Origin of the sequence: Sphingomonas aurantiaca, assembly GCF_003050705.1 — a bacterium.
Classification (GTDB): domain Bacteria; phylum Pseudomonadota; class Alphaproteobacteria; order Sphingomonadales; family Sphingomonadaceae; genus Sphingomonas; species Sphingomonas aurantiaca.
On sequence record NZ_QAOG01000009.1, the window covers coordinates 1 to 57671 of the forward strand.

General features: G+C 64.2%; 49 protein-coding genes. 22 read left to right on the forward strand and 27 right to left on the reverse strand.

Annotated elements, in window-relative coordinates; all coding sequences use genetic code 11:
• Positions 1-657: FkbM family methyltransferase (locus C8J26_RS19085; RefSeq protein WP_167398914.1), on the reverse strand; the 657-nt coding region annotated here is incomplete at its 3' end.
• 365 nt (positions 658-1022) lie between these two features.
• Positions 1023-2024: a site-specific integrase gene (locus C8J26_RS19090; protein WP_107959905.1), complete on the reverse strand. Its 1002-nt coding sequence runs from the start codon at positions 2022-2024 to the stop codon at positions 1023-1025.
• A gap of 364 nt (positions 2025-2388) precedes the next feature.
• Here C8J26_RS19090 and C8J26_RS19095 point away from each other — a divergent pair, with 364 nt between their 5' ends.
• Complete coding sequence (locus C8J26_RS19095; RefSeq protein ID WP_107959907.1) at positions 2389-3675, forward strand: nucleotide sugar dehydrogenase; 1287 nt, start codon at positions 2389-2391, stop codon at positions 3673-3675.
• A 66-nt stretch (positions 3676-3741) separates the two neighbouring features.
• Entirely contained in the window at positions 3742-4527 is a 786-nt protein-coding gene (locus C8J26_RS19100) for a metallophosphoesterase family protein (RefSeq protein ID WP_107960057.1), read from the forward strand.
• Here C8J26_RS19100 and C8J26_RS19105 read toward each other — a convergent pair.
• The gene (locus C8J26_RS19105) at positions 4519-4926 is read right to left on the reverse strand and encodes a hypothetical protein (protein WP_208631472.1); all 408 of its coding nucleotides are present in this window, start codon (positions 4924-4926) and stop codon (positions 4519-4521) included. The genes C8J26_RS19100 and C8J26_RS19105 overlap by 9 nt on opposite strands.
• A 66-nt stretch (positions 4927-4992) precedes the next feature.
• Here C8J26_RS19105 and C8J26_RS19110 point away from each other — a divergent pair, with 66 nt between their 5' ends.
• The 4 genes from C8J26_RS19110 to C8J26_RS19125 are packed head-to-tail and all read left to right on the forward strand — an operon-like array spanning position 4993 to position 11032.
• Positions 4993-6141 (forward strand): polysaccharide biosynthesis/export family protein, encoded by a 1149-nt coding sequence (locus tag C8J26_RS19110; RefSeq protein WP_107959911.1) that lies wholly within the window; start codon positions 4993-4995, stop codon positions 6139-6141.
• A 25-nt stretch (positions 6142-6166) separates the two neighbouring features.
• The gene (locus tag C8J26_RS19115) at positions 6167-8410 is read left to right on the forward strand and encodes a GumC family protein (protein WP_107959913.1); all 2244 of its coding nucleotides are present in this window, start codon (positions 6167-6169) and stop codon (positions 8408-8410) included.
• Entirely contained in the window at positions 8397-9689 is a 1293-nt protein-coding gene (locus tag C8J26_RS19120; RefSeq protein WP_244185415.1) for a hypothetical protein, read from the forward strand. The genes C8J26_RS19115 and C8J26_RS19120 overlap by 14 nt, the downstream gene beginning before the upstream one ends.
• The gene (locus tag C8J26_RS19125; RefSeq protein WP_107959915.1) at positions 9686-11032 is read left to right on the forward strand and encodes an O-antigen ligase family protein; all 1347 of its coding nucleotides are present in this window, start codon (positions 9686-9688) and stop codon (positions 11030-11032) included. The genes C8J26_RS19120 and C8J26_RS19125 overlap by 4 nt, the downstream gene beginning before the upstream one ends.
• 9 nt (positions 11033-11041) lie before the next feature.
• Here C8J26_RS19125 and C8J26_RS19130 read toward each other — a convergent pair whose 3' ends face one another.
• The 8 genes from C8J26_RS19130 to C8J26_RS19165 all read right to left on the reverse strand — a co-directional run bounded on the left by C8J26_RS19130 (position 11042) and on the right by C8J26_RS19165 (position 21309).
• Positions 11042-12178: a glycosyltransferase family 4 protein gene (locus C8J26_RS19130; RefSeq protein WP_107960061.1), complete on the reverse strand. Its 1137-nt coding sequence runs from the start codon at positions 12176-12178 to the stop codon at positions 11042-11044.
• 20 nt (positions 12179-12198) lie between these two features.
• Positions 12199-14181: an asparagine synthase (glutamine-hydrolyzing) gene (gene asnB, locus C8J26_RS19135; RefSeq protein ID WP_107959917.1), complete on the reverse strand. Its 1983-nt coding sequence runs from the start codon at positions 14179-14181 to the stop codon at positions 12199-12201.
• A 113-nt stretch (positions 14182-14294) separates the two neighbouring features.
• Entirely contained in the window at positions 14295-15632 is a 1338-nt protein-coding gene (locus tag C8J26_RS19140) for a lipopolysaccharide biosynthesis protein (protein ID WP_107959919.1), read from the reverse strand.
• Positions 15629-16825, reverse strand: coding sequence for a glycosyltransferase (locus tag C8J26_RS19145; protein WP_107959921.1), 1197 nt, complete (start codon positions 16823-16825; stop codon positions 15629-15631). The genes C8J26_RS19140 and C8J26_RS19145 overlap by 4 nt, the downstream gene beginning before the upstream one ends.
• 116 nt (positions 16826-16941) lie before the next feature.
• Positions 16942-17850: an FkbM family methyltransferase gene (locus C8J26_RS19150; RefSeq protein ID WP_146168918.1), complete on the reverse strand. Its 909-nt coding sequence runs from the start codon at positions 17848-17850 to the stop codon at positions 16942-16944.
• An 83-nt stretch (positions 17851-17933) separates the two neighbouring features.
• Positions 17934-19043: a glycosyltransferase gene (locus C8J26_RS19155; RefSeq protein WP_107959925.1), complete on the reverse strand. Its 1110-nt coding sequence runs from the start codon at positions 19041-19043 to the stop codon at positions 17934-17936.
• 2 nt (positions 19044-19045) lie between these two features.
• A complete protein-coding gene (locus tag C8J26_RS19160; RefSeq protein ID WP_107959927.1) occupies positions 19046-20128 on the reverse strand; it encodes a glycosyltransferase family 4 protein in 1083 nt (360 codons plus the stop codon).
• Positions 20128-21309 carry a glycosyltransferase gene (locus C8J26_RS19165; RefSeq protein WP_208631473.1) on the reverse strand — a complete coding sequence of 394 codons (1182 nt, stop codon included), beginning with the start codon at positions 21307-21309 and terminating at the stop codon, positions 20128-20130. Before C8J26_RS19165 ends, C8J26_RS19160 begins: the two co-directional genes overlap by 1 nt.
• Before the next feature lie 387 nt (positions 21310-21696).
• On the opposite strand from C8J26_RS19165, the gene C8J26_RS19170 reads away from it, so the two are divergent.
• The 5 genes from C8J26_RS19170 (at position 21697) to C8J26_RS19190 (ending at position 25909) form a co-directional block, all read left to right on the forward strand.
• On the forward strand, positions 21697-22767 hold the full coding sequence (locus C8J26_RS19170) for an EpsG family protein (protein WP_208631474.1): 1071 nt from the start codon (positions 21697-21699) through the stop codon (positions 22765-22767).
• A gap of 129 nt (positions 22768-22896) precedes the next feature.
• Entirely contained in the window at positions 22897-23904 is a 1008-nt protein-coding gene (locus C8J26_RS19175; RefSeq protein WP_107959933.1) for an NAD-dependent epimerase/dehydratase family protein, read from the forward strand.
• Between the two features lie 246 nt (positions 23905-24150).
• Positions 24151-24384 carry a hypothetical protein gene (locus tag C8J26_RS19180; RefSeq protein WP_146168919.1) on the forward strand — a complete coding sequence of 78 codons (234 nt, stop codon included), beginning with the start codon at positions 24151-24153 and terminating at the stop codon, positions 24382-24384.
• Between the two features lie 350 nt (positions 24385-24734).
• Complete coding sequence (locus C8J26_RS19185) at positions 24735-25493, forward strand: M48 family metalloprotease (RefSeq protein ID WP_208631475.1); 759 nt, start codon at positions 24735-24737, stop codon at positions 25491-25493.
• On the forward strand, positions 25490-25909 hold the full coding sequence (locus C8J26_RS19190) for a DnaJ domain-containing protein (RefSeq protein ID WP_107959939.1): 420 nt from the start codon (positions 25490-25492) through the stop codon (positions 25907-25909). Before C8J26_RS19185 ends, C8J26_RS19190 begins: the two co-directional genes overlap by 4 nt.
• Here C8J26_RS19190 and C8J26_RS19195 read toward each other — a convergent pair whose 3' ends face one another.
• Positions 25910-27130, reverse strand: coding sequence for a sugar transferase (locus C8J26_RS19195; protein ID WP_244185416.1), 1221 nt, complete (start codon positions 27128-27130; stop codon positions 25910-25912). It abuts the gene before it with no gap.
• A 1091-nt stretch (positions 27131-28221) separates the two neighbouring features.
• Here C8J26_RS19195 and C8J26_RS19200 point away from each other — a divergent pair.
• The 6 genes from C8J26_RS19200 to C8J26_RS19225 all read left to right on the forward strand — a co-directional run bounded on the left by C8J26_RS19200 (position 28222) and on the right by C8J26_RS19225 (position 35995).
• Entirely contained in the window at positions 28222-29613 is a 1392-nt protein-coding gene (locus C8J26_RS19200; protein ID WP_107959943.1) for an O-antigen ligase family protein, read from the forward strand.
• A 73-nt stretch (positions 29614-29686) separates the two neighbouring features.
• Positions 29687-30394: a polysaccharide biosynthesis/export family protein gene (locus C8J26_RS19205; RefSeq protein ID WP_082445467.1), complete on the forward strand. Its 708-nt coding sequence runs from the start codon at positions 29687-29689 to the stop codon at positions 30392-30394.
• 26 nt (positions 30395-30420) lie between these two features.
• Positions 30421-32607: a GumC family protein gene (locus C8J26_RS19210; RefSeq protein WP_107959945.1), complete on the forward strand. Its 2187-nt coding sequence runs from the start codon at positions 30421-30423 to the stop codon at positions 32605-32607.
• Between the two features lie 75 nt (positions 32608-32682).
• Positions 32683-33915: a tetratricopeptide repeat protein gene (locus tag C8J26_RS19215; RefSeq protein ID WP_146168920.1), complete on the forward strand. Its 1233-nt coding sequence runs from the start codon at positions 32683-32685 to the stop codon at positions 33913-33915.
• Positions 33912-35189, forward strand: a complete 1278-nt coding sequence (locus C8J26_RS19220; protein ID WP_146168921.1) for a hypothetical protein — start codon at positions 33912-33914, stop codon at positions 35187-35189. Before C8J26_RS19215 ends, C8J26_RS19220 begins: the two co-directional genes overlap by 4 nt.
• Positions 35186-35995 (forward strand): glycosyltransferase family 2 protein, encoded by an 810-nt coding sequence (locus C8J26_RS19225; protein WP_056420702.1) that lies wholly within the window; start codon positions 35186-35188, stop codon positions 35993-35995. The genes C8J26_RS19220 and C8J26_RS19225 overlap by 4 nt, the downstream gene beginning before the upstream one ends.
• A gap of 7 nt (positions 35996-36002) precedes the next feature.
• Here C8J26_RS19225 and C8J26_RS19230 read toward each other — a convergent pair whose 3' ends face one another.
• Both C8J26_RS19230 and C8J26_RS20615 read right to left on the reverse strand, forming a co-directional pair.
• Positions 36003-37034, reverse strand: a complete 1032-nt coding sequence (locus C8J26_RS19230; RefSeq protein WP_167398919.1) for a rhamnan synthesis F family protein — start codon at positions 37032-37034, stop codon at positions 36003-36005.
• Positions 37031-38293, reverse strand: coding sequence for a rhamnosyltransferase WsaF family glycosyltransferase (locus tag C8J26_RS20615; RefSeq protein WP_167398920.1), 1263 nt, complete (start codon positions 38291-38293; stop codon positions 37031-37033). Before C8J26_RS20615 ends, C8J26_RS19230 begins: the two co-directional genes overlap by 4 nt.
• A 136-nt stretch (positions 38294-38429) precedes the next feature.
• On the opposite strand from C8J26_RS20615, the gene C8J26_RS19235 reads away from it, so the two are divergent.
• Together C8J26_RS19235 and C8J26_RS19240 are read left to right on the forward strand one after the other, a co-directional pair.
• Positions 38430-39353 (forward strand): hypothetical protein, encoded by a 924-nt coding sequence (locus C8J26_RS19235; protein WP_107959953.1) that lies wholly within the window; start codon positions 38430-38432, stop codon positions 39351-39353.
• A 7-nt stretch (positions 39354-39360) separates the two neighbouring features.
• Positions 39361-40302, forward strand: coding sequence for a glycosyltransferase family 2 protein (locus tag C8J26_RS19240; RefSeq protein ID WP_279628959.1), 942 nt, complete (start codon positions 39361-39363; stop codon positions 40300-40302).
• A 31-nt stretch (positions 40303-40333) separates the two neighbouring features.
• Here C8J26_RS19240 and C8J26_RS19245 read toward each other — a convergent pair whose 3' ends face one another.
• The 8 genes from C8J26_RS19245 to C8J26_RS19280 all read right to left on the reverse strand — a co-directional run bounded on the left by C8J26_RS19245 (position 40334) and on the right by C8J26_RS19280 (position 49197).
• The gene (locus C8J26_RS19245; protein WP_107959958.1) at positions 40334-42253 is read right to left on the reverse strand and encodes a hypothetical protein; all 1920 of its coding nucleotides are present in this window, start codon (positions 42251-42253) and stop codon (positions 40334-40336) included.
• Positions 42254-42310: 57 nt separating this feature from the next.
• Positions 42311-43327: a rhamnan synthesis F family protein gene (locus C8J26_RS19250; RefSeq protein ID WP_107959960.1), complete on the reverse strand. Its 1017-nt coding sequence runs from the start codon at positions 43325-43327 to the stop codon at positions 42311-42313.
• 62 nt (positions 43328-43389) lie between these two features.
• Positions 43390-44487, reverse strand: a complete 1098-nt coding sequence (locus tag C8J26_RS19255) for a glycosyltransferase family 4 protein (RefSeq protein WP_107959962.1) — start codon at positions 44485-44487, stop codon at positions 43390-43392.
• Between the two features lie 40 nt (positions 44488-44527).
• Positions 44528-45400 (reverse strand): glucose-1-phosphate thymidylyltransferase RfbA, encoded by an 873-nt coding sequence (gene rfbA / locus C8J26_RS19260; protein WP_107959964.1) that lies wholly within the window; start codon positions 45398-45400, stop codon positions 44528-44530.
• Complete coding sequence (rfbD, locus tag C8J26_RS19265; RefSeq protein ID WP_208631476.1) at positions 45397-46338, reverse strand: dTDP-4-dehydrorhamnose reductase; 942 nt, start codon at positions 46336-46338, stop codon at positions 45397-45399. Before rfbD ends, rfbA begins: the two co-directional genes overlap by 4 nt.
• Positions 46335-47390, reverse strand: a complete 1056-nt coding sequence (gene rfbB, locus C8J26_RS19270; RefSeq protein WP_107959968.1) for a dTDP-glucose 4,6-dehydratase — start codon at positions 47388-47390, stop codon at positions 46335-46337. Before rfbB ends, rfbD begins: the two co-directional genes overlap by 4 nt.
• Before the next feature lie 11 nt (positions 47391-47401).
• Positions 47402-47971, reverse strand: coding sequence for a dTDP-4-dehydrorhamnose 3,5-epimerase (rfbC, locus tag C8J26_RS19275; protein ID WP_056420738.1), 570 nt, complete (start codon positions 47969-47971; stop codon positions 47402-47404).
• Between the two features lie 137 nt (positions 47972-48108).
• The gene (locus tag C8J26_RS19280; protein ID WP_107959970.1) at positions 48109-49197 is read right to left on the reverse strand and encodes an acyltransferase family protein; all 1089 of its coding nucleotides are present in this window, start codon (positions 49195-49197) and stop codon (positions 48109-48111) included.
• A 155-nt stretch (positions 49198-49352) separates the two neighbouring features.
• On the opposite strand from C8J26_RS19280, the gene C8J26_RS19285 reads away from it, so the two are divergent.
• The gene (locus tag C8J26_RS19285) at positions 49353-50504 is read left to right on the forward strand and encodes a glycosyltransferase family 4 protein (RefSeq protein WP_107959972.1); all 1152 of its coding nucleotides are present in this window, start codon (positions 49353-49355) and stop codon (positions 50502-50504) included.
• Between the two features lie 11 nt (positions 50505-50515).
• Here the strand turns inward: C8J26_RS19285 and C8J26_RS19290 are convergent, their stop codons facing one another.
• Both C8J26_RS19290 and C8J26_RS19295 read right to left on the reverse strand, forming a co-directional pair.
• The gene (locus C8J26_RS19290) at positions 50516-51964 is read right to left on the reverse strand and encodes an oligosaccharide flippase family protein (RefSeq protein WP_107959975.1); all 1449 of its coding nucleotides are present in this window, start codon (positions 51962-51964) and stop codon (positions 50516-50518) included.
• A gap of 9 nt (positions 51965-51973) precedes the next feature.
• Positions 51974-53344 carry a glycosyltransferase gene (locus C8J26_RS19295; protein ID WP_107959977.1) on the reverse strand — a complete coding sequence of 457 codons (1371 nt, stop codon included), beginning with the start codon at positions 53342-53344 and terminating at the stop codon, positions 51974-51976.
• Positions 53345-53592: 248 nt separating this feature from the next.
• Here C8J26_RS19295 and gmd point away from each other — a divergent pair, with 248 nt between their 5' ends.
• Positions 53593-54630 (forward strand): GDP-mannose 4,6-dehydratase, encoded by a 1038-nt coding sequence (gene gmd, locus C8J26_RS19300; protein ID WP_107959979.1) that lies wholly within the window; start codon positions 53593-53595, stop codon positions 54628-54630.
• Positions 54630-55481 (forward strand): GDP-mannose 4,6-dehydratase, encoded by an 852-nt coding sequence (locus C8J26_RS19305; protein ID WP_107959981.1) that lies wholly within the window; start codon positions 54630-54632, stop codon positions 55479-55481. Before gmd ends, C8J26_RS19305 begins: the two co-directional genes overlap by 1 nt.
• A gap of 84 nt (positions 55482-55565) precedes the next feature.
• On the opposite strand, the gene C8J26_RS19310 is transcribed toward C8J26_RS19305, so the two are convergent.
• The 3 genes from C8J26_RS19310 to C8J26_RS19320 form a co-directional block, all read right to left on the reverse strand.
• The gene (locus C8J26_RS19310) at positions 55566-55832 is read right to left on the reverse strand and encodes a ribbon-helix-helix domain-containing protein (protein WP_056420759.1); all 267 of its coding nucleotides are present in this window, start codon (positions 55830-55832) and stop codon (positions 55566-55568) included.
• Positions 55829-56509, reverse strand: a complete 681-nt coding sequence (parA, locus tag C8J26_RS19315) for a ParA family partition ATPase (RefSeq protein WP_107959983.1) — start codon at positions 56507-56509, stop codon at positions 55829-55831. The genes C8J26_RS19310 and parA overlap by 4 nt, the downstream gene beginning before the upstream one ends.
• A 299-nt stretch (positions 56510-56808) precedes the next feature.
• The gene (locus C8J26_RS19320; protein WP_107959985.1) at positions 56809-57588 is read right to left on the reverse strand and encodes a helix-turn-helix domain-containing protein; all 780 of its coding nucleotides are present in this window, start codon (positions 57586-57588) and stop codon (positions 56809-56811) included.
• Positions 57589-57671: the final 83 nt, after the last annotated feature.

Genomic DNA, 57671 nt, shown 5'->3' on the forward strand with positions numbered 1-57671 from the left:
TCGCTTATACCCGTTTCTTGTCATCACCTCGAAGATCGCCCCACGCTTTGCATCGACGAAATTATGTTCGACGGTCACGATACTGGGCTTGTACGCCTGAAAATCGAACGCGCCGAGAATGCTGAGCTCGGACCCTTCGGTATCGATCGAGATATAGTCGATGCTGCCGGGTGCATCATGACGCTGCAGAAGATCGTTCAGCGACACGGTCTTGACGTCATACCGTACGCTATCCTGACGTGACTCGGCATGTCTGTCGTCGTCCGCGAAAGACGCCATCGTCGACAGGCCGAGACCGGGCGTCTCATCGAAGGACACAACGCTTCCCGATCGATCGCTGACGCAATCAAACTCGACCGAGCATTGACGATTGCGTCGCAGACTGGCGTGCCAGTCCTTGGCGGGTTCCGCGACTATGCCGTTCCAGCCGTATTTTGTTTCGAGAAGATAGCTGTTGCTGAGCTCGATACCGTCGGTCGCGCCAAAATCGACAAAATACCCGCCACGCTTCTCGCGCAACACCCAGAGAACAAACAGATCCTGCAGTATCTGCGAATTCGAGTTCTCGATGCGCGACGTGCAAAATGCCAGAAAGTCTCTCGTTCGCGGATCCAGGCCAAGAATGTGGCTGCTCAACGGCAATAGCTTGTGAAACAAATATGTGTCGTTTTGCGGGGTTGCCCGGATAGCGACAACCCCAAGTCCGTCTAGAGTTTTCTGAGCATATTTTCTCATCATACATCGTGCGCCGAACTGTTAATAAAACCTATCTTAATATAGGTTTATTGTTTGTCCATAGTCTGATTACCGGTCCTCAAACGCCTGACCTCCAAATGACACAGCCTGTCGTAATCGGTCGATTCTCGCCGAAGAATTCACATGTTATTTGAGGTGCTTAGATTTTTGGTTCGCCAGCGGTATCAGATCCTGCAAACCGTATTTTATTCAACCACTCATCGGGGCCGGTAGAGCTTCCCAATGCGCGCGGATCTGCGGCGCGGCGACCGGGATGCCTCCATCCACTACAGAAACCGTTCGCCGGCATGGTCGCGGAACAGTTCGTGGTTGCGGACATAATCGGACAGGATTTCGAGCGACTTGTGCCGGCTGACCTCCTTCATCTTGAACACGGTCGCGCCTTGCCGCGCCGCTTCGGTCAGGAAACCGGCGCGCAGCGAATGGCCTGCAACCTGCGCCGGGTCATAGCCCGCGGCCGCAGCGCGCGCCTTGACGACCAGTGCCACGCCCCGATCGCTCATCGGCTTGGTCGTGATCCGCCCCTGCGGGGTCAATTTGCGGAACACCGGGCCGGCGTCGAACCCCGCACAGGCGATCCACGCCAACAGCAGGGCCTTGGGCCGGATCCGGCGCCCCTCGGGTACCGCAATCGTCGCGCCCTTGCCCTCCTGATCGGTCTTCGACGTGCGGATCGTGATCAGCAACCCGTCGGGGGTGATGGCAACATCGTCGATATCCAGCGCGACCAGTTCGGAGCGGCGCAGCGCGGCAGCCATGCCGATCGCCAGCAACGCCCGGTCGCGCACCGCGCGCACGCTATCGCCCTCGCAAGCGCGCAGCATGTCGCGCAGCATATCGCCATCGGCCGCGCGTTTCTGGACCTTCTTGATGCCATGCGTCCGCCTGATCCCCGCCACGGCATTGCGGATCGCGACCGCGCCCTGTTGCTGCTGCGGCGGATCATAGCCGGCCTGCGCATGCATATAGCCGATCGCGGCCAGGCGTCGCCCGATCGTCGATGGGCGCGCACCGGCCTGCGCTTCGGCCGACAGGAAGATCGCCACCGCGCCGGGCGCGGCCGGCAGCGGATCGATGTTGCGCGCCGCACACCAAGCGAGAAAGATCCGCCAGTCCGATTCATACGCACGCCGCGTCGCCGGCGCGCGCGCCGCGGCGACATAGGCACGTGTCGCCTCGATCTCGTCGTCGAGCAGCAACGGGATCAACGGCGTCGACGCAGTCCGCGTCAGCGCGGTGTCGTCACGGTCGTTGGGGTCGTCAGTCATGCGGCGATGCTCCAGCGGTTCGGACGGCCCGAATTTCGATCATGACCCCAATCCGATCGGGCGATCCTGTGATCCACCAAGAATCGCATGGCAATTCCGTCGCGCCGAAGCGATGATTCTTTATTCCGAGAATGTCATTTATCGGAATAAAGATTCGATGTCGGGTCTTTAACCCGCGTGATCGCGTGACCAGACCTGCGCCGCTCCGCGACCGCCGCTCTCAGCGTTGGAAATCCGATCCGACCGTATCCGTTCGAAATTCTTTACTCGGTTCCGCGCGCCACGCTGTAAGCAACGCGACTTGTCGTGGCGCAGGGCGCCAGTAAGGAATTGATTTTTGACGGAACAGATAAGGGTGTCGGACATGCTCGGAGACAAGCGCGTAATAGTGATCGGGCTCGGCTATGTCGGTTTACCGCTCGCTGTCGCGCTGGCCAAGTCGTTCGAGACCTGGGGGCTCGATGTCGATACCGGGCGCATTGCCGAACTCGAGCGCCAGCATGATCGCACCGGCGAGATCAACGCCGAACGCCTTGCGGCATCAAGCCTGCGTCTGACGACCGATCCCGCGGCGTGCCCGGATGCCGATTTCTACATCGTCACCGTGCCGACTCCGGTCGATGCCAACAACCAGCCCGACCTCGGCATCGTGATGGCCGCGACGCGCACGGTGGGCGGCATGCTGAAAGCAGGTCGACGCTCGATCGTCATCTACGAAAGCACCGTCTATCCGGGCGTCACCGAAGACATGTGCGGCCCCGAGCTCGAGCGGATCAGCGGTCTTACCTGCGGCGAGGACTTTTTCCTCGGCTATTCGCCCGAACGGATCAATCCAGGCGACCGCGAACATACCGTCGACCGGATCACCAAGGTGATTTCGGGCCAGACGCCCGCAGTGCTCGAGGCTATCGCCGGCCTCTATAATAAGGTGACGAGCGGCGGCGTGTTCCGGGCCGCATCGATCAAGGCGGCCGAAGCGGCCAAAGTGATCGAGAATGCGCAGCGCGACATCAATATCGCGTTCGTCAACGAGATCACGCAGATCTTCGCCAAGATGGACCTGTCGGTGTGGGACGTGCTGGCGGCCGCGGGGACCAAGTGGAACTTCCTCAAGTTCGAGCCGGGCCTGGTCGGCGGGCACTGCATCGGCGTCGACCCCTATTATCTCGCGCACCGTGCGACTGAGCTCGGCTGCGATCCGCGCATCATCCTGGCCGGCCGCGACATGAACGATGGCATGGCCGCGTGGGTGGCAAAGGATGTGCACGACTGGCACATGCGTACCGGCGGGACAGGCGCCGGCAAGGTGCTGATGCTCGGTCTGGCGTTCAAGCAGGACGTGCCCGACCTGCGCAACTCGAAGGTCGCCGATCTGGTCGCCGCATTCCAGGGCCTCGGCCACCGGGTCGACGTCCATGATCCGCTGGTCTCCGCGCCCGAGGCACTCCACGAATATGGTCTCGAGATCGTTTCGGCGCCCGATACGGCCGACTATGATCTGATCGTCCTGGCTGTCCCGCACCGCGAACTGGTCGAGGATTTCGCGCGGTTCACCGGGCTGCTCGCACCGGGCGGCGGGATCGTCGACCTGAAGAACGCGCTGGCCGGGTCGGGACAGGCGCCCGTCGGAACGAAGCTATGGACGATGTAGCGATCGCGCCTACATGCAGGCAGGACGGCCATCATAGAGCCGCCCGTATCTGCGTTCGAGGTGTGCGTGTTTTCTAAGCTGTTCCGCCGCATGTCGGCCACTGTCTCCTCGTCGCGAAGTTTTGCCGGTCCGAAGGGCAAGCGCCTCTATGCGATCGGCGATGTCCATGGCCGGCTCGATCTCGTCGACGAGCTTCTCGGTCGCATCGAGGACGACATCACCGACCGCCCCGTCGAGACCGCGGCGGTCGTCTTCCTGGGCGATCTCATCGACCGCGGCCCCGATTCCGCAGGGGTCGTCGAGCGGTTGCAGAGCCTGCATTCCTTCCCTGCAAAGACCCTGTTCCTGCTCGGCAACCACGAGGAATTTCTGCTGCGTGCGCTCGCGGGAGAGCCGGGCGTCGCGCATGACTGGCTCGGGTTTGGCGGCGATGCCTGTGCGGAAAGCTACGGCATCGCACCGTCGACATTGCAGGCGATGGATGAACAGCGGATCGCGACGATCTTGCGCGCAGCGATCCCGGCTGCGCATGTCGCGTTCCTCAAGACCTTCGGCGATACCTTCGCCTTTGGCGACTATCTCCTCGTTCATGCCGGCATCCGGCCGGGCGTGCCGATCGAGCAGCAGCAGCCCAGCGACCTGCGCTGGATCCGCCAGCCGTTCCTGTCCGATGCGCATGATCATGGCTGCATGGTGATCCATGGCCACACGATCAGCGATGGCGTCGACCAGCGGCTCAACCGCATCGGCATCGACACCGGGGCGTATCGGACCGGAATCCTGACCGCGGCGGTGATCGAGGAAGACGATCTCCACTTCCTGGCCACGGGCGCGCGGCCGGCGCTAGCGTAGCGCAACCGCGATGGTGAGCCGGGGACGTCGTCTGAAACGGTAGAAGTAAAAGGAGTCCCACCGCGCGGCCAGCACGATCGCAAGCGGGGGCACCATCGTCAGCGCGATATCGACGAGCATGGGACCGGGCCCCCAGGGATAGCTGTCGACATAATAGCGAATGAAATCGAACGTCTCGTTGATCAGCTCGAGGACGAGGACGATCAGCAATGGCAGCCATGACCCGAGCGGGCGGCGCAGCACCCAGCCGAACCCCAAGGTCAGCAATACGCCGAGCAGAAGATGGAAATCATGATGCGTCAGGCCCGACGTCGCGCTCAGCCAGACCTTGAACATTTCCCAGTCGAGCACGAGCGCGAACATCGCGTTGCTATGCGGCGCAGCGCGACGTCCGTCCACCGCGATCGCCGCGCCCAATGATACTATAGTCGTGCGCCGCGCACTATTTGCGGGTCAAGGCCGTGGATGAGCAGGACTGGGCGCATCGACGAATTCGGCCCGTGTGACGCCGCGATCGTGCAGCTTGAACATGATCTTGGCGAGACACTGTGTCCGCGCGGCGTGCGGCACCACGATCCTGACGGGTCGACCGGCCGCCCATTCGGCAACATGCCGCTTGAAGTCCGCGTCGCGCATCGTCCGCCCACCGATCGCAAGATCGCATTTGCGCGACTTCGCCACCACGACGACCTCGCTGGCGACCGCATCATCCGGGCGGAGCAGCATAGATGCGATGAGCAAGACCATGCGGCAGCATCCGCGTCCGTAAAGACGCTGTCAACGGCGCCGCACGCGACAATCCGACACGGGATCGGCAAGGGATCACATCATGGCTCGACTTGCGGCAGACCGGTGTTAATTGTAGGTGTGCGTCAATGCATCGCGGGGATGCCTTTTCGGTTGCAAGGCAATGACATGACGAAAATCGGATCGACGAGTCGGATCATCGTCATCGGCCTGGCCTTGCTGCTGGCAGCCTGCGCGTCGACGCGCGGTGGAAAAATATCGTATGACTCCAGCAACTTCGGTGCGCCAGACGCACCGAAGGTCGTTGCCGTCGACGACACGTACAAGCTGGCGCCGCTCGATACGGTCAGCGTCACGGTGTTCCAGGTCGCCGATCTCAGCCGCGACTACGACATCGACCAGAGTGGACGCATCACCATGCCACTGGTCGGCCGCGTCGATGCTGTTGGGCTCAGCACCACCGAACTCGGGACTCTGATCGGGCGCCGGCTGAACGAGAAGTATCTGCAAAACCCGAGCGTGACTGTGTCGTTGAAGTCTTCGGCTAGTCGTGTCGTTACGATCGATGGTTCGGTACGCCAGCCCGGCATCTATCCCGCAACCGGATCATTGACGCTCGTCCAGGTCATTGCGCTGGCGCGCGGTACCGACGATCTGGCCAATCCCCGCCGCGTCGCGATCTTCCGGACGATTGGCGGCAAGCGCATGGCGGCGGCGTTCGATCTTACAAGCATCCGTCGCGGCGAGATGAAGGATCCGGAAGTCTATCCCGGCGATACGGTGGTCGTGGATGGGTCGGGCGTCAAGAAGACGCAGCGCGACCTGATGCAGAGCCTGCCGCTCGCCTCCATCTTCCTGGCGCTCTGACGCCACGCCTTTAGGACCTTTGTACATGGCAAGCCCCGGGGCCGTGGGTCCCACGAACCTGACCGTGCAGCAGCCGGATCAGCGCCGCGATCTCGCCCCCGTGCCGCAGGAAAGCGGATATGGCAGCTATGGAAGCACGGCGGCCGAAGGACGCGAACTGTCGCTGTCACTGCTTTGGCGCATTGCGGTCGAATGGCGGTGGCTGATCCTGGCCGCGATCGGCACCAGCATCGCCGCGGCGGTCCTCATCACGCTACTGACGCCGCTTAAATATCGCTCAACCGCCTCGCTCGAGCTCAATCCGCCCGAGGTGGAGATCATGACCGACGAAGGCAGCAAGGGCGGACGGCAGAGCAGCGCGCGGAACGATACCAATTTCGTTGGTACGCAGCTCGCGCTGCTGGGCAGCCGCGCGCTTGCCGAGCGGGTTGCCCAGAATCTGAACCTGGCGGCGGAGCCGGCGATCGTCGGCGAAAACACCGATCGAACGGCCAACACGGCGACCGCGGCAAGCTTCGTCCAGGGCGGAACGCAGGTCCGGCTGCAACCGCAGAGCATGATCGTCAGAGTCTCGTTCGTCGCGCGCGATCCGCAGATCGCAGCCAAGATCGTCAACGGCGTCACCGACGCCTATATCGCGACCAATCTCGAACGACGGTACCAGTCCTCGTCCTACGCGCGCGACTTTCTCCAGCGCCAGATCGCTACCACGCGGCGCGATCTGGAGCGGTCGGAGCGTCAGTTGACCACCTATGCGCAACAGCAGCGTCTCATCAGCACGGGCAGCAGCGAGGATGGTGGCGACACCAATTCGCTGACCGGCAGCTCTCTGGTTTCGCTCAACACCGCGCTCGCCGCCACGCAGGCGCGGCGCATCGCAGCCGAGCAGAAATACCGCGAAGCCGCACTGGGCGGCGCCACGACCGAGGGCAGCGCGAACGCAGCGCCGTTGCGCGCGCAGATCGCCGCGCTCGATGCGGAATATCAGCAGAAACGCCAGACCTTCCGTCCCGATTATCCCGAGATGGTTGCGCTAAAGGCGCGGATCGACGCACTGCGCGCGTCCGTCGTCACCGAGACACGGACTGCCAATTCGGACCGGATCGGCACGCTTCGCCAGGACTTCCAGGCGGCACGCGCCGAGGAGGACCGACTGCGCGCGCAGGTGTCCGGACTCAGCGGCACAGTGCTCGATCAACGTGGTCGCCTGATCCAGTATAATATTCTCAAGCGCGACGTCGACACCAACCGGACGCTCTACGATGCGCTCCTGCAGCGCTACAAGGAGATCGGCGTCGCCGGCGGGATCGGCACCGCAGTTGCTTCCGTGGTCGACCGCGGACTGGTGCCTGGGGGGGCATTCTCGCCCAACCTCTATCTCAACCTCATGATCGGCGCTGCGCTGGGGCTGGTGATCGGCATGCTTGCCGCGATCGCGCTCGAGTTCATCAACGACACGATCAAGTCACCCGACGATATCCGCGACAAGCTGCAACTGCCGTTCCTGGGCGGCATTCCCACCGCGAAATCCGCCAAGCCGATCGAGGAGTTGCGCGATACGCTCTCGCCTCTCGCCGAGGCGTACCTGTCGACCGCGTCGGCGATGCAGTTCGTCACCGAAGGTGGCGCGCCCAAGACGCTGCTCGTGACCAGCACGCGTCCCGCCGAGGGCAAGTCGACCTCGGCCTGGGCGTTGGCGTACAGCTTCACGCGGCTTGGCAAGTCGGTGCTGCTGATCGACGCCGACATGCGTCGTCCCGCCTTTGTGACCGGCCGCGAGAATGTCGGGCTGTCACACATCCTCACCAACACCGGATCGCTCAGCGAGCATGTGTTGCAGACCGATATCGACGCGCTGTGGGTCATGCCGTCGGGCATCATTCCGCCAAGCCCGCCTGAGCTGATCGCGTCGGCACGCTTCGCCGCGCTGCTCGCCGACGCGTCGGCGACGTTCGACGTGGTCGTCATCGACGGCCCGCCGATCCTCGGCCTCGCCGACTCCCCGTTGCTCTCGTCGATCGTGCAGGCGACGCTGATGGTAATCGAGTCAGGTCGCACCCGGACGCGCGCGGCGATCGAGGCCCAGAACCGCATGCGGACCGCCGGCGCGCACATGGTCGGCGCGATCCTGACGCGCTACCAGCCACAGGCCTCCTACGGCTATGGCTATGGCTATGGCTATGGGCAGAACAAGGACCAGTATCGCTATGTCGCGGACGGCAACGAGAAGAAGCGCCGGATCATGCTGACGATGCATGACGAGCCGTAAGCAACGCCCTTCCGGCGGCACTGCACGCAGCGGGGGCCTGCACAGCGTTCGCGGTTTTGCGTCGGCGGCGATCCTGGTGGTTGCCGGCGTGTCGGTCGGCTGGCTGTCCTTCCAGGCCGCGATGGTGCGGACGCTCCCGGCGACCGCACCGGCGATCCTGCGGTTCGCGCCCGGCTATCCCGATGCGGTGCTCGCCAGGACCGCGACGATGCTCGTCGCGCAGCGGGGCATCCTCGATGCACCCACGCTCGACGCCGTCCGGCGCGCGGCTGCGGCCGCGCCGCTCGATGCCCGCGCCTATCTGATCCTTGGCCACCAGCAACTGCTTGATCGCATGCCGGGTCGGGCCGTCGCGACGCTGGAGGCCGGGCAGCGGCTCGACCCGCGCCAGCGCCTGATCCACCTGTTGCTGCTCGATCGCTATCTGCGCACCGCGCATTATGCCGATGCCGCAGCACAATTCTCGGTTCTGGCGCGGATCCTCAGCGCGACGCAGCCGTCGATCGCGACCGCGATGGCGAAGATGACGATGGCGCCCGAGACGCGCGCTGCGGTCCGCCAAACGCTGAGCACCGATCCGGCACTCGAACGCGGCGTGCTGATCGCGCTCGCCAGGTCCGACACCGCGCCGGCGGCGATCTTCGCGCTCGCCAGCCCCGCTGCGCGCGCCGATGCACGCGCGCCGGAGAGCTGGGGCCCGATCCTGGTGAACCGTCTGGTCGACCGCGGCCGCTACCCGCTCGCGCGATCGGTATGGCAGCGCGTCTACGGCCTCTCGCCTGTGCAGGCCGCAGCGCTCATCACCAACGCGGGGTTCCGCAAGGCCAGCGCCGCGCCCCCGTTCGACTGGACGCTGACCGCTAACGGCCTGGGCGCGGCCGATCTCCGCAACGGCAGCCTCGTGGTGGACTATTACGGACGCGACAGCGGCGATCTCGCCCGCCAGTTGCTGGTGCTGCAACCCGGGCGCTACCGTTTCACGTTCACCGTCGATCCCGGCAAGACCGACGCGGCTACCAAGCTATACTGGTCGATCGCCTGCGGCACCGCGGCCCCGGGCGACCGAAACACGTTGATGACCGTTCCCGTGACGCCGACCGCCAAGCCGCACCGCGTCACGGCAGAACTCGTCGTTCCTGCCGGCTGCGCCGCGCAGACGCTGACGCTGCGCGGTGAGGCGGGGGACTTCCCGTCGCCGCTGGGCGTGACGTTGCGCGACCTAGACCTGCGTCCTTTGTCGGGACCGGCATCCAAAGCCGCATCGGAAACCACGCCATGATCCGCCATGCGATCGTCCCGGCCTATCTGCTGCTCTGCCTGTTGCTGGGCGGCGCAAGTGCGGCGGGCTTCATCGCCAATTTCATGCTCCAGATCGCCAGCCTGCCGCTGATCGGCTGGGCCATATGGCAGATGGTGCAGGAACGCCCCTCGGCGCAGATCCGGGCGCCGCTTGGCCTGCTGGCGATCTTCCTCGTCATCGCGCTGCTCCAGCTGGTGCCGCTGCCGCCCGCACTCTGGACCGTGCTGCCCGGCCGTAGCGGGGTGGTACAGGGCTACCGCCTGCTGGGCGTCCCCCTGCCCTGGCTGCCGTTGACGCTGGCGCCCGATGTCGCGCTGTCGAGCATCCTGTGGCTGCTGCCGGCCTTTGCCAGTCTGCTGGGCGTCGTCGTGCTTGGTGCGTTTCGCGGACGCGGCATCGCCACGGCGATCGTCGCGGTCACGCTCGCCTCGGTCGCGATCGGCGCGCTCCAGGTCATCGGTGGGACCAGCGCCTATCTCTACCGGGTCACCAATTACGGCGTCGCCGTCGGCTTCTTCGCCAACGCCAACCACAATGCGACGCTGCTGCTGGTGTGCATCCCGTTCCTCGCTGCGCTTCAGGCGACGCTGCTGAAGCGCAGCGGGTCGCAGCGCAGTGCCTCGGCCATCCGGCTGCTCGTCGGTGCGGCCTATGCCATCATCCTGGTCGGGCTGCTGATCAACTCGTCGCTGGCAGGGATCGGCCTCGGCGTCCCCGTGGCGCTCGGGTCATGGCTGGCGTTCGGCAACCAGCGTCCCGCGCTGCGGCGCGGGATCGTCGTCGCCACCGTCGTCCTATCGCTCGCCGCGGTCGTCACGATCGTGGTGGGTCCGTTCGGCAATAATCTGTTCGGGACGCAGACGAGCAACGTCGAACTGTCGCGCCAGACCTCATTCGCGCTGACCCTGCGCGCCGCGCGCGACTATTTTCCGGTCGGATCGGGGACTGGCAGCTTCCAGCCCGTCTATCACATGCAGGAACCGCTCGGGTCGGTCACCACCACATTCATGAACCATGCGCATAGCGACTGGATCGAGCTGCTGCTGGAGACGGGTCTCGTCGGGATCGCGTTCGCCGCGCTGTTCCTGGCATGGTGGATCGTCCGCGTGCGCGCGATCTGGCGCGCCGAGGAGCCCGATCCGTTCGCGCAGGCAGCCGTCATCGCGACCGCGGCGATCATGCTGCACAGCGTGGTCGACTATCCGCTGCGTACCGCGGCGCTGTCGGCGGTATTCGCGGTCTGTATGGGCCTGATGTCGGGAGCACGTCCCTATACGCGGCGCAGCCGCGAGCCGTCCTCTGCCCGCCATCTGACGCTGTAGCGCAGCCCGCTACGCCGTCGCCCGCGCGATGGCGTCGAGATAGCGCGCTTCGACGACCGACACGTCGAACTCACGCTCGGCGATCTCGCGACTGCGCCGCCCCATTGCCGTACGCGCGTCCGCGTCCAGAGCAAGCAACGCCAGCATCGCATCGGCCAACGACCGCGCGTCACGCGGCGCGCACAGAAACGCGTTCTGCCCGGCGCGCGCGATCTCGGTGCAGCCGGGCACGTCGGTCGCGATCAGCGGACGCCCCATCGCAGCCGCTTCGAGCAGCGATCGCGGCATGCCCTCGCGGTAGGAGGGCAGCACCACCGCGGTCGCGCGCGCCAGATAGGGCCGCACGTCGGCCGCCTCGCCGAGATAGCGCAGGCATCCCTCGCGCTCCCACCCCTCGACGGTGTCGCGGTCGATCGCGGTACGGTTCTGGACGTCGAGGAAGCCGAGCAATTCGAACGCGACGTCGGGCCGCGTCTCGCGGACGATCCGCGCGGCATCGGCGAATTCGACCACCCCCTTGTCGCGCAGCAGGCGCGCGACCATCAGGAACACCGGCGCCGCGGTCTCGCTCGCCGGCTCTGGAACGAACGTTTCGGGGACGAACTGGGCGAGATCGATCCCGGACCCGGGCAACAGCGCGGTGCGCGGTGCGCGGACCAGCCGCTGCGCGACGAACAGGTCACGGTCGTGCCGGTTCTGGAAGAACACCGTCGAGGACCGTGCCAATGCCGTGCGATAGAGCATCCGCACGATGCGGGTTAGCAATCCGATCTTGATGAACGCAGTGCCGAGGCCGGAGATGTTGTTGATGACCGGGATGCCGAGCGCATGCGCGGCAAGCGACCCATAGACGTTGGGCTTGATCGTCCAGCCAAGGAACGCGACCGGGCGCAACTCCTTCAGAATGCGGTAATAGTGCGTGGCGAGCTTTATGTCGTGGATCGGCGACAGACCCTTGCTGTCGATATCGACCGGAAAATAGCGCACGCCCATCGCGACGAGCGCGTCGCTATGCGCATCGCGCGGTGCCAGCGCGACGACGTCATAGCCCTCGCGCTGCAACCGCACGATCAGGTTGCGGCGAAAATTGACGATGTTCCAGCTCGTGTTGATTGACAGAACGATCGTTCGGCGGGCCTGCAACATTCGCCCCGTCTCCGCGTCGCTCACGCGCTGCCTGGCGCCGCACCGCCCTGCCGCAGCCACGCCTGGAACATCAGCACCGCCCACAAGGCCGGCGTATCTTCGGCAGTGCCGGCAAGATGGCGCTGCCAGCGCAGCTGGATCGGTGCAGGGTCAAGATAGCCTTCCTGTCGCATCTGGACAGGATCGAGCAGGTCCTCCGCCCAATCCCGCAGGGGGCCGCGAAGCCATTGCCCGACCGGCATCGCGAACCCCGCCTTGGGTCGCTCGAACATCTCGCGAGGTGCATGCCGATAGAGAACCTGTCGCAGGACATGCTTGGTGCTGTTGCCGACGATTTTCTGGTCGATCGGTACGCGGGCAGCCGCGGCTGCAACGTGATGGTCCAGAAACGGCACCCGCGTCTCCAGGCTGACGGCCATCGCCGCACGATCGACCTTGGCCAGAATGTCATCGGGCATGTAGCTCGTCGCATCCGCGTACATCATCCGCACCGCATCGGATGCTTCAGGTATATCGAGATCGAGCGGCGGACGGCGCCGACCGTCGGTATCGAGCACGGGGGTGGCCGCGAGATGCCATTCGTCGAGCAACGAAGCGAAGACGTCATCGAGCCCACGTGCGTCGGCAGCCGTCCGCAACGCCTTGCGTACCTTGCCCCCAAAGAACGGCGGGCGCCGTTTGCGCGCGGCGATGCCGCCAAGCGCGTTCCACGCCGCATCGGGCAGTTGCGCCCCCGCCCCCGCGACGAGGCGGCGCAGCGGATGCGGGAGCGGCGCCAGCGCGCGCCACAGCCGCGGCGCATGAAGATAACGGTTATACCCCCCGAACAGCTCGTCGCCGCCATCACCCGACAGCGCGACGGTGACGTGCTTGCGCGCGAACGCGCTGACCAGATGCGTGGGAAGCGCCGAGGAATCCGCGAACGGTTCACCGTACATCGTCGGCAGCCGCGGGATGACTGCGATCGCATCCGCCGCGCCGACATACATTTCATGGTGCTCGGTACCGAAATGCCGTGCGACCTCGCGGGCATAGACCGCCTCGTCGAACCCTGCCTCCTCGAACCCGATCGAGAAGGTGCGGATCTTGCCGTGTGCCGCAGCTTGGTAGAGCGCGACGACGGTCGAGGAATCGAACCCGCCCGACAGGAACGCGCCGACTGGCACGTCGGCGATCGCCTGCCCCGCGACCGCGGTCGAAAGCGCGGCCTCAACAGCCTCGATCGCTTCGCCTTCGCTGGCATAAGGATCCGACACCCCACCGCGTACGATGTCGCGGTACGACCAGTACGATGCGAGCGTGACGCCGTCGTGCAGTCCTTCGGCAAAGGGTTCGGTGCGTGGTTGGGCAACCGCACCGGGCGTGAACGTCACCATCGTCGCCGGGGGCAGCTTGAAGATGCCCTGATAGATCGATTGAGGACACGGGATGTACGTCCGCGACAGCAGCGACGACAGCGCCGAGCGGTCGACCGGGTTGTCGAAGCCCGGCAGCGCGCGGATCGCACCGAGTTCGGACGCGAACGCGAACATGCCGCCCGCCCAGCCATAATATAGGGGTTTCTCGCCGAACCGGTCGCGAGCCAGCGTCAAGCTACCATCGCGCCTGTCCCAGAGCGCGATGGCAAACATGCCGGTTGCCCGTTCGAGCGCGCGGCACACGCCCCACGCCTCGATCGCGGCGAGCAGCGTCTCGGTATCCGAATGCCCGCGCCAGGCCGGCGCCGTACCACCGGCCTCAAGCTCGGCGCGGATCGCGAGATGATCGTAGATCTCGCCGTTATAGACCAGCACATAACGCCCCGACACCGCTTCCATCGGCTGATGTCCGAGCGGCGACAGGTCGACGATCGACAGGCGGCGATGGAGCAGCGCAACACGACGATCGTCGGAAAACCACGCGCCGCTATCATCGGGACCACGATGCGTCAGCGTGTCGCGCATGATGGCCGCCACGGGCAAATCGATCGGTCCAACGCCGACCGCACCTGCGATACCGCACATCGTTCTTACCCCCGCAACAATTGCGGTCTCTTATCGGGATAGACCAGGGGCGGCAATATGAACACTGGGCCTCTCCGTCCGATCACTTCACCCCATGCTGCGTCGTTCCAGTTTCACTTTGCAAAGATCATAGTGTTGATCCCAAGACGGCGGTACGCAAACAACGCGATCATGCTTATCGTCGTCATGTTGGCGATCCCGTATGCGACGGCTCCACCCATCGTGCCCATGATCGGGACCAACGCATACGCCGCCACCCCGAGCACGACGACGCCGAGCGCGTTGGCGATCGCGATCACCGACGGGTGTCCCCCCATCGCGACCACCCCCGTCGCCACGCCCAGCGCCGACGACGCCGTCAAACCAATCATCAGAACGATGAGTGTCGGATACGCGTCCACGAAGCCCGGACCGAAAACCGCCAGCACCCACCGCCCCGCGACGATGATTGCCAAGGTCGCAAGCACCGCGAAGCCAAATGACAGGCGGACGTTCAGCCGGGCGATACGGCGCACCTCGTGCTGGTCCTTTGCGGCGAATGCGGTCGCGATCAACGGCAAGCTGACCATGGCAAGGGCGGCAAGGCCAAGCGACACGGTGGAGGCGAGCCGGCTGGCGACGCCGTAATGTCCGGCCTGGTCGGTACCGCCGAGCGTGCCGACGATCAGGATCGGCAACTGGATCAGCGCCTGCTGACCAACGCCCGCGGTCAGATTGAACAGACCGAACGTCAGCCACTGGCGGATCGGCATAGCACCCGTATCGGTGGCAGGCCGGGTGAAGAACGCGCGGGCTATGTGGATCACGAGCGGTATCACCGCGAGCAGCGCGGCACCTGCCGTCACGCGAAACAGGTCGGCCGCATCATAACCGACCGGTCGCAGATAGATCAGCGATGCCACCAATATCACGACCACAAGCGGCCGTACGACATTCATGAAGATCTGCGCGACGATGACTCGCCTGGCGGCCTGAAGCACGGCAGCCGCGGTATTGCCGATCACCGTCGCGCCGATCAGCAACGCGACCCAGATAAGCGTTCCCGTTCGGGCCCAGGCAAGCGTGCCAATACCCATCGAAGCCCCCAAGACCAGCAACCCGACCACGCCGGCGACACCAAGGATCTGTGCCGCCACCGTGAGCATGATCAGCCGGCGGTACCGCCGCGTCTCCCCCTCGAGCAAATAGATCGGCATGAACCGCATGATTGCGCCGTCCAAGCCGATCGAGGCCGGCAGAACGACGAGCATCGCCCAACTGACGAGGATCGAATAATAGCCATAGGATCGGACGCCGAGATGCCGCGAGATGAGCATCTGGCCCAGAAAGGTCGCCCCGATTCCGACGATGATCGCGATCATCGTGACCAGCCCCGGCCCGGCGATCTGCGAACGACGCAGGCGCCCGGCCCCCACCCGCAGCATGCCCCCCAGACCTGCGATCATCGTCATCGCGAACGGCGCGCAAGCGTATCGAGGACAATGGTTTCGTAGCGTCGGGCATATGCGTCCTGATTGGCGCGATGAGTCGTCGCCGCGTCGGCCTGCGCCTGATCGTCAAGCATGCGATCGAAGTGTGTCTCGGCATCGTACAGAACCGCTGCCAACGCGTGCGCATCGTCCGGATCGAAAAATCGTGCCCGCGATGGCGCCTGTTCGCGAAACACCGGAATATCCGACAGGATCACCGCCTTGCCCATCTCGCGCGCTTCGGCGATCGTCAGCCCCCATCCTTCATGAAGCGACGGGCTGACCACGGCGATCGATGCCCGGAGCAGCGCGTTGACATCGGCCCCCGGGATCAAACCCAGCACGCGGAAATCGTCGGCAATGCCGAGTTCAGCGACCCGCGCCATCAATGCCTCGAAATGTCCGGGCTGACGCTCGTCACCGGTAACACCCGAGCAGACCACGCAGAGCGGCGTCCCTGCGGCCCGCAGGATGCCAAGCGCCTCGACCATGACGGCATGGTTCTTGTGGATCCAAAACTTGTTGGGAAGATAGAAGAAGTTTTCAGGCAGGCCGTAGTGCTGGATTGCTAAGGCCTCCGCCGACCGGTCGCGCGGTGGTACAATGGGGACAACATGCGCAACTTCACGGATCGCCCGTTCTTTTCCGTAGAAGCGGTCAAAATCGCGATCAACTGCATGACTCATCAACAATACCGTATCCACAGACGCGAGAATTCGCTCTATATAGCGTTGCTGTACAGCAAGGTCTTCTTCCGAATAAAGATCAGTGAGATGATGGACGCTGAGGTCGGTCACATAGCCGATGACCGGCAGGCCCGCCCCGACCCCGAGCGGATCGGCATGGGAGAACAGCGCCGCACCACGGCGGCGCAACCACTGCTCCATGATCCAGTCGCGTCCGGTCAGGCGGCGCACGATCCGCCGTACAAATGACATGCGCGAGCCGTCGTCCAACATCGCCGTATGCCAGATCGGCAGAGGCGGCAGCGACTTTGCAATGATGCCTGGAATCATCGTTGGCGCGACGATGACGAGATCGAGTAGACGATTAGGCAACTGATGATAGGCGTTGAGCAGGTACCGGATCGAGTTCGCGCCTCCTAGCCAGCTCGTGTCGGCAAATGGGAAATTAATAGCCACGACTGGTCGCGACTGATTGGAACCGTCGATCATGCCGGCGCGCCTATCCGACTCCTAAAAGCCGTTCAAGGTTCGATGCGGCTCGATAAACCATGCCGGACGACGTGGTTTTTCAAGATGATACGGTGAGACTAGATGACGGCCTCCCGTTATGCCCCCGCCATAAGCTGAGACAGATCGGCGTCCCGTACCAGATGGGGCAGACATGCGATGTTGTTAAAGTTATGCCCCGGCAACGGGCGTAGCCTGCTCGCGGCATGAAGCCCCTTTTTCTCTTCGATCGGGTAAAATTCATACCCGAAAGGCTTCAGCATGCGAGTCACCTCTTCCGCGATCTCCTCGTTGATGACTTCGATCAGGATCGATGGCCTATCCCGATCGATGATCGCCATCATACCGCGCAGGGCAGACACTTCGTGCAACTCGACGTCGAGCTTGATCAGCGAGACCTTCGCGTCCGCCAGCATGCTATCCAACGTAACGACATCGACCTGATACGATCGGTCGTTAAAACCGAAGCTATTTTCCAAAGACGCCGAATATCCATTTGTGGATGAATCCGGATCAGCAGAATCATGGAAAGTCGCGACCCCATTTTTGTCGGAGACAGCTTTTTCGATTACCTCGATATCGTATCCGTTACCCACGATGTTCCGGGTTAGCTTCTTTGCGATACGCTTGACTGGCTCAAAAGCCTTTACTGTCGCATCCGGATTAGCTGCCTTGGCGAGAAGTGCATAGAGACCGGTATTGGCACCGATATCGAGAATCATGCCATCGGCAATTGCAGCCAGTCTTTCCCATGCTTGGAAGGATGTTGTATCCTCTCCTCTTCGGTCACTGCTCCAGAACAACGAGTTTTCAACGACATCGCCGTAGCTGAACATCCGGAAGCGCCGGCCATGTCTTGACGCAATGGTTATCCAACCATTGATGGGCAGATGCCGGTAAAGGCGCTCAGGAACTCTCATAGCGCGAATAGCGCCGTAGATCGTATTCTGAAACGGAATGTTACTACGAATGTTTTTTACAAAACGAAGGAAACCAGACTCTGCCACAACGGTATTCCTTTTTCATCCGGTCTATACCAATATTAAACCGGCAATTCTCCTAGATCTCATAAAAGCATCCAGATGAAATGTCATGAGCCGCGCATAATCGCCATGTGCTTGTCGATCGCCTCTGTACCCGATAGCGCGTGGGAGCGCTGATACTGATCGGCCGGGAGCGCTGGTTCGCGAAGATCGTGTTCGATCGCTTCGGCCAGCGCCTTCTCGTCACCGCAGCATATAAGCGTACCGAACTTGCCGTCCATGAGTATTTCGCGCGGTCCATTTGGACAATCCGTGCTTATGATAGGCAGGCCGGCATGCATCGCCTCTACAAGGACATTGCCAAAACCTTCAAAGTCCGACGACAGCACGAACAGATGCGCCGCTGCATAATAAGGCCATGGATCGGTCTCGAACCCGACGAAGACGACCGAATCCGTCAAATTCTCATCTGATACTTGCTGTTCGAGCACGCCCCTTAAGGGGCCATCGCCCAAGATGAGCAGCGAAGCATTCACATGCTGACGCACCAGTGCGAATGCACGCAATAGCAGCGGATAGTTCTTCTCGGACTTCAGTGCACCTACAGCCAGGATGCGTTTCGTATCGGCAGGCCAACGCGCCGCCATCTGCTGCGCGTCGGGCAGCCTATCGGGCAATAGTAGCGGATTGTGGATCACCGCAACCTTATGCCGCGGCACGCCGACAAACGAGGCCAGGTCGTCCGCAACTCCCGCCGATACCGCCACCAACGCGTCGGCGCTGAGATATGCCTGACGGGTTATCGCCCGGACCGCTGGATGGCGAAGGCCGTGCGGCATGGTCGATAGCGTCGTATGCTCACTGCCTATGATCCGCGTATCGACGCGCGCCAGCTTGCGCGCGATGACCGCCAGCAACGGCAGAGGCCACATCATCGCCTGCAGGGCATGCGGCCGATACTGACGCAGATAGCGAACCAGCGGTGGGATCACCTGCCGCAGTTTGCGTGCGCCAAGATCGACGATGTTCACGTCCTCCGGCACCAGCGGCAACAGCACGCCGCGCCGGTTCACCAGCACCAGATCGACCGGATGCCCTCGCTCGACGAACCCCTGCATCAGCGCCAGCGCCACGCGTTCGGCCCCGCCGCCACCCAAATCCGGTAGCAGCACCGCGAGCCGCTGGTTGCTTGGCGAAACGCCAACGCCGACCGTCATGGTCAAAGCCCTGAGACCATGTTCAGGACGTCGAGATACTGGCCGCTGGTCGCTTGTCTCGAATATCGCGCAACCGCTTCATGCCTGCCCGCATCACCAATGCGCCGACGTAGATCCGGATCACGGCATAGCCGCTCCAACGTCGCCAACCATTGCTCAGGGGTATCGACCAGGAAACCGTCAATACCGTCGGTCACCTGTTGCGTCGCAGTGCCGATCGCACTCGATACGCTTGGCAAACCGAATGCCATATACTGGATGACCTTGAGGCCCGCCTTACCCAACACCCAGTCGTCGTCGGGCAGCGGGTAGACGCCGATGTCGAGACGCTGCATCTGCGCGACCTCTTCCTTGCGCGACCAGCTCAGAACTTCCAAATCGACTCCGGGCAGATCGTAGCTGAAATTACCGATCACGATCAGCTTATAGTCAACCCGCCGCGCCAGCTCTTGAAATATCGGGCGCAGCAAGTCGAGATATGGCCGCGAACTGAACGTACCGGTCCAGCCAATCACCGGCTTTGCCGCCTGAGACGGCGTATAGCGCGGCCGGAAAACGTCGGTGTCCACCGACGGGTAGATCAGCGTGACCGCGCCGAGCGCGTTGATCGCACGATAGCGATCGACCATGAACGGTGACGCGGTCAGTACGTGATCAGCGTGTTCCAGTAGATAGCGGGCCTTACCGCGCCCTTTCAGTCGCTGACGCAGTCCGCGCGGCGCACCTTCGTCGGCCAGCAAATTGTCTTCGATGTCATAGACGATCGCGCGAGCGCGTTTGCGGGCCAGCCGCTCCAGCCAAGACGTACCGAACGGCGTCACCCACATCGAAATATAGACGATGTCGTAACGGTGGATCCGGGCGAGATCCCACAGTCGGCGCAGATGACCGCGCAGCGTACCCAGCGCCTTTGCGAACCCATGGCCGGGGGCATACGCGCGATCCCACAACGCGCGATCCATGAACGACGACACCGTCACGTCGAAACCCGCCACCCGCCAGTTGTCGAGGTACTGTTCGTATTTCAGCCGCTGCCCGGCAGCGATCCCCTGCGGATAGGGACACAGAACGAGAATGCGCCGCATCACGCGGCCTCGTTGATCAGCGCGGCATAGATCGCCCGATAGCGTGCCGCGCCGTCGTCGAGCGCAAAATGCCGGCGCGCGGAGGCCACGCAACGATCGGACAGTTCGGGGTCTTGCAGCTGATCCAGCAAAGCCCGTGCCGCCAACTCGATCGCTTCGGGTCCCGTATCCATCATCGCGACGCCTACGCCATCCTCTTCGATGATCCGTACCATGTCACCGCAGCCTGCATTGCCGATGACGGGCACGCCGCAGCCTAAATATTCGGCTAGCTTGGTGGGCGCACTCGCGATTTTCGAAAAGAACGGTCGGATCAGCGCCAGTCCGGCATCCATGCGCCGGATCTGCGCGGGCATCGCGTCGCGGCTCGACGCAGCGATCTCGACCGCGGCGGGGTCGATGCCGGTGCGCGCCAGCGCAGCGCGGATCATCGCCTGCTGGTTCTTGTTGATGATCAACAGCCGTGCATCCAGTCGTAGCCGACGGACCGCCGCGAAGAACGCCAGCATCTCGTCGAGCATGTACCAGGTGCCGATCTGACCGACATAGCCGATCGTCAGCGGCCGTGATCCGTCTGTGTCGGGCCCCGGAGAAAACAGGTCGAGGTCGGCGCACGTCGGGATGACCGTGATAGGCGCCGTCGTCTGCCCCAGTCGGGGATCATCGCGGAGGAACGGGACCGAGGCGCGGGTCAGCGTCACGACATGGTCGGCGCGACGCAGCATCGCCTTCTCTATGACCTTCAGCACGCGGTAGACGGGACCGTTCGCGCGGATCAGGCCACCATCGACGCGCTCGTCGGCCCAAAAACCGCGAATGTCGACGACGAGCCGGGCGCGACCGATCAGCGTCGCAGGATAAAGCATCGCAGCGCATAATATGCTGCGCGCATGCAGCAGACGCGCGTCGTGCCGACGCGTCAGACGTGCGGCGAGCAGCATGGCCCCGCCCATATCCCACAACGTCGACAGAATCTTCGGGCGCTTATGGTAGCGACGCGGATGCCAGCTAATGCTCGCCCCCTCGAGCCGCGCGGTCATCCGCGCCACCAGATCCTGCCGAGCGGCATCGTCGGACTTCTCGAAGCTGATGAGGTGGATGTCGTACGTATCAGACAGGATCTCGAGATAAGCAACGACCTGGCTTTCCCCTAGCGGCTCGAGGATTCCATCATAGCACATATAGATAACCGACGGCCTGTTCTCGCCGGAGATGTTCAAGCGCATATCCACGTCGTTTCTATACTATTGCGTATGCGCCGGATCGACGCATCGGAGTTCGGATAGAGCGGTGCTGCATGGGATGCGAGACCTAGCAGGCAAAAGACGCCGGCAAGAAAGCAGAATAGGCAAGAAATTTAGCCGTTTCATAGCACGCATTCGCCCCCGGCCAATAGATTGGAGCGGCAGTCACAGCCACCGGTTGCGTGGGACCGCGCTTGCCACCGCCTCGCCATAAGCTATGTCGGGCGATAGGCTCCCGCTGTGGTCGTGCCTGATGCGATCGGGTAATATCGCTTGCCGAACGTTACCAAGCGTCCAGCACAGACGCGCATCAAGGCTTCGAACGTGATCCCTTATTTCGTGTTGCTTGGCATATGGCTCATCGGCACCGTTCAATTCTCGTCGAGGGCGAATACCGGTCCCGAGCGCTTCCTGTTCGGTGCGGCGCTGGTCTTTACGATCCTGATGATCGGGCTGCGATACCAAGTCGGTGGCGACTGGTCGACGTATGAAGACATGTATCACGACATTTCGATGCAGCCTCTGTCCCAAGCGCTCGAACTGACCGAACCTGCCTACGCATTCCTGAACTGGATATCCGCCAAGGTCGATGGTGGCGTTTACGTCGCCAACTTCGCCTGCGCCCTGGTCTTTGCCTTGGGCCTTTCGAGCCTGGCGCGTAAACAGCCCAACCCCTGGCTCGCCATGACGGTGTCCGTTCCCTATCTCGTGATCGTCGTCGGCATGGGATATACCAGGCAGGCGGCCGCGATCGGCGCGATATGCTGGGCAATCTCGACCGCACGCCATGACCGGGTCTGGCGGATCATCGCCAAGGTCGCGTTTGGGGCGCTGTTCCACAAGACGGCGATCCTCTTCCTGCCCATCCTGCTTGCGCCGGTCGCCAAGCGCAATCTGCTGTTCGGGATCATGGGTTCGATCGCGTTTGTCGCCCTTGCAGCCCTCGCACTCGGTGGCTCTTCGGATCGCCTCGTCGCAAATTACGTCAACAGCGACTATCAATCCAGCGGTGCAGCCATCCGCATCGGAATGAACGTGCTGGCCGCCGCGGTCTTCTTTGCTTTTCGCAAAAATTTCCTGATCCCACCGCCCGAAAAACTGATCTGGACGATCATCTCCAGTCTGGCCGTACTGTCGATTTTCGGCCTGCTCTTTTCGTCATCATCGGTCGGCATTGATCGCCTGTCGCTGTTCCTGATACCACTTCAGGTCTTCGTATATGGCAACATCCCCTCGCTTCCGAACTTTGCCCGGAAATCACGTATTACGACAACTTTTATAATCATATCGTATAGCGTTGCAGTGCAATATGTTTACTTCGTCCATGGGTCTTTTTCCTATACGTGGCTGCCTTATCGTACCATATTGCTTGCCGACACGTCGGGCGAGGTTTGACCACAGCCGCAGCCATTCTGCCCGGCGCCAAACATGGTCTTGCCCGTGGCAGCGCATGCCTTGGCCATGCGTCTTGCCCCCTCCCCCTTTCTGTCCCTAGAGCCAGCTCGATTTTTGGGGAGTGATCGCATGCGCGTTCTTGTTACCGGCGCGGCCGGGTTCATCGGCTTCAACGTCAGCCGTCACCTGCTGGCGCGCGGCGATACGGTACTCGGCATCGACAGTCTCAACGACTATTACGACGTCACGCTGAAGCATGCGCGGCTGGCCGAGCTCGCCACTTTGGGTGACGGCTTCGCGTTCAAGCAGGTCGATTTCTCCGACCATGTCGCGCTCGATGCCGCGCTCGACGGCGAAGCGTTCGACCGGATCGTCCATCTCGGCGCGCAGGCCGGCGTCCGCTACTCGATCGAGAACCCCCGCGCATATCTCCAGGCGAACCTGGCCGGCCATCTCAACATGATCGAGGTCGCCCGGCACCGGCAGGTCGAGCATATGGTCTATGCCTCGTCCTCGTCGGTCTATGGCGGCAACGACACGCTGCCGTTCCGCGTCGAGGACCGTGTCGACCAGCCGCTGTCGCTCTATGCCGCCACCAAGAAGGCGGACGAGCTGATGAGCGAGACCTATGCGCATCTCTATCGCATTCCGCTGACCGGGCTGCGCTTCTTCACGGTCTATGGCCCCTGGGGCCGCCCCGACATGGCGATGTGGCTGTTCACCAAGGCGATCTTCGACGGTCGGCCGATCAACGTGTTCGGCGAGGGCAACATGCGCCGCGACTTCACCTATATCGACGACATCGTCGCCGGCATCATCGCCTGCGTCGACAATCCGCCTGCGGACGATGGCGCGCTAAAGGCAGGCGGCAGCATCAGCCCGCACCGCATCTACAATATCGGCAACAGCCGCTCGGAAGATCTCGGCGAGATGATCTCGCTGATCGAGCAGGCATGCGGCCATCCGGCCGAGCGCCGACTGTTGCCGATGCAACCGGGCGACGTGCGCGACACCTTTGCGGACATCAGCGCGATCCAGCGCGACCTGGGGTACGAACCCCGCACCACGATCGCCGAAGGCGTGCCGCGTTTCGTACAATGGTATCGCGACTATCATGGACTTGAGCATCAGGCCTGACCCGACAACACTGTATAAACCTTTTCGCTATAGTCGCCTTTTGATACCGGACTTTTCGGCAAGCGCGACATATCCATTTTGAATGTAAGTCGGAACTTGTCGCAAGGCGCGGAGTTCCGGCTCCTGCGGCCTTAAACGTTCAAAGTTCGAGAATTCGCCGTGATTTTACGTGACAACGTAAACCATCCCGGTTTATAGGGTCCGCAACATTAGGTTCTCCGATTCCTAGAAAAAGGGGATGAAGGCATGAAATTAAAGTCTCTTTATACGGCGATGGCGGCACTTTCGCTCGTCGCTGCGCCGAGCATCGCCGCAGCAGCGCCTGTCGCTACGCCCCTGACGCAGCCAGCGACCGAGTCGGTCGACGGTGACAACGCGCTGGCCGGTGGTGGTTTCATCATCGCTGCGTTTGCAGTCGTTGCAATCGGCCTGGGCGTCTACGTCGCTGCTGATTCGGACGATTCGCCCAACAGCCCGTAAGCTGATTTGGTTGTGTTCGGTAAAAGGCTCGGGTGGTTCGCCATTCCGGGCCTTTTTCTTGTCTGCACACTCTAACCGTCTGATCGCCCATGCCTTCGATCAAGGTCCGACTTGGACTGCTGGGATGTCTTGCATGCGCAGCGGTCGAACCGGCGAATTGTTGGCCGGCTATCCAGACCGCATCCAGGCCCACCGCGACGGCGAGTACGCTTGTCGATACGGCGCCTAGTTCCATCCCCGCTTGGGCGCTGCCCGGCCGCGAGGAAGATGGCCGGGTCGAACGCATTGCCTTTCGCCTTGCGGTTGCCGGCCGGACGCGGTGCACGATCCTAGCACCGGCCCTTGGCCTTGTGCTTCAGCATCTTTCGCAATTCGAGCTGGCCGACCGTCCCGGCATGATCACCAGTCAGTCGCTCGATCGGGGACCTGGCGTCGTCGTCGTGGTCCCGGATAGTCCGGCAGCTGCAGCCGGGATTCGTCCCGGCGACATAGTGACGACGATCGACGGGCGCGCACTGCCACCCGAAACCGCGCTGTCCGCATCCTTCGATGCATCCCGCGCGCATGCCCGCGCCGATAGTGTCCTGGATATGCTGGAGAACACGGGCACCCGCCGATTTCCGATCACGCTGCTGCGCAAGGATAGCGTACTGGTTGCCGACGTGACTCCCCTGCCCGCCTGCCCGTCGCATACCCACCTTGCGCGCTCGAACCAGCGCAATGCCTATGCCGACGGACGCCATATCTTCCTGACGACCGGCCTGTTGTCGCGGCTCGGCAATGACGACGAGCTCGCCTTCGTCATCGCGCATGAAATGGCGCACAACATCCTGCGTCATGCCACGATCATGCGGGGGGGCGATGTGAAACATGGTCTTGGGCGGACGCTGGGACGAAGCGGCCGGATCATACGCGAAACCGAGCGCGCGGCAGACGTGCTTGGCGGCGCGGTGATGCTCGATGCCGGCTTCGATCCCGTCAGGGGCGCCGCGATACTCCAGCACCTCGGCGGGGGCGATCTGGGTCTCGACCTGTTTGCGGCGCATGATTCCGCGGGCAAACGCATCGCCGCGATGCGCGCCTTGGTGAGCGCACGGACCCCGCGATGAGCCGACGCGATTTCTATCAGGTTCTCGGCGTGCCCCGCACCGCGTCGCCCGCCGACATCCGCGCCGCTTTCGTACGGCTCGCCAAGCACCACCATCCCGATCATGCGGGCGATGCAGGCGATGCAGGCGATCTGCCGGGGCGTTTGCAGGAGGTGCAGCATGCCTATCGCTGCCTGTCGGATGAGCGCGCACGGGCTGCGCATGATCGAGCGCTCGACGACAGCGAACGCCTCCATTTTGCGCGACAGCGTCGCGTGCAGCGCCGTCTTCACCGCTTCGATGGGCGGCACCCTCATGCGCAGCCACGCCCCCAGCCGGATCCTCAATCCCGTCTTCGGCGCATCCGCTGGCGATCGCTACTGGTCGCGACGGTGAGCATGACCATCCTCGCGCGCCTGCTCACCCTGGTTGGCTGATTATTTCGCGCCGAAACCGGTGACCATGATCCCAATGGTGCGGATCGCGATCAGCAGGTCGAGCCATGACGAGAAGAACTTGATGTAATAGAAATCATAGTGGAGCTTGACGTGCACGTCGTCGAGCGCTGCCACATGCCCCTGGTTGACCTGCGCCCACCCCGTGATCCCGGGCCGCACGATATGGCGATAGGCATAAAAGGGCAGTTCATTCTCGTACCATGTCGATAGTGATACGGCCTCCGGTCGCGGACCGATCCAGCTCATCTCACCGCGGAGAATGTTGACGATCTGCGGAAGCTCGTCGATCCGCGACCGTCGCAGGAACCGGCCGATCTTGGTGATGCGATCATCGGCATCGCGCGTGATCGCCGAATGGCGCGCAGCGGCGTCACCGGTCGTCGCCACCTGCTCCACCATCGTACGGAACTTGATCATGTCGAACGGTATGCCGCGATACCCCATCCGACGCTGGCGAAACAGGATCGGCCCGGGCGAACTCGCGCGCACCATGAGCGCGACGACGATCAGCGGCAGTATCAGGATTGGCAGCAAGACGATGCTCGCAACGATATCGAGCGTCCGCTTGATCCCCCGATAGCCGAGCCCCGGCAGCAACGACCCGAAGCTGTTCTCCGAGAGGTGTTCAATCTGGACACGCCCCGTCAGCGACTCCCGCAGCTGTTTGGTATGGTAGACGGGTATTCCGGACAGCGCGGCCTGCGCCAGCATGCGCTCCCATTCGGGCGAGTGATCGGAGCGCAGATCGACGACGATTGATGCATTGGGATCGTTCGGGACGATCGGTTCGACAAGCCTGATCCAGTCGACATCGGGCGTATCGCCGACGATGCCGGTCTTGCCGGAAGGGACATAGTACATGCGCTTGGGTTCGGCACGCTGGTTGAAATAGCCCAGCAGGAAGGTGACGCCGACCGAAGCGAGATAGCCTGCGAGCAGCATCGAACCGCTATAGCTGGCCCGTGAAATCAGCAGCGCGGCAGCCGCAACCCCGAACGTCGTAGAGAAGGCAGGCAGGATGAAGCCGAACGCGCGTGCGCCCGGATACACCGTCATCCTACGGAACACGAGCAGGGCGAGGACCGCTGCAGCCAGCGAGGTCAGCTGCGTATTGACCGTGCTCGCAAGATCAAGGGAAAATGTCCCGAACGTTATCAACGGCGCGACAAGCGGTACAAGATAGGCTGTCAATGCGACCATCAACAGCGGCCTCAGCAAGCGAACGTCAGTGTGACTCGCCCGCGTCGATCGCCCATGATCGCCCATGATCAGCAACACACACCTCATACCCGAGCCCGGGGCCCGAATGCCGTAGTTTCAAGGGGTCGCAACAGAGCCGACCCGCCCTGCAAAACCACGCCCCCCTATGGCGCAGGGTATCGTCCGGCAAGACGCAGAAGCTTACAAATCCCCGTATTCTAAGACAAAGTAGAGTATCGACAGCGGAGGCAGTCAAGCAGGCATCGACCGCAAATGACCGATTGACCGTCCGGGTTTCGCTCAACGCCAGATGATGACCCCGGCATATCCTGCCGTAAGCATGTCGCGCAATAACGGTATTGGTTGCGGCCATACAATCTGCCGATCGCATCATGCAGCCCGATCGCGCGGGACTTTTGTCGTAGACCGATGCGTCATCTAGAACAATGCGCCTCAGCCATGGCCACACTTGCCACAAGAAAGATTCAGAAAAAAAGTCGTACCGACCCGTCTGATCAGCCGGGCGTTCAAAACCCTGCACTGATACGAACCGCCGCCCCCTCCAGGTTCACCAAAGACCGGTTAATACATCGTCTTACAAAGAATTTTGCGGCATAGTACGGCGAACGCCGTGCCCCTGCACTAATGACTTTCTCGCCGCAATTACGTCCGAATGTACATTGTTTCGATAACGGCTATGGAAGAACCATGATGAAACATGATCCGATGTCCACAACGGCGTCCCGATGATTGCGATAACGCGCGAACATATTGCGTATGCTATCATCGCCATCATCGTGATAACCGCGGTCCCCTTCCTCATCCACATGCAGATCAAACGCCACCGCGACCGTTTGCGCAGGCGCGGGATCAAGCGCCACGGGCATTGACGCCTAGCCCTTCCTGCCTCGCAGTCCTCCGCGACACGATGTTCGATCGCGGCGGTCGTAGCAGCACCTGTCCTCGCCCCGAATTGCCCCATCCCAGAGCCCGCGAGATGGATTGAGCCTTCCGGAATCCACTACGGCTTCCGAACCTGTGATAATGTCGCTAGAGCCAACCCCTTCGAGCGATGTGAAAGACGAGTATACATGCTGGGGATCAAAGCCGGAGCTTGGCGTAGTTCCGCACACTTCTATTTGGTCGCAGCATTGATCGTCGCGACGGCGTTGCTGGGCGGTTCCTCGCGTCCCGATGCCGGCGCGCTGCTTCTGTTGCGCCCCGTCGTCGTGGCGCTGCTCGGCGGCGTCCTGCTGATCGCGGGCGGTGCCGATCGGGCGATCGCGCGCGCGCCGGGGATATTCCTTGCGCTTTTCGCCGCCACCATCGCTGTCCAGCTCATCCCGCTGCCACCACAGATATGGCTCGCGCTGCCGGGGCATGGCCTGTTCGCACCGTCGTTCGATCTTGCCGGACCGGCGGCAGGATGGCGCCCGATTTCGCTCTATCCCGATCTCACGCTCAATGCGCTCATCGCGTTGTTGCCGGCGCTGGTCGTCATTCTGGGCTATGTGCGGCTGAACCCTGCGCAGCGACTAAGCCTCTTGCCGTGGCTGGTCGCGATTGCCGCAATCAGCGCCATGCTGGGCCTCGTCCAGATCCTCGGCGGCGGGAACAGCCCTGCCTATCTCTATCGCCCGACATCGCAGGGCCTGCCCGTCGGGCTGTTCGCCAACCGTAACCATCAGGCGGTCTTCCTCGCGCTGGCGTTGGCGCCGCTGAGCGTCTGGGGATTGCGCGGCAGCGGCAAGGTGGCCTTGCCGATCCGCGTGGCGTTGGTGGTCGGTGGCCTCTTGCTGTTCATGCCCGTCATCATCCTGACCGGATCGCGCTCGGGCCTTATCATGGCGTTCGGCGTTCTTTTGCTGCTGCCGTGGATCCTCCGGGTCAGCTTGAAGCGTCGGCTCGGGAATACGCGGTCGCAGATCGTGACCTATGCCGCGCTCGCGGTCGTCCTGCTGGTCGTGGCGGTGATCGGCTACATGGTGTCCAGCGATCAGGCCACGTCGATCAGCCGCCTGCTCGACACCAACGAACTGCGCGCCGAAAAGCGCATATTGGCCGCCCCGGTGATGATCCAGATGCTCAAGGACTTCTTCCCGGTCGGCCTTGGCTATGGCGCGTTCGAACCCGTCTTCCGGGCCTATGAGCCCGATGCGCTGCTGACCCCGACCTATTTCAACCGCGCGCATAACGACCTGCTGGAACTGGCGATGTCAGGCGGACTGTTCACCATCGCGGTGATGCTGGTGTTCGCCGGCTGGTTCATGCATCGGTGCATCGTCCTGGTTCGCAGCAATGAACGCGGTCTGCCGGCGATCTACGCGCGGATGTCGGCGGTGGTGATCCTCGGCCTGATCCTGGCGAGCATCACCGATTATCCCGTTCGCACGCCGCTGATCACGGCGGTCTTCACTCTGGCCTGCATGTGGCTCGAAAACGGCTATCGCAGTTCGCCCAAACTGCTTGAAGGCGAAGGGTGAATTGCAAAATGTGCAGCATATCGCTAGGCACCCGGCAGCCTCGTGCGCCCTGCACGGTGGGGATTTGATACGTATGAATATTCGGCTTGGAGTAGCAGCGTTCCTTCTGCTCCTTTCCGGGGGATGTGCATCCCCCGACAAGATGATCGGGCGCTCCGATCTCACGGTCATGGAGTTCTCCGATCTTCCGGCGCCAACCGATGCCGACCAGATTCTGGAGCGCAGGCCCTATCTGATCGGTCCGCGCGACAAGGTGGTGATCGAGGTCTACAACGTCCCCGAGCTGACCCGCACGCTCCAGGTGGACGCCAACGGCCAGATCTCGCTGCCTTTGCTTGGTACGATAGATGCAGCGGGCAAATCGCCGGCCGAACTGTCGCGTCTCATCACCGCCGGCCTGACGGGGCGCTTCGTTCGCAACCCGCAGGTGACGGTGAATGCCGATACGACCAACCAGATCATCACCGTCGATGGACAGGTGAAGACTCCGGGCCTGTATCCGGTCCTCGGCAAGATGACGCTGCAGAAGGCGATCGCCTCGGCGCAGGGCGTGACCGACTATGCCAATACCAACTACGTGGTCGTGTTCCGCAAGGTCGGCGATCGTCAGATGGCCGGGGTCTATGACCTGCGCGCCGTCCGACGCGGCCAGTATGCGGACCCCGAGGTCTTCACGAACGATATCATCTTCGTGGGCGACGACGCCAACCGCCGCCTGATTCAGACCCTCATCAGCAGCGCTGCGCTGTTGAGCGGTCCGCTGATCGCCATCCTGAACTGACCGCTCGAGAATTACGGATACATCGCATGAACAGGATGATCGAGCAGGGCGTCGGGGCCGCGGACGCAACCGCGCCGCGAACAATGACGCCACATCTTCAGGAACGATCGGCGCCGTCGGCTCTGGCCGAGATACTGTCGGTCATCCGACGTCGGCGCACGTTGATCGCGGTCATCATCTCGGCGCTGCTGGTGGTCGGGCTGCTGTTTTCGCTGCTCGCAACGCGCAAGTACACCGCGTCCGCGGTGCTCGAGATCCAGCGCGAGACCGGCAGCTTCGTGAAGGTCGAAGGCGCGACCAGCAGCGACAATATCGCCGATCAGGAATTCTATCAGACGCAATACGGCCTGCTGAGCTCGAAGTCGCTCGCCGAGCGGGTCGCGAACGATCTGGCGCTGTACAGCAACACCGACTTCCTCAAGGCGGCCGGTATCATCGAGGACGATGATGCGGCGACGCCGACCACCGCGATCTCCGCGCAGGACCGTCGGAACCGCACCAGCGCAGCGGCCGCCTATCTTCTTGCCCGCTTCAAGGTCGAACCGGAGCGTTTCTCGCGTCTGGTGACGATCGAATTCACCGGGACCGATCCGGCCCTCACCAAGCGTGTCATCGACACCTGGAGCACCGACTTCATCCGCATGACGCTGGCGCGCCGCTACGACGCCACGTCCTATGCACGTAACTTCCTCGAGCAGCGCCTGGTACAGCTGCGGTCGCGGATCAACGACAGCGAGCGCCAGCTGGTTGATTACGCGTCCCGCCAGGGCATCGTGAACCTGCCTGCCAGCACGACCGGGGGCGAGCGCTCGATCGTTGCCGAGGATCTTGCCAACACCAATGGCGAACTCGGGCGTGCCGTGGCCGATCGTGTTCGTGCGCAAAGCCGTCTCAACAATGGCGGTGCGGTCGATGAGGCGCTGGGCAACTCGACGATCAATTCGCTGCGTCAGCGCCGGGCCGAACAGGCTTCCGACTATGCCAAGATGATGGCGCAGTTCGAACCCGGCTATCCGCCCGCGCGGGCGCTGCGTCAGCAGATGGCGCAGGTCGATCGTTCGATCGCGCAGGAGGTCAGTCGCGTCCAGCGGACGCTGCAGGAATCCTTCGCATCGGCCGAACGCCGGGAAACCGAGTTCCAACAGCGTATGAAGACGCTGAAGTCGGGCGTGCTCGACTTCCGTCGGCGCAGCATCCAGTACAACATCCTGCAGCGCGAGGTCGACACCAACCGCCAGCTCTATGATGCACTGCTTCAGCGCTACAAGGAGATCGGCGTCGCTGGCGGCGTCGGGGTCAACAATATCTCGGTCGTCGATACCGCCGAACTTCCGACCCGGCCGTCCAGCCCCAAGCTGCTGCTGAACATGGCGATCGCGCTGGTACTGGGCATCGGCCTGAGCGCCCTGGCAGCCTTCCTGCTCGAGCAGATCGATCAGGGTATCACCGATCCTGGTCAGGTAGAGGGCGCGCTCGGCGTTCCTCTGCTGGGCACGACCCCAAAACTCGCAGGCGATCCTGTCACCCTGCTGGGGGATCGCAAGACTGCGATCAGCGAAGCCTATCTGTCGGTTCAGACCAATCTCGGCTTCTCGACGCATCGCGGCTTCCCTGCCTCGCTCGCGGTCACAAGTTCGCGGGCCGCGGAAGGCAAGTCGACGACCGCGTTTGCGATCGCGCAGTCGCTGGGTCGTACCAAGCGGCGCGTATTGCTCGTCGACGCCGACATGCGCTCGCCGTCGGTGCACCATCTTCTGAGCCTGGCCAACGACCGGGGCTTCAGCAACTACCTGACCGGCGAGGAGGATCTCGACAACCTGATCGTCCGCGCACCGAACGAGCCGATGGCCATCATGACCGCCGGGCCGCAGCCGCCCAGCGCACCGGAATTGCTGTCGGGCGATCGCTTCCGCACGCTGATCGGTGAATTGCTGGCGCGCTACGACCATGTCGTGTTCGACATTCCGCCCGTCATGGGTCTCGCGGACGCCCCCCTGATCGCCAGTGCGGTGGAAGGCGTGGTGTTCGTCATCGAGGCCAGCGGGACGCATGTGTCGATGGCCAAGGTTGCGCTCGGCCGGTTGCAGAATGCCAATGCGCGTATCTTCGGCACGGTGCTGACGAAGTTCGACACCAAGCGCGGCCTGTTCGGCTCGGGCTACGAATATGGCTATGGCTATGGGTACGGCGATACCGCCAAGAAGCCTGCTTAACGATTGGTTCGCGCGATGACTTCCACGTCCCGCCGTTTTCCCGGCATCGCTCACAGGCAAGGCATCGCGTACAAGGTGGCGGTGGGCTTGGTCCTGATCGTGCTGCTCTGGCTGTCGGTCGCGGTGTCGTTCGAGGGCGTCTTCGCGCGGCGCGACCCCGTGGTCGCGTTGCGGTGGGCGCCGTGGAGCGCACAGGCGAAGATCGTGCAGAGCACCGCGCTGGCGACCGACACGGCGACGGATATGGCGGGCAGTGCCGCGACCGCCACGGGTGCTGGCACGGCGGCCGATCCTGCCACGATCGCCAAGGCCCGCACGCTGGCGCAGCAGGCGCTGGACCGGTCTCCGGTGCAGGCCAGTGCGGCCCGCGCGATCGGCGTGGCCGCGCTATCGGCACGGGACAATGCGACGGCGGGCCGCGCCTTCACCTACGCCGCGCGCCTTTCGCGACGCGACTTGCCGACGGAACTCTACTGGATCGAATCCAATGTGACGCGTGGCGATATTCGCGCCGCCTTGCATCACTATGATGTCGCCATGAGCGTTTCGGTGAAGAGCCGGGCGATGCTGGGCAACATCCTCATCGCGGCCTCTGCCGAGCCCAATGTCGCCACCGAGCTTGCCAAGCTTCTCAAGACCCAGCCGCGGTGGCTGCCCGAATTCTATCAGCGGCTGATGGGACAGGGGGAAAATCCCGCAACGTTGGCGTATATCGCAAACGTCATGGCGTTCGACGGGCGCGACCCTGGACAGGCCCCCTTCGTCTCGATGACGCTCAACCGCCTGGTGGCGCTGGGCGCCTATGGCGAAGCGCGCACGCTGTACCGGCGGTCAGTCGGCGGGGCGGACGAGACGGTTCGCAACGCCAGCTTCGAGCGGGCGAACACGCTTCAGCCGTTCGACTGGATCATCGCTAGCGAACCCACCTATTCGGGGATCATCGAGACGCGCACCGGCTGGCCGCACGGCAATGTGCTGACGATCGCCGGGACCGAAGCCAATGATGTCGCGCGCCAGCTGCTTCTGCTCGTGCCCGGGCAATATCGCCTGTCGGCCGATACGGCCAATGTGCGTCAGGAACGCGAAACCCGCCCGCTGCTCACCATCAGCTGCGTTTCGGACAATCGTGCGGTGATGTCGGCGCCGTTCGCCGCTGCCGGCGCCAAGCCCGCTGCAATGCAGGGAATGTTCACCGTACCGGCCAACTGCCCTGCGCAATGGATCGCGATACGCAACACGCCCTCGTTCGACCCGGTCGACAGCGATCCCTGGATTGATCGGATCGTCGTTCAGCGCATCGGTCGATGATGAACGCTATCACGATCGAGAGCTCGGTCGGCACGGCGACAGGGTATCAGCGCTTCATCCGGACGCCGCTGTTCGCGGCGCTTCTTCTCGGCATCATCCTGGCCACGCCGTCCGCGGCATCCTATCTGTTTCTCACATCATCGCAGGCCGTCGGCACCGCGGTCATGGCGGCAGTTGCCAGCCTGTTACTCGCGCCTGTCGTCCGGTTTCGGATCAGGGTGTTTGCGATGGTGATCCTGGTTGCGGCGATCTTCGGCCATTTCTTCGTTGCGCGCTACATGATCCCGGCCAGCACGGGGCGGTTCGCCTCATCGCTGGTCCTGCTGCTGGGCGTGATCCTAGCCGCGCATTTCGTGGCGCAGTGGCTGGTCGAGCTCCCCGACACGGTGCTCCAGCGCGCGCTGCACTGGCTCAGGATCGGCATGGTCCTGGTCGCGATCCTGTCGATCCTGCATCTTGAACCCCGTCGGTTCGATCTCAGCGTTCCGGAAAAGGCGATCTTTCCGTTCACCGAGCATTCCCATTTCGCGCTGGTCTTCACCCCGCTGCTTCTTGACGGATGCGTTCGCGCACGCGGCTGGCGCCGGTCGGTATGGCTTGTCGTCGGACTGCTGATCGCGCTGCTGCTACAAAATTTGACGGTATTGATCGGCTTTGCCCTGGTCGCGCTGATTACCGCTCCGCTGTGGCAGATCGTCATCTTAACGATCGTTATAGCCGGTGCGGCCCTGAGTATGGATCTGACCTATTATCTCTCTCGCCTCGACCTGTCGGCTGACACGACCAATCTCTCCGCGCTTGTTTATATCCAGGGTTATGAATTCATGATCGATAGCTTCGACCTGACATCGGGTTGGGGCATGGGCTTTCAGCAACTCAGCGTAATTCCCATGAAAAGCCTAGCCTCGAACGTTATCTATGCAATCACGAGGGGTGATTCACTCAACGTGTATGATGGTGGCTTTGGCGTATCCAAGATCGTCAGTGAATTTGGCGTTTTCGGCATAGGGATGACGCTCTATTTTGCAGTCCTTGCCAGCAGGCTTGCTCTTCGCCTGCGTAAGGCGGCGCTCGGCAAGGCCGCACCGAATTTGAGCATGATAGCCCCTTACAGCTTCATCGTCGGTTTCGCGGTCGAGATGTTCGTCAGAGGCGTGGGATATTTTTCCGGTACCGTCTTCATGCTTGTCGTCGCGTATCTGTTCCTGGAATTTCGTCGGGATCGAACAAGACTGAGCGCCCCCGTCACGCAGGATCGCGAGCAGTTCGCATGACACGGTCATCAGCCCGGAACGCTACCCATGCGTGCGATGCGGTCATCGTCAATTTCCGCACGCCCGAATTGGTCGTCAGCTGCGTCCGCTCGATACGCGACCACGGCATCATTCCCGATGATCAGATCGTCGTCGTCGAGAATGGGTCGGGCGACGATTCGGCAACGCGACTGCGCGCCGAGCTGCCGGACATCCCGCTGGTCGTCACGCAGGACAATCAGGGCTTCGGCGCGGGCGTCAATCTTGGCGTGGCGCACACGCAGAGCGAATTCATACTCGTCCTGAACCCGGACACGCGGTTCGTGGATCGGTCGTTCGCCAAGGCTGTCGCGTTGCTCCGGGCCGACCCGACGATCGGGATCGTCGGTCTCGATCTGCGGAACGTCGATACCAGCCGGCAATATTCGGCGCGGCGCTTCTACAGTTTGGTCGACATCGCGATCCGTCGTTCGCGACTGAAACGTCTGGCGCCGTTTGCCAGGCGCGATGCACGCCACCTGATGACGCGCAGCTGGGTGGGCGACAGTTTCGCAGCCGATTGGGTGATGGGGACCGGTTTCGTCATCCGTCGTGCGGCATTCGATGCGGTCGGCGGCATGGATACCGATTTCTTCCTCTACATGGAGGACGTCGATCTCTGCCAGAGCGTGGCCGATGCCGGTTGGCGCGTCGTCGCCGCGGTCGATGCCGTGCTGATCCACGATCATCAACGCGCCAGCGCTTCCGGCCCCTTGTCCCGAAGCGGACGACAGCATCTGCGCAGCCTCGCCCGCTATGTCCGAAAGCACGGCATGCGGCCGTTCTGACGGCGGATCAGCCTCGGCGCTGCAATTTCATCCTTGCGCCGATGGCCTTGGCGATCCCCCAGCGCGGCGCCCACATCGCAGCGATCACGGTGCGGCTGAGCGCTAGCAGCAGCCGCGATCGGGTACGCCCGGCGCGATAGTCCGCCAAGATCAGCGGCCGCAGCTCGGGCCAGTAGATCGGCCGCGACCGGCTCATCAGCAGCATACCGGGTCGCCGCGCCGTTCCGCGGCGCGCAATATCCGCTTCGATCGGCGCGACCATGTCGGGTGCATGCCGGGCGACCACGTCGCGCCACTGGCCGATATCGCCGATCCGCATCAGGTTGAGCCGTAGTGCCTCGATCTTGAGGAACGGTACGCCTGCCTCGATCAACGCGCGCCAGAGCAGATGCGCGGGATTGTAAGGAAGTGCGCTGGCGATTCCGGCGCGTCCCGCAAGCGTGAAGGCGGCGTGATAGCGCAGCCCCGCAGCCGCCAGATTGCGCGTCAGGCCGATCTCGTACCGCAGTACCAGCGCAAGCTTGCTGCCCATCTCGGGCATCGGTGTGCGCATGAGCGCGGCAAACGCGTCCGAGGTGTAGGCGGCAGGGCGCAGCAGCACGAACCAGCTCTGAAGATGCGGTGCTACCTCGAGCGATTCCAGCGCGCCGTAGAAATCCGCCTCGGTGTCGACCAGAGTCTCGACAAAGGCGGGCAGGTCGCCGAGCGGCGCGTAGACGCTGTCATTGGCGAGCAGCAGCAGTTCGGCTTCGATCGGGAACAGCTCGAGGCAGGCCTCGATCCATCCGCCGAAATCCATCCCGCGGTTTTCGCGCAAGGCGATCTCCGCGCCGACCGCGCGCAGCTTGGCGCATTCCGCATCAGGCAGTGGCGACGTCGACAGGACGAGAACCGTGAAGCCTGCCGCACCGAGTGCTTGAAGATACCGCAGGACATGCTCGGCAACTACCGCATCCTGATGATAATGCGCGAACAGGCAGAGGCGGCGTGCGCGACGCAGGCGCTCAAGGTCGACCTGCGCCCATGGCTGGTCGCTCACGAGGAAGCGCCGGGCCGCGCAACGTCGGCCAGCGCCGCCACGACCGGGGCGAAGCTCGTGGCCCAGTCCCGACCGAGCGCCGCGCGATCGAAGGCGGCGCGCCGGGTTTCGGTGTCGCCGACCCGCTCGACCCCTGCCCTGAGTGCATCGAGCAGTCCGTCGATCGACAGCGGGGCATAGAGTATGTTGTCGCAATAGTCGTTGGTGCGCCCCTTAGGCCCGAACCGATTGGTGACGACGACGGCGCCGCTCGCGGCCAGATCGAGCGGGGGATAGCTCGGATGCGGCGTATACATCAGCGACAGGCCAAGATCCGCGGTCCGCACCAGTTGTGCATAATCGGCCCAGGGTACGGTGTCGTGATACTGGATCGGGCGGCCGGCGATATCGATCCGCGGCACATCGATCCCGAAGAAGTGCACGTCCCAGTCTTCGACCGGGAACAGGCCTTCGGCAAAGGCACGCTCCAGCGTTGCGATACCGCGTAGAAACAGGTTCCGGGGGTGATTGGGCCGCGCATAGAAGAACAGGTTGCGCCGCCCACCATGCGCGATCGGGTAATAGATCGACGCGGGGAATGCGGGCTCGAACGCGATCCCGTGCGCGGTCGGTCCGGCCGTGGCGCTTTCGCAAAAATGCGTCAGCAGGAGCTGCGTATTGACGACATAGCGCAGCCGCGTGTCGTCCAGTACCTCGGCACACAGCAGCTGCTGGTCGCCCCCGGGGTAGAACATTCGCTCGTCTTCCTGCAGCAGGTACACGATCTGCTCGAGCGGCACCGCGTGGCGGGCCGCCCAGGTGCTCCACCAGGACGTGGTGAGGACCAGATCCCGGGCTCCCAGCGGTACGGGCGCATCACCTGCAGCGCCGGTGAAGTGGCGAACCTCGATGGGGCCACCGAATGCCGCCCCCTGAAGATCGAGCAGCGCATGCAGGGCCGGCAGGTCGTGGCGCTGCTGGCGCGTGACGATGCAGATGCCGCAATCCCGCGCCTGCGCCAACGCAACCGCCAGCAACAACGCCGTCCCCGCCCCGCCCATCAGCTGTTCGGGAACGATGCTGTCGATCACGAGCATGATCCGGGGTGGCAGCGCGGGATCGTGGATCGTCCGCAACGGCCGCAAGTCCCCCAGCGCCTGCTGCGTGAGCGTCGCTACCGACTGCAGCCTCGTATCCTGGCGACGGCGCTTCATCACCCGGACAATCGGACGCTGGAGCTGAACGGGCAGCGCAGCAAAGGCGCGCCGAAGAAAGGCCATGAAAGTCCTAAATGTCATCGCCGAAGGTTCGCCGGCACACGATCGTCCTAATCGGCCGATCCGCGCGCCTCAAGCCAATGCGGGTTCCACCCGTCTAAAGACCATGCCGGTTCCACCCGCCTCAGCCCGATGCGGCATGGCAGCATTTGCGAATGCGCAGGCGCTGGTCCAGAGCGTCGCGATGCCGTCACCTCCCACTCTGCCCGTCCGCGCCGTTCCGGGTACCGTGTCGCCATGGACGTTCGCCCGATCGCGTCCCTGGCCACGGGCCTATGCCGGTCGGTTGCGCGCGATCGTTCGCAGCCTGCGCCCGGCGCCCGATCGACGCGAACTCAAACCGGTTACACCGCGTCCACGCTGGTCGGTCTATTTCCTATGGGCACCCGACGGCCAGCTGACCCCTGCCCATCGCTTTACGCTGGCAAGACTGCGCGAGCGGGATGCCGGACTGCTCGTGGTGGTTGCCGCGCCGACCCTGTCGCTCGTCCCCGAGGCAATGCACGACATGGTGGATGCGCTGTGGTGGAAGGCGCTGCCGGGCTATGATTTTTCGGGTTATGCGATCGGCCTGCACGCGATCGCACAGGCCTCACCGGGCGCCGACGTGTTCGTGATGAACGATTCCGTCATGGGTCCATTCGGCGATTTCGAACCACTGCTGGCCGAAGCACCGTGGAACCTGAGCGGGTTCACGGCCGCCTCGCTGTTCGAGAACCATATCCAGAGCTACGCCTTCCAGCTGCGTGCCGTGACGCCGGCGATGATGCGATCGCTCGGCACGATCTTTCCGCTGCGCTGGCGGCTAGACCGGTTCCAGGACGTTGTCTTCGGGCAAGAAACCCGTTTTGCCCGGGTTGCGAGCCGCAGCATGACGGTCGGTGCCTGGTGGTGGTACGACACGGGCTATGGTCTCGACCTAGTGCTGAAGGAGCCGTTCGCGCTGATCGAAGCAGGCTACCCGTTCGTCAAACGCTCGTTTTTCGGAAAATATAGCGGCGTCCAGGACGCCGAACAGATCCATGCAACGCTGGCCGCACTCGGTCACCCACCCGTCGAATAGGTACCCCATGCGCTTCCCTCCCCCGGCCTCTTCGCCAGCTTCGTCTCCGGCCCCTTCCCCGGCCACGCGTACGCCCCCTCGCATCGCGATCGTCACGGTCCTGTACAACAGCGTGCCCGTGCTCCCCGACTTCCTTGCGTCGCTGTCGGCACAGACGGACGAGAACTGGCAGTTGATCGCGATCGACAATGCCTCGTCCGACGCCAGCGTGGCGATGGTGCATGCGTGGGGCGACACCTCAGCGATGGTCGTCGCCAACGACACGAATGTCGGGTTCGCCGCAGCGACCAACCAAGGCATCCTGCTTGCACAGGATGCCGGGTTCGATGCGGTGCTGCTGCTCAACAACGATACCGTGTTCGGCCCGGACTTCATGGCCCGCCTCGCCGATGCGGCGCGGACCGTGCCGGGCGACATCCTCGCACCCGTCGTGCTGTACGACGACGCGCCCGACCGCGCCTGGTTCGCGGGCGGCCGCTTCACCTGGTGGCGTGGTGCGTTCCAGCCGCACGCCAGCGAGCATATCCCGCCGGGCGATGCGCCGAGCTGGCCCGCCGATTTCGCGCCGGGATGTGCGCTGCTCGTGCCGGTCGCGGTGTTTGAGCGCATCGGCCTGCTCGACGAACAATTCTTCGTCTATTGGGAGGACGCCGATTTCTGCCTGCGCTGCAAGGCGGCCGGCATCCCCATCACCGTGCTGCGCGCGCCGACGATCCGCCACAAGGTCAGCACCCTGACGCAGGGCGAGACTTCGGATTTCTCCGTGCGCATGTATCAGGGCAACCAGATCCGGTTTCTGCACAAGCATCTCGGCATGCCCGCGACGCTTGCGCAACTCCCCTTGCTGACGGCCAAGGCGTTGCTGCGGTACGTGGCCAGACGCGAGCGCTGGGCGACGACGCGGTTGCGGCTGACGACCATCGCTTCGGCGCTGAAGACCCGACCCTGACGCCGTATCGGGCTTGGGGTCGGGCTCGACGTCAGGCCGAGGTTCGACCGATGTGAATCGCCTTTCGCGTTGCGCTGCCGACGATCGCGACGCCGATATGGGGGCTGCGCCAGTTCGCGCGAATGCTCAGGGCCGCCTCATCGTCCGATCGCGCGAACAGTGGCTGGAGATGCCCCTGGACCAGCCGATAAACCGCCATCGCACGACGACCCTGGCCGTCTTCCGCCTCGACGACGATCTCTCCCTCGGTCCCTGTCAGAGCCAGCGTCGCGCTCGCCCCCTCGATCCGCGGCAGTTCATCGGCGAAGCATTTCACGATCTCGATCCGCTCGATCTCGATCGCCTGGCCGTTGTTGCTGCGCTCGAGGTAGAAGCCCTGCCGGTCCGGCGACGCAGCGGGCACGGTCGTCTCCCAGCTCAGGCGCGCGAAACGGGGCGATAGCGGGAAGGATTGTGGGGCACCGCCCCCTGCACCGAGCGCTCCGATCGTCAGCGTCTCCTGCCCCGCGACCGTGCGAGCGGTCAGGACATAGCGATAGCGATGGCCGGATACGAACCGCTCGTCGTTTGATGCGAACGAGAAGGACGCCCGCGATGGCAGGCCGTTCAGCACCACAATCCGGTTCCCGCGCGCCATGACGAAGCGGTGGGCCTGGTCGCCGAACAGGACGGGGCCGAACATGCTGCAATTGGTCCCGTCGATCGTCGATGCCGGATCGGTATTCGTGGCATAGCCGTTCCAGCGGCCGAAGCCGGGGGAGCGGAAGGCAAAGGCGCAGGTGTTGATCTCGTTGAAGAGAAACGGCACCGCATCGATGTTGCGGCCGGTTTGATCGACCAGCTTCAGATAGGCCGCGCCCGCGGACACCGGCTCGCCGGTCGTACCGGGATCGACGATCTCGCCCCAGGTCTGTCCCGCGGGCTCGTAGCGATAGACAAAATCACGCGCGTATTTGACGCCGTCGATCCGGTTGTTCGCGACGATCGTGGTAAACCGCTCGCCCCCCCCGTTGACTCCCAGATGCGGCGCGTCGACCGAGGAGGCATCGATAAATCCGGTAAAGCTGCGGACCGAGGCATCGGAGGCGCCGGTAAAGCCATGCTCGAGATAATTGTCGCGAATGCGCGCGTGGCGGCCTGAGGATTTGACGAAGATGCACGCGTCGCTGCCCGCCTGAAGCAGATCATTATGTTCGATGATATTCTGCGACCCGAACGAGGATACCGACAGATCCAGAACGTGATAGCGGCTCGCAAGGACCGACCGGTTGTGGCGGACCGCATTGAGGTCGCAGCCCTGGAGCAGGATGTTGGTCGAGAACCCCTCGATCTGGCACTCCTCGATCACGCCATCGAACATCTTCGTCCACGCGATCCCGGTGCCGGTGCCGCGATCGCGCGCGACGATCCTGCAACCGCGTACCAACGGCACCATACCGTAAGGAATATTCGATCGCGGCCCGTCGCCAATCTGGCCGCGCTCGGGATCGTTGAAGCGGATGGGAAAATCGGCGGACAGGAACAGGTTGGCGATCATCGGCATCGGCTGCTGCCCCGTCGCCGTATCCTGCGTATACCACAGACAACCTCCACCAGGCACGGTGTTGACGATCGCAGCACCGGTGCCCGATCCGACCCGCGCCAGCCCAGCGACGATCTGGCCAGGCTTCACTTGCAGCGCGCGCGTGATCCGGAACCGCCCTTCGGGGATGATCACGGGCAGCCCCGTATCGAGACACGCCTGCAGCGCGGCGGTATCGTCGGTCGTCATGTCGCCCTTCGCCCCGAAGGCGGCCGGCGTGGCGATCCTGCCCGACAGCGCGGTAAACTGCCCGGCAGGCCCCTGCGCGACCTTGGCGCCATCCTGTCCCCGCACGGCAGAGGAACTCAGCACCGACCCCGCCACCATGGTAAGGATCAGGTTCCTGCGCGTCGCTGCGATATCATCCACACTGAAAGTCCATCGTTCGAGGTAAAGGCACTCTTCGTCCGATCCGGCGCCGGATCGCTATGGCGTTCGCCGGCGCAGGCGGCGCACCGATTTGCGCACGACCTTGCCGGCGGTCTCGATCAGCAAATAGCCGGCCTTGTTGACCGCGGCTGCGATCGGCCGGCCCGTCAAGCGATGGTCGCGCACGACAAAGTCCTGCATCTCGGGCCAGTAGGTCGGGTAGCGATCGACCGACCAGACGAGCCGCTCCCGAAGGCTGCCCGCCCGTGCTTGAGGGAACCGACGAAGATCGCGGGCGATGGCCTCTGCCAGCACTGGATTGCGCGGTTCGACGATCGCACGCCAGCGCGCGGCCGATCCGACCCGCACCGGATCGAAGCGCAAGAGATCAACCTTGATGAACGGCATCTTCTGCTGCTCGATCAGGTATCGCCAGATCAGATGGGTGGGATTGATCGGCCGATTCCGGACGATCGGCCCCGCAGAGCCAAGGTCGTACGCCGCATGCCGCGTGAAGGGGGCGGTGTCTAGGGTGCGGGTCAGACCGACTTCTCGCGCAAGTATGATGGCGTCCTTGTCGAGCGCGGGATCGACCGGCGCGGCCATGAAATCGCGGAACGTCGCCGATGTGTAGACGGCGGGCCGCAACAGCAGGAACCAGCTCTGGAGATGCGGCGCATGCTCGCGGCTCTCGATCGCGCCATAGACGTCGGCGGGTACCGCGGTCAGCCGGTCGATAAAGGCCGAAAGCGAGGTGACCGGCGCATAGACGCTGTCGTTGGCGAGCAGCAGGAACTCGGCCTCGAGCGGCAGGAACCGGCGCATCGCCTCGCCCCAGCCCCCGAAATCGAGCCCTTCGTTCGCGCGCATCACCAGCGTGTGGCAATGCCCGCGCAACCGCGCCTGCGCCGCCTCGTCGAGCGTCGCGCTCGACAGGACGACGACCGAGAACCCCGCCTCGGCAAGCGCATCCAGATAGAGAAGCACATGATCGGCGACCTCGCCGAACCGATCATAATGCGCAAAGAAGCAGACCCGCCGTGCGTGCCGCAGATCCGATGCGGCCGTCGTCATGTCGCGCGCTCCTTACTCTTCCCGCCGGACGTCCGCCCTGCCGCGTGGCCGGACCGGATAGGTCAGCGCCGGAGACACCGCAAGTCGGGCACCGCGCTCAGCAGCGCCGCATCGAACTGCCGACCGACCGTCTCGGCGCTGTAGCGATCGAGCACGTCTTGCCGAGCAGCCGAGCCCGCGAGTGCCGCACCCTGCGTCCCGATCGCCGCGAAGGCCGAAGCCCAGGCGGCATCATCGCCCAGCGTCACGAAGACCGCGGCCTCGCCCAGCACTTCGCGGTGGACCGGGATATCGGACACGATCGGCAGCGTCCCGCGCGCCAGCGCCTCGAGCGGCGGCAGGCCGAACCCCTCGATCGTCGAGGGATACAGCAGCGCCGCGGCCTGGCGGTAGAGCAGGTCGAGATCCGCCTCGGCGACGAACGGGAGAAACTCGACCTTGTCGTCGAGCCGCAGGTCGCGGACCCGCGCCCGGATCCGGTCGCCATAATAGCCGGTCGCGCCGACGATCTTGAGCACGTACCGGTCCGACCACAAGGCCGCGACGTCGAGGATCGCCTCGATATTCTTGTGCGGCAGGTGACAGCCGACCACGAGGAGGAAGTCGCGCTTGTCCTCCGCGCGCGCGACCTGCACGCCCCGGCAATCGAAGGTATTGGGCACGACGAAGACCTTGCCCGCGTCGACGTCGAAGAACTGGAGCACCTCGCGCCTGGTGAACTCCGAGACCACGAACACAGCGCGCGACCGCGCGATAAGGCGCGGCATCACCGACCGGAAGAACCGGGTCTGGCGCGGGAAATTCTCCGGATAGTGAAGCCCGATCAGATCGTGGATCGTGACGATCTGGTTCTTCGTGTTGAAGAAGCCGTGATGCGTCGGACTATAGACGAAGTCGTCCTTCCTGAACGGCCCCTTCAGATAAAAGGCCTGGCGCCGGGCGAGGTTGAGCAGATGCGCAAACCGCGATCGCGCCTTCTTCCCGATCGCGACCGCGCCGGGAACCGCGATCCGCTCCACGCCGTCGGGCAGCGCGAGATGCGGCGGCGCGAGCACGCTGCAGGCGTAATGGCGCACAATATGGTCGCAGATGCGGGTCGCATAGCTCCCCAGCCCGGTCGGATGCGCCGCCACGCTGGACATATTGACGACGAACCTCACCGGTTCGCGCCGGACATGCTAGCGGGCGTCGGCATCGGTGTCAGCGCGGCGTATCGACGGCGTTGAGAATCGCGCGGCCATAAGCGGTCTTCTTGAACATCTCACCACGCGCCCGCGCCTGGTCCGCGGTGATGAAGCCCTGTTCGAACGCGATCTCCTCGAGGCAGGCGACCTGGATGCCCTGGCGGTGCTGGATGGTGCGGACGAACTCGCTCGCTTCGAGCAAGGAGTCGTGCGTGCCGGTGTCGAGCCAGGCATAGCCGCGGCCCATCTGTTCGACGAACAGATCGCCCGCATCCATGTAGAGGCGGTTGAGGTCGGTGATCTCGAGTTCGCCGCGCGGCGATGGCTTGAGGTCGCGCGCAAATTGCACGACGCGGTTGTCGTAGAAATACAGGCCCGTGACCGCATGGTGCGACTTGGGCTTTGCCGGCTTTTCCTCGAGGCTGACCGCCTTGCCGCCTTCGCCGAACTCGACCACGCCGTAGCGTTCGGGATCCTCGACGCGGTAGGAGAACACCGTCGCGCCGCCCTTGCGCGCGACCGCGCTCGCCAGCAGATCGGTCAGATGCGCGCCGAAGAAGATGTTGTCGCCGAGCACGAGCGCGACATCGTCGTCGCCGATGAAGTCCGCGCCGATCGTGAACGCCTGGGCGAGGCCCTCAGGGCGGGGCTGTTCGGCATAGGAGATCGCCAGGCCGAATGCCGACCCGTCGTCGAACAGGCGACGGTAATTGTCGATATATTCGGGGCTCGAGATGATCAGGATGTCGCGGATGCCCGCGAGCATCAGCACCGACAGCGGATAATAGATCATCGGCTTGTCGTAGACCGGCAGCAGCTGCTTGTTCACGGCGAGCGTTGCCGGATGGAGCCGCGTGCCCGATCCGCCGGCGAGAATGATGCCCTTCATTGGGAGATGTCCTTCTTGGGGGCCCCGAGCAGTTCGTCGAGGATATTGCCGAGCGCGGTCTGCCACGCGGGCGGATGGATGCCATAGTCGCGCGTGATCGCGTCATGGCTGAGCAACGAGTTTGCCGGGCGCGTCGCAGGCGTCGGGTATTCGCTGGTCGGGATGCCGTCGACCTCGGCACTCGCGCCGCCCCGCGCGGCACTCTGCGCGAAGATCTCGCGTGCGAAGCCGGCCCAGGTGACCGCGCCGGCGTTGCTGAAATGATAGATGCCGGTGGGCGCGGCGGGATCCTCGACGAGGCGCATCGCGATCGTCGCGAGCGCCGCGGCGAGATCGGCCGCGGACGTCGGGCTGCCATGCTGGTCGTCGACCACGCGCAGGCGCGGATTGGTCGCGCCGACGCGGAGCATCGTCTTCACGAAGTTGTTGCCGTGCGCGCTGACCACCCAGGCGGTCCGGACGATCGCGTGGCGCGCGCCCGAGGTCCGTACCGCGAGCTCGCCGCCAAGCTTGGAGGCGCCGTACACGCCGAGCGGCGCGACCGGATCGGTGACGTCCCATGCGCCCTCGCGCGCGCCGTCGAAGACGTAATCGGTCGAGACCTGGACGATCGGGATCGCCGCCTTTGCGCACGCCTCGGCAAACGCCGCGGGCGCCATCGCGTTGACCGCCCAGGCGGTGACGATGTCGCTCTCCGCCTTGTCGACCGCGGTATAGGCGCCGGCCGAGATCACCGCGGCCCAGGGCGTGCCGTCATGGCCGCCCGCGACCATCGCGGCGATCGCCGCGGTATCGCGCAGGTCGAGCTCGTCGATGTCGATCGCGGTGACCGCCCAGCCCTCGGGCCAGGCATAGCGCCTGAGCTCGGTGCCGAGCTGCCCGTTCCCGCCGGTGACGAGGACGTGCTTCATACGGCCGGTTGCGGAAGCATCGCTCATACCGACAGCCCGCGACGCTGGTCGGCCTTGTGCTCGGCGACGATCGCCTGCCACCAGTCCTGGTTGTCGAGATACCAGGCGACGGTCTTCTCGATGCCCGTCTCGAACGTCTCGGCGGGCTCCCAGCCGAGCTCGTCCTTGATCCGGGTCGCGTCGATCGCATAGCGCTTGTCGTGGCCGGGGCGGTCGGCGACATAGGTAATCTGCGTCGCGTAAGGCTGGCCATCGGCGCGCGGGCGGAGGCGATCGAGGATCGTGCAGACGGTCTTCACGACCTCGAGATTCTGCTTCTCGTTGTTTCCGCCGACATTGTAGGTCCGGCCGGGCTCGCCCTTTTCGAACACCGCGTGCAGCGCGCGGACATGATCCTCGACATACAGCCAGTCGCGGACCTGGTCGCCCTTGCCGTAGACGGGCAGGTCGGCGCCCGCGAGCGCCTTGACGATCATCAGCGGGATCAGCTTTTCGGGGAAGTGATACGGCCCGTAATTGTTCGAGCAGTTGGTGATCAGCACGGGCAGGCCAAAGGTGTGGCCCCAGGCGCTGACGAGATGGTCCGACCCCGCCTTCGACGCCGAATAGGGCGAACGCGGATCATAGGGCGTCTCTTCGGTGAACAGCCCGGTGTCGCCGAGCGAGCCGTACACCTCGTCGGTCGAGATGTGGTGGAAGCGGAACGCCGCCTTCGCCGCGTCGCCGAGCGACAGCCAATAGGCGCGTGCCTCGCTCAGCATCGTGAAGGTGCCGACGACGTTGGTCTGGACGAACGCGCCGGGGCCGTCGATCGAGCGATCGACATGGCTCTCGGCGGCGAGATGCGTGATCACGTCGGGCTTGAACTCGGCGATCGCGGCGCGGACCGCGTCCGCATCGCAGATGTCGCCCTGGACGAAGCGGTAGCGGTTCGAACTCGCGACGCGTTCGACGGTCGTCAGCGTGCCCGCATAGGTCAGCTTGTCGAAGTTGAGCACTTCATGGTCGGTGTTTTCCATCAGGTGGCGGACAAGGGCCGAACCGATGAAGCCGGCCCCGCCGGTGACGAAAATACGCATGGGTCTGTCCTTCAGGCGAGTGGCGCGAGCGGGCGGCCGTCATAGGGAAAGGGGCTGTCGAAATCGGCGAGCAACGGCTGGACCTGGTCCTTGGCCGACAATTCGGGGAGCGTGCCGGCGGGCATCGGCCAGTCGATGCCGATCGCGGGATCATCCCAGCGGACGCCGCCATCGCTGTCGGGTGCGTAGGTGTCGGAGCATTTATACGTCACTTCGCAATCGGGCTCGAGCGTCACGAAGCCGTGCGCGAACCCGATCGGGATGAAGAGCTGGTGGCCGTTCTCGGCGGACAGTTCGGCACCGACCCAGTCGCCATAGGTGGGCGAATCCTTGCGGATATCGACTGCGACGTCGAAGATCCGGCCACGCACGCAGCGCACCAGCTTGTCCTGCCCGCGCGGCGGGGTCTGGAAATGCAGACCGCGCAGCGTGAAGGCGGGAACCGACAACGAGTGGTTGTCCTGGACGAAGGTGCAGGTGATGCCGAGCTTTTCGAAGGCGGGGACCGAATAGACTTCGGTAAACCAGCCACGCGGATCACCGAAGCGGCGAGGCTGTATCAATTGGACGGGGGACTGCATGGCCGCGGGATAGGTCCTCGCCCGCCCGCCTGCAACGATAGATTGGCGTTGCCGCGCATCTTGGCGGCACGTCGTGGTTCGCGAGGCCGGACCCGTACAATACTGGCGGCGCAATCCCGCCGGACAGCGGCGTTGCGCTAGAGCGGACGGGTCGTCGCGTCCGCCTTCTGGTCGCGCGACAGGGGCAGCAGGCGGTGCGCGATCGCGCGGCGGGTCATCCAGTCGCGCAACGGGCCGTCATAGAAGCGATCGACGAGTGCGCAGCCGAGAAGGAAGATCGCGATCGTCGCCCAGCCGGCGAGCTGGACGCCGGGCCCGGACAGCAGCTTGGGCAGCGTGAGGATGACGATGCCGACGGGATATTGCAGGACATAGACGGGGTAGGACAGCCGTCCCAGCACGCGGAAGACACGCCGGGTCCGATCCCCGTTCGGCTCCATATAGGCGCCGGCCGCGACGAGTGCCGGGAACAGCGCGACGATGACCAGCCATTGCCCCCAGACGCCGACCGGCAGGACGAGCGCGGTGGCGAGCACCGCCAGGATCACGAGCGGACCAAGCGCGCCGTCGCGGCTTTGGTCGGCACGGCTGGTCCGCGCGATGAGGACGCCGCAGAAAAAGGCGAAGGTGACCCGCAAAAGGCCGCCAAGCGCTTCCCCCTGCATCGCGCCCAGTTCGAGAGTCCCGCCGGTCGCGACCAGGATCGCGAGGCCGGTGGCCGCCAGCACGACGATCGCGATCAGTTTGCGGATCGAGAGATAGGGCAGGACGAGCGCATAGACCAGATTGGCGAGCAGCTCGAACACCAGCGACCAGCCGGGCGGGTTGAGCGGAACGAGATAGCCGATATCGACCCAGCGAAACGCCGGCACGAACAGGAGATTGGGAAGCGTCGCCGCGATATCCATCAGCGTCACGTCATGCCGCCAGACGTGCAGGGACAGCAGGAACCCCAGCCCTGCCAGGCAGCCGAGCGCGTAGATCGGCCATAGCCTGATGAACCGCACCAGCATGAAGCGCCCGGCGGACATGTGCGTCGCCAGGCGCGCGGCATAGGCGCGATCGACGACCAGCCCACTGAGCATGAAGAACATGTCGACCGCCAACCAGCCATGCCGGGGCCAGAACGCCCCCGACAAGAGCGGGTTATGGTACAGGACGACCAGCAGAGCGGCCAATCCGCGCAACCCGTCCAGCGTGGTGTATATGCGCCGGCCGGAAGACATGCGCAGCCCTCTACGGTGCGGATCGGTCGGCAGCAACCCGGTTGCTTGGTTCGATTTCGGCTTCCGTGCGTCGTACAAAACGACCAATTGGCCCGCGACGGACCCGCGCCGCCCGCGTTGCGCGTTAGGTCCTCGGTGAACCTGAAGGAACGTGCATGCCTGCTGCCCCCGTCGCCAGCGACGCCCCCGTTGCCAGCAAGGGCGCGATCCGGATCGCGATCGACGTCCGTCCGCTGAGCGGCGCGCCGTGCGGCTATACGATCTATCTGTGCTCGGTGATCGAATGCCTGCGCAAGGCCGATTTCGCGCTTACGCTGCTCAGCAACCAGCCGCTGCTGCCGCATTATACCGAGGTCGCGGGCCTCGACGTGCGGGTGTTCGGCGACCAGGGGCCGCTGCGCTGGGAACAGCGCGCGCTGCCGCGTCATCTCGCCGACAGCGACTATGACGTGTATTTCACCGGCGCCAATCGCGGCATCCCGCTGCGCAAGGCCGGGCATGTCCGCTACGTGCTGGGGCTGCTCGACGTCATTCCCTACCTGTTCTTTCGCCACTATCATCTGCGCCACTGGAAAAGGCTGTTGCGGCATCCATCGGCCAATGCCGAGACCGTGGCGCAGCTGATCGCGGTCGCGCGGGCGGATGCGATCCTGACGATCTCGCAACAGAGCGCGATCGACATCCGCCGGGTCTTCCATCGCCGCGACGTCACCGCGTGCCTGATCCGGTTGAAGGATGTCGACCGGCAGGCGCCGGTCGCGCCGCGCGACCAGTTCGTCTATGTCGGGGGCGTCGATTTCCGCAAGAAGGTCGATGTCCTGCTCGAGGGCTTTGCCCGGTTCGTGCGCGACCACCCGGACTATCGGCTCGTGCTGGTCGGCTCGAACTATGCCGCGCTGCAGCCGCAGATCGACGCGCTCGCGCTCGGCGACCGCGTGGTCCTGACCGGCTATGTCGACCACGACACCAAGTTCCGCATCCTGAGCGAGAGCCGGGCGATGGTCTATCCGTCGCTCTACGAAGGCTATGGCATGGCGATCGCCGAGGGATTCCAGGCCGGCATCCCGGTGATCGCCGGGTTCGGGGGATCGCAGGCCGAAGTCGGCGGTCGCGGCGCGCGGCTGATCGACCCGTCATCGGCGGAGGATATCGCCGCGGCGATGACCGAGATGCTCGATCCGGCGACGCGCGCGGAGTGGGTCGAGCAGGGCCAGGAACAGCTCGAGCGCCTCACCGACCCTGCGATCGAGACCATGCTGATCGACTATTTCGCCGAGCAGGGACGGCTGGCCCGACAGCGATCCTAGCCGCGCGGGCGTCAGACGACGGCGCGGGTCTTGCGAAACCGCCGCCACACGATGAGCATCTCGTCGTGCAGCGGATGCCGCATGACGATGATCGTGCCGAACCACAAGGCGATGCCGAGGATCCCGACCCCCGCCACGACCGGCAGCGGCGTGCGCGGCGACCAGTCGTAGACGATCATCGTCACCAGCGCGGGCAGCACCGCCATGACCGTCAGGATGCCGCTGTCGCGGTAAACCTTCGGGATCGCGTAGCGGTCGAGCTGCGCGAGACGCCGGACATGCGGATAATAGAGGACGAGACCGATCAGCGCGTCGACGATCTTGGCGAGCGCCGCGGCGAGGATGCTGAACAGACAGCCGATCACGAAGATCGGCACGCCCAGCACCAGCCGCGCGACCTCGTAGCGCGCCTGGCGCCCGGTCTCGCCGCGCAGCACGAACAGCTCCCAGTTCATCCCGAACGCCACGCCGAAGAACTGCGCGACCAGCAGCGCCGAGAGCGGCAGCGCAGCGGGCAGCCACTGCGCGCCGTACAGGATGAAGATCACCGGGCGCGACAGGATGGCGAGACCGATCAGGAACGGCCACATGAACGCGGTGATCATCGCGAAACTGCGCAGATAGGTGCCCCGCCAGTCGCCGCCCTCGCGATAATCCTTCGAGAGCTGGACGAACACGACGCGCGTGACGGTGCCGTACAGATTCTCGAAGATGATCCCCGACAGATTCGACGCGCGGCCATAGAGACCCAGCGCCGCCACGCCGAGGATCCGGCCGAGCAGCAGGTCAGACAACTTGCCGGTGATCATCGCCACGCCGCTGACCGACATCATCTGCAGGCCGAAGGTCGTGATCGGCCGCCACTGCGCGAGCGACACGCGGAACCCGATATGATGGCGGCCGAAGATCTGCGTCAGCACCGTCACTGCGACCCCCGCGACGAGCGCCGCATAGGCCGGGCTCATATAGCTCGCGCCGAGCAGCGCGAAGGTGATCGTCGCGCTGGTCTGGACGATGATGTTCGTCAGGCTGATGATCGACAGCTGCTTGAACTGCATCTCGCGCTGCAGCATCGCCGAGGGCCTGAAATTGACGATCGCCAGCAGGTTGCTGAGCGCCACGACCCGGAGCACGCTGCCCGCCTGCGGCGCCCCCAATAGCGGCCCGGTCGCAAAGCTCAGCCCCGCCAGCAGCAGCGTGAGCGACACGATGAGGATCGCGTTGACGGTGAACGCGGCTTCGAGCGTCTCGGTCGGGAGTTCAGCCTCGCGGACGATGAACGAGGCGATCCCGAAGGTCGTGAAGACCTGGATGAGCCCCAGCGCGGCCATCGCGATCGCGTAGATGCCGACCTCGCGCGGCGACAACAGTCTGGAAACGACGATCAGGCCACCAAACTGGACCACGAACGCGATGAACTGGCCCGAAAAGGTCCAGGCGAGGGAACGACGCACTGACATGATCGCGCCTTAGCGGATCGATTGTGAAAAAGGCACGCCCTGCGCATCGCGCGGCCGATCGCCCTGCCGCAGAACGTCGTGGAGGACGGTATCGAACGCCTGTTGCGAGAAGCAGCGAGTCACATGCGCGGTGCCGGAATCGCGCGCGGCCTGCCACGCGGCCTGATCGGTATAGAGGCGCGCGCAGTCTTCCGCGAACTGTCGTGCGCCGGCGTCCCCTGCTTGCCTATCCGCGGGTACGTCGTGCGGCTGGCCTGTCTCAGGCTGAGCTGTCTCGGGCTGGGGTGGGTCTAGCGCCAGCTGGTCTGCCAGCAGCGGCGTGACGACGCAGGGAATCCCCTCCCCCATCGCCTCCACGACCTTGAGCGGGATACCCGCGGCGTAGCGGGTGGGGGCGACGAAGACCCGGCAGCGATCATAGAGCGGCCGAAGATCCTCGACCACGCCGTGCAGCACGACGCGGTCGGAGGCGAGCGCCTCGATCTCCGCGGATTCCACGCGGCCGACGACGTGCAGCCGGTAGCCGGTGCCGATGAGAGAATCGAGAACGGGCATCACCGCGGTAAGAAACCAGGTGACCGAATCGATGTTGGGCGACTGGGACGACGATCCGGTCAGCCGGCCGACGAACAGGAAATCCTGCCGGTCGCCGAACGGTGCGGTGCCGGCGCGGATGGCGACGGGATGCGGCAGGACGAAGACCGGCGCGTCGAGCACGGACCGGATCGTCGCTGCATCCCCCTCGCCCACCGCGGTCACCGCGTCGGCGGTGCGCGCGACCGCAAGCTCGTCGGCGATCGCGGCCTGATAGTCCTGGTCCGACCAGCGCGTGTCGAACAGCGCCCGCCGACGCGCCTCGCGCGGGGCCAGCACGGCTTCGGCATCGTAGACGACCTGAGCGGATCGCCGCCCCGCCCTGCCCCCCGCCTTGGCCCCCGCCTGCCAGCCCGCCTGCACGAACGCCGCCATCGGCATCGGCCGGCTGATGAACAGCGAATCGACATCCGCGCCGTGCGTCCAGAGCAGACGGCGCAAGCCCCGCGCGCCCGCGCCCGGATGAAACAGCACCGCGCCTGCGAACGCCGTCGTCATCCGATCGATATCGGCCGGCGACGATCGCATCGGATAGAAACTGACGCGATGCCCCGCCGCCACCAGAGACTGCACGATCGCGAAGGCGCGCGGATAGCCCGCCCCGAACAGCGGGTCGGGCACGAGATCGTCGATCATCAGGACGTGCTTTTGCGCGCCCGCTTGTCCGCCACGGGCGGGACGCGCGCGTTTGCGCACCACGCCACGATACGCCGCCCTGGCATAGGCCAGGACGTCCTTGACGCCCTCGACCATGGTCGCCCGCCCCAGCCTTGCCTTCACGCTCATCGAAATTGCCCTGGCCGATGCCTCTGTCGATCGTCCCGGATCGTCGAGCCGATCGCGCACGGCGATCGCCCCGGTCCGGACCGATGGCGGCGTCTATCGCAGGACTTGCGCGGGAACCAGCCCGCGTCTGCGGACGGGACCAACCGCGCGCACGTTCTGGATATTCGCAACACCAGCCTCTAAGCGGTGCGTATCCAACCCTTTTCAGTATCGCTGCCCGTTCGGTCGGGCCGTCAGCAGGAACATATATGACGAAATCTGCCATTGTCACCGGGATCAGCGGCCAGGACGGCGCCTATCTGGCCGAGAACCTCCTCGACCGGGGCTATACGGTGTTCGGCACCTATCGGCGCACAAGCTCGGTCAATTTCTGGCGGATCGACGAGCTGGGGATCACCAACCACCCCAATCTCAAGCTCGTCGAATATGACCTGACCGACATGGGATCCGCCATCCGCCTGATCGAAGCCTCCGAGGCGACAGAGATCTACAACCTGGCGGCGCAGAGCTTTGTCGGCGTCTCGTTCGACCAGCCGATCACCACCGGGCAGATCACCGGGCTGGGTGCTGCGTATCTGCTCGAGGCGATCCGCACGGTGAACCGCGACATCCGCTTCTACCAGGCCTCCACCTCGGAGATGTTCGGCAAGGTCCAGGCGATCCCGCAGCGCGAGGATACTCCCTTCTATCCGCGCAGCCCGTACGGCGTCGCCAAGCTCTATGCGCATTGGCTGACGGTGAACTACCGCGAAAGCTTCGGGATCTTCGGCACCAGCGGCATCCTGTTCAATCACGAATCGCCGCTGCGCGGGCGTGAGTTCGTCACCCGCAAGATCACCGATACGGTCGCCAAGATCGCCCAGGGCAAGGCCGATATCCTCGAGCTCGGCAATCTCGATGCCAAGCGCGACTGGGGCTATGCCAAGGATTATGTCGAGGGCATGCGGCTGATGCTGCAGCACGACATTCCCGATACCTTCGTGCTGGCGACCAACCGGACCGAGACGGTGCGGACCTTTGTCGAGCTCGCCTTCGGCCAGGTCGGGATCGCGCTCGACTGGTCGGGTGCCGACGAGCAGGAGATCGGTCGCGATCGCAAGGACGGCCGTACGCTGGTCCGGATCAACCCCGAATTCTATCGCCCGGCCGAGGTCGAGCTGCTGATCGGCGACGCGAGCAAGGCGCGCGACGATCTGGGCTGGGAGCCCGCAGTGCAGCTCGAGGAACTCGCTGCGCTGATGGTCGAGGCCGACATGCGCCGCAACGCGGCCGGCTGGTCGTTCTGATGCGCGTGGCGTTGACGGGAGCCGATGGCTTTACCGGGCGGTTCGTGGCCGATGCACTCGCAGCCAAGGGCGTCGCGTGCATCGCGCTGTCGGCCGACCTGTGCGATCCGGCCGCGGTCGAGCGTGCCGTCGACGCCACCGACTTCGACCGGGTCATCCATCTGGCGGCACGCGCGTTCGTCGACGTGGCCGACTGGCGCGCCTTCTACGCGGTCAACCAGATCGGCACGTTCAACCTGCTCGATGCGGTCGCGCGCCGCAAACCCGGTGCGCGCTGCGTGCTGGCGAGCAGTGCGCAGGTCTATGGCCCCGGCGCGCAGGGCCTGATCGACGAGCAGGCCGCCACCTATCCGGCCAATCACTATGCGATCAGCAAGCGCGCGATGGAACTGGGGGCCGCGCTGTGGAAGGACCGGCTCGACATCGTCGTCGCCAGGCCGTTCAACTATACCGGCGTGGGGCAGGCGACGCAGTATCTGGTGCCCAAGCTGGTCGATCATTTCCGGCGCCGGGCGCCGGTCATCGAACTCGGCAACAGCTGGGTCAAACGCGATTTCGGCGATGTCCGTTCGGTCGCGCAGGCCTATGCCGGGCTGGTGCTGGAGGCCGATGTCCCGCCGGTGGTCAACATCTGCACCGGCACCGTCTCGTCGATCGACGAGATCCTGGCGATGCTGACCACGCTGAGCGGCCATAGCGTCGAGGTGCGGACCAATCTGGCGTTCGTCCGCGCCAACGACGTTCCCGTGCTGGGCGGGGATGCGACGGTGTTGCGCGGCGCGGTGCCGGGCTGGGCGCCGCGGCCGCTGATCGATACGCTGGCGTGGATGTACGGGCACGCCGCTGACTGATTTGCGCGGTTGATTGGGCCGGTTGAGTTAGGGGCCTGATCCGCGCGCACCCTCGCAGGTGCAGCACGGGTCCGGCGTTCTTCGTCAGTCGCCGATCGGGCTCTCGCCGTGTTTGCGCAGCACGTCGTTGAACGCCTCGGCCATCAACGCCTGGAGGCTGCGGCCCTGACGCCTGGCGAGCGTGTGCATCGCAAACGACATTTCGGGGCTGAAGAAACCGGCGACCTGCTTGCGGCCCTGGCGGCTGGCGGGACCGGTGGTGGCGCCCTGCCCGCCGACCGGCGCCGGCGACGCGGCGGGTTCGGCGATCGTACGGTCGCGCAGATTGGCGAACGAAGGTTTGCGGCTCATGCGGCGAGTTTTCCATTTCGAGCAGGTTTCTTGGCGGGTTTCTTGGCGGGTGTCGACATGCCGACCTGTCGGCATGTCCACTCGTAGAAGTGTCGGATATCTTCCGCTGCCTTGCCGCTGGGCTCGAACTCCATGACGGTGCGTCCCTCGGCACTTGCATGCCGGAAGGCGGCGCGGTCGGGGATCTGGACGGGACAGGCGGGTGTCCCGAACCCCATGACGAGCTCGCCCGCCTCCTGATACATACGCGGCGCGTTGGGCGAGCCCGCAGTGAACACGACGAAGGCGGGCTTGCGCAGCAGCTGGACCAGTTTGGCGGTCGTCTGGATCGCCGACAGATCGAACGCGCTCGGCCGGCACGGGATCAGCACCAGATCGGCGATCTCGACCGCGGCGCGCGCGGCGGTGTCGGCATGCGGCGGCGTATCGATGACGATGAAATCCGCCCCCTGCCCTTTCGCCTGCGCGACCTTGGCGGCGAGCCGTGGCGGCGGGCTGTCGATGACTTCGGGGGGCGCATCCTGGCGCCAAGCGGCCCATTGGCTCGCGGTCGCCTGCGGGTCGGTATCGATGATGAGCGCCACGCGACCCGCATCATGCGCGGCCGCGGCAAGATGCAGCGCGAGCGTGGTCTTGCCGGCCCCACCCTTCTGGCTGATGATGGCGATAGTCGTCATGTCGAGCTCCCTACATGTCTACATGACGTCACCGACTCGGTTTTGGCAAGCGTAAAAGCCGTTTTGCCGACAAACCGCGCTGGGATCGGGGTGCGAGTCCTTGCCTGTCGACATAGCGACGTGTCGACACAGCAGCTCTGGAGAACCGCCCTATCCGCTTGCTCCAGCCAGGGAGCATGTGACGGCGTAGCCGGCACTCCGCGGTTTCCCCCTAGTTGCCTATCGTGTGTGTTTTGCATTTTTTCCGAGGTTAGCGATCTGTCAGCCGACTAGGCTGTCTTCAAAGATCCTTGTTCATATTACTGAGTAAGCGGTTGAGGATGGTTTTGAGACTCGCGCTCTAAGCGGTCGATGCCGGCGCCGAGCTTGGCGAGCATCCTGCCCAGCGCGCCGCCTACGGTGACGGTGGCGAGGTCGCGGCAGGAGAGCCCCGCGATCATGGCCGCCATCGCATCGCGCTGATCAGCCTCGTGCTGGACGCTGTCGTCGGGGCGGGGCGCGGGGCGCATCCAGCGGGGCAGATAGGCGAGCACGCACTGTGGAAGGATCGGGCGGTACACGTTCGAGGTCTGTCGGTAGCGCGGGCCAGGGCCCTCGGCCTCAACGCGCTTGAACCGGCGCTGGCGGACGAGAAACCCGAGCGCCTCGAGGCTATGCAACGCGCGGGCGATCGTGGCGCGGCCGAGGCTGGTCGCGTCGGAGAGGTGGTCGTAGCTCGGAAAGACCTGGCCGCGGTTGAGCCGCGCAAGCGTGAGGATCTCCTCGTACACGCGCACCGCCGCGGCCGTCAGCGCGGCGATCCGCCGCTCGACCGCGCTCAGCGTGCGCGCGCCGCTCCGCGCCTCGCGGCGCAGCTGGCGACCGGCATCGAGCGTGCGCCGCGCGATCCGCAGCAGCTTGTCGGTCTCGCCCTTGGCGGGGACCGTGAAGAACATGGCCTCGAACGTCCCCGCCTCGATGCTGTCGCGCAGCACGGGCGCGCCGGTGCGATGCGGCGTCTTCGGCCGCGCAGACGGGCCGCGCGCCGTCATCGTGCCAAGCGCCCGCATGGTCGCCTGACCCAAGGTCAAAACCGTCATCTTCCATCCCCCATCGGGGGCTGGGACCAGGGCAAAAAGGGGCGTGGCGCGAAACGCGCATCCTTGAACCGCAAGACGATCCA

Excerpts from the sequence above, each read along its gene's own strand:
- C8J26_RS19090 (WP_107959905.1), bottom strand. The coding sequence starts at position 2,024 with ATGACTGACGACCCCAACGACCGTGACGACACCGCGCTGACGCGGACT.
- C8J26_RS19095 (WP_107959907.1), top strand. The coding sequence starts at position 2,389 with ATGCTCGGAGACAAGCGCGTAATAGTGATCGGGCTCGGCTATGTCGGT.
- C8J26_RS19110 (WP_107959911.1), top strand. The coding sequence starts at position 4,993 with ATGAGCAGGACTGGGCGCATCGACGAATTCGGCCCGTGTGACGCCGCG.
- C8J26_RS19115 (WP_107959913.1), top strand. The coding sequence starts at position 6,167 with ATGGCAAGCCCCGGGGCCGTGGGTCCCACGAACCTGACCGTGCAGCAG.
- C8J26_RS19120 (WP_244185415.1), top strand. The coding sequence starts at position 8,397 with ATGACGAGCCGTAAGCAACGCCCTTCCGGCGGCACTGCACGCAGCGGG.
- C8J26_RS19125 (WP_107959915.1), top strand. The coding sequence starts at position 9,686 with ATGATCCGCCATGCGATCGTCCCGGCCTATCTGCTGCTCTGCCTGTTG.
- C8J26_RS19130 (WP_107960061.1), bottom strand. The coding sequence starts at position 12,178 with ATGTTGCAGGCCCGCCGAACGATCGTTCTGTCAATCAACACGAGCTGG.
- asnB (WP_107959917.1), bottom strand. The coding sequence starts at position 14,181 with ATGTGCGGTATCGCAGGTGCGGTCGGCGTTGGACCGATCGATTTGCCC.
- C8J26_RS19140 (WP_107959919.1), bottom strand. The coding sequence starts at position 15,632 with ATGACGATGATCGCAGGTCTGGGGGGCATGCTGCGGGTGGGGGCCGGG.
- C8J26_RS19145 (WP_107959921.1), bottom strand. The coding sequence starts at position 16,825 with ATGATCGACGGTTCCAATCAGTCGCGACCAGTCGTGGCTATTAATTTC.
- C8J26_RS19155 (WP_107959925.1), bottom strand. The coding sequence starts at position 19,043 with ATGACGGTCGGCGTTGGCGTTTCGCCAAGCAACCAGCGGCTCGCGGTG.
- C8J26_RS19160 (WP_107959927.1), bottom strand. The coding sequence starts at position 20,128 with ATGCGGCGCATTCTCGTTCTGTGTCCCTATCCGCAGGGGATCGCTGCC.
- C8J26_RS19165 (WP_208631473.1), bottom strand. The coding sequence starts at position 21,309 with ATGTGCTATGATGGAATCCTCGAGCCGCTAGGGGAAAGCCAGGTCGTT.
- C8J26_RS19175 (WP_107959933.1), top strand. The coding sequence starts at position 22,897 with ATGCGCGTTCTTGTTACCGGCGCGGCCGGGTTCATCGGCTTCAACGTC.
- C8J26_RS19180 (WP_146168919.1), top strand. The coding sequence starts at position 24,151 with ATGAAATTAAAGTCTCTTTATACGGCGATGGCGGCACTTTCGCTCGTC.
- C8J26_RS19190 (WP_107959939.1), top strand. The coding sequence starts at position 25,490 with ATGAGCCGACGCGATTTCTATCAGGTTCTCGGCGTGCCCCGCACCGCG.
- C8J26_RS19195 (WP_244185416.1), bottom strand. The coding sequence starts at position 27,130 with ATGGTCGCATTGACAGCCTATCTTGTACCGCTTGTCGCGCCGTTGATA.
- C8J26_RS19200 (WP_107959943.1), top strand. The coding sequence starts at position 28,222 with ATGCTGGGGATCAAAGCCGGAGCTTGGCGTAGTTCCGCACACTTCTAT.
- C8J26_RS19205 (WP_082445467.1), top strand. The coding sequence starts at position 29,687 with ATGAATATTCGGCTTGGAGTAGCAGCGTTCCTTCTGCTCCTTTCCGGG.
- C8J26_RS19210 (WP_107959945.1), top strand. The coding sequence starts at position 30,421 with ATGAACAGGATGATCGAGCAGGGCGTCGGGGCCGCGGACGCAACCGCG.
- C8J26_RS19220 (WP_146168921.1), top strand. The coding sequence starts at position 33,912 with ATGATGAACGCTATCACGATCGAGAGCTCGGTCGGCACGGCGACAGGG.
- C8J26_RS19225 (WP_056420702.1), top strand. The coding sequence starts at position 35,186 with ATGACACGGTCATCAGCCCGGAACGCTACCCATGCGTGCGATGCGGTC.
- C8J26_RS20615 (WP_167398920.1), bottom strand. The coding sequence starts at position 38,293 with ATGGCCTTTCTTCGGCGCGCCTTTGCTGCGCTGCCCGTTCAGCTCCAG.
- C8J26_RS19235 (WP_107959953.1), top strand. The coding sequence starts at position 38,430 with ATGGCAGCATTTGCGAATGCGCAGGCGCTGGTCCAGAGCGTCGCGATG.
- C8J26_RS19240 (WP_279628959.1), top strand. The coding sequence starts at position 39,361 with ATGCGCTTCCCTCCCCCGGCCTCTTCGCCAGCTTCGTCTCCGGCCCCT.
- C8J26_RS19250 (WP_107959960.1), bottom strand. The coding sequence starts at position 43,327 with ATGACGACGGCCGCATCGGATCTGCGGCACGCACGGCGGGTCTGCTTC.
- rfbA (WP_107959964.1), bottom strand. The coding sequence starts at position 45,400 with ATGAAGGGCATCATTCTCGCCGGCGGATCGGGCACGCGGCTCCATCCG.
- rfbD (WP_208631476.1), bottom strand. The coding sequence starts at position 46,338 with ATGAGCGATGCTTCCGCAACCGGCCGTATGAAGCACGTCCTCGTCACC.
- rfbB (WP_107959968.1), bottom strand. The coding sequence starts at position 47,390 with ATGCGTATTTTCGTCACCGGCGGGGCCGGCTTCATCGGTTCGGCCCTT.
- rfbC (WP_056420738.1), bottom strand. The coding sequence starts at position 47,971 with ATGCAGTCCCCCGTCCAATTGATACAGCCTCGCCGCTTCGGTGATCCG.
- C8J26_RS19280 (WP_107959970.1), bottom strand. The coding sequence starts at position 49,197 with ATGTCTTCCGGCCGGCGCATATACACCACGCTGGACGGGTTGCGCGGA.
- C8J26_RS19285 (WP_107959972.1), top strand. The coding sequence starts at position 49,353 with ATGCCTGCTGCCCCCGTCGCCAGCGACGCCCCCGTTGCCAGCAAGGGC.
- C8J26_RS19290 (WP_107959975.1), bottom strand. The coding sequence starts at position 51,964 with ATGTCAGTGCGTCGTTCCCTCGCCTGGACCTTTTCGGGCCAGTTCATC.
- C8J26_RS19295 (WP_107959977.1), bottom strand. The coding sequence starts at position 53,344 with ATGAGCGTGAAGGCAAGGCTGGGGCGGGCGACCATGGTCGAGGGCGTC.
- gmd (WP_107959979.1), top strand. The coding sequence starts at position 53,593 with ATGACGAAATCTGCCATTGTCACCGGGATCAGCGGCCAGGACGGCGCC.
- C8J26_RS19305 (WP_107959981.1), top strand. The coding sequence starts at position 54,630 with ATGCGCGTGGCGTTGACGGGAGCCGATGGCTTTACCGGGCGGTTCGTG.
- C8J26_RS19310 (WP_056420759.1), bottom strand. The coding sequence starts at position 55,832 with ATGAGCCGCAAACCTTCGTTCGCCAATCTGCGCGACCGTACGATCGCC.
- parA (WP_107959983.1), bottom strand. The coding sequence starts at position 56,509 with ATGACGACTATCGCCATCATCAGCCAGAAGGGTGGGGCCGGCAAGACC.
- C8J26_RS19320 (WP_107959985.1), bottom strand. The coding sequence starts at position 57,588 with ATGACGGTTTTGACCTTGGGTCAGGCGACCATGCGGGCGCTTGGCACG.